At 63.1% G+C, this 46,310-nt stretch carries 35 protein-coding genes and 1 pseudogene; 23 read left to right on the forward strand and 13 right to left on the reverse strand.

The features are described 5' to 3' along the window. From BV95_RS16685 to BV95_RS16695, 3 genes and pseudogenes are all read left to right on the forward strand, one after another. Positions 1 to 163 (forward strand): annotated as a pseudogene (locus BV95_RS16685) (IS5/IS1182 family transposase); the annotation flags it as partial. 49 nt (positions 164 to 212) lie between these two features. Further along, on the forward strand, positions 213 to 998 hold the full coding sequence (locus tag BV95_RS16690; protein WP_234703218.1) for a VOC family protein: 786 nt from the start codon (positions 213 to 215) through the stop codon (positions 996 to 998). Between the two features lie 85 nt (positions 999 to 1,083). After that, positions 1,084 to 2,016 (forward strand): NAD(P)H-dependent flavin oxidoreductase, encoded by a 933-nt coding sequence (locus BV95_RS16695; RefSeq protein WP_234703219.1) that lies wholly within the window; start codon positions 1,084 to 1,086, stop codon positions 2,014 to 2,016. Between the two features lie 42 nt (positions 2,017 to 2,058). Here BV95_RS16695 and BV95_RS16700 read toward each other — a convergent pair whose 3' ends face one another. After that, positions 2,059 to 3,708, reverse strand: coding sequence for a carboxylesterase family protein (locus BV95_RS16700; protein WP_081873408.1), 1,650 nt, complete (start codon positions 3,706 to 3,708; stop codon positions 2,059 to 2,061). Here BV95_RS16700 and BV95_RS16705 point away from each other — a divergent pair. Then, the gene (locus BV95_RS16705; RefSeq protein ID WP_037454514.1) at positions 3,673 to 4,566 is read left to right on the forward strand and encodes a LysR substrate-binding domain-containing protein; all 894 of its coding nucleotides are present in this window, start codon (positions 3,673 to 3,675) and stop codon (positions 4,564 to 4,566) included. The two genes, BV95_RS16700 and BV95_RS16705, sit on opposite strands and share 36 nt — an antisense overlap. A gap of 220 nt (positions 4,567 to 4,786) precedes the next feature. On the opposite strand, the gene BV95_RS16710 is transcribed toward BV95_RS16705, so the two are convergent. Next, a complete protein-coding gene (locus BV95_RS16710; RefSeq protein ID WP_037454518.1) occupies positions 4,787 to 5,986 on the reverse strand; it encodes a 2-oxo acid dehydrogenase subunit E2 in 1,200 nt (399 codons plus the stop codon). Position 5,987: 1 nt separating this feature from the next. After that, entirely contained in the window at positions 5,988 to 8,348 is a 2,361-nt protein-coding gene (locus tag BV95_RS16715) for a transketolase (protein ID WP_234703220.1), read from the reverse strand. Positions 8,349 to 8,470: 122 nt separating this feature from the next. Between BV95_RS16715 and BV95_RS16720 the strand changes: the two genes are divergently transcribed. From BV95_RS16720 to BV95_RS16730, 3 genes are all read left to right on the forward strand, one after another. Continuing rightward, positions 8,471 to 8,935, forward strand: coding sequence for an Lrp/AsnC family transcriptional regulator (locus tag BV95_RS16720; protein WP_476712782.1), 465 nt, complete (start codon positions 8,471 to 8,473; stop codon positions 8,933 to 8,935). A 78-nt stretch (positions 8,936 to 9,013) separates the two neighbouring features. Beyond that, the gene (locus BV95_RS16725) at positions 9,014 to 9,589 is read left to right on the forward strand and encodes a TetR/AcrR family transcriptional regulator (RefSeq protein WP_037454521.1); all 576 of its coding nucleotides are present in this window, start codon (positions 9,014 to 9,016) and stop codon (positions 9,587 to 9,589) included. After that, the gene (locus tag BV95_RS16730) at positions 9,583 to 10,632 is read left to right on the forward strand and encodes an alpha/beta fold hydrolase (RefSeq protein ID WP_037454526.1); all 1,050 of its coding nucleotides are present in this window, start codon (positions 9,583 to 9,585) and stop codon (positions 10,630 to 10,632) included. The genes BV95_RS16725 and BV95_RS16730 overlap by 7 nt, the downstream gene beginning before the upstream one ends. 198 nt (positions 10,633 to 10,830) lie before the next feature. On the opposite strand, the gene BV95_RS16735 is transcribed toward BV95_RS16730, so the two are convergent. From BV95_RS16735 to BV95_RS16745, 3 genes are read right to left on the reverse strand one after another with little or no spacing between them, the layout of a single operon-like run. Then, entirely contained in the window at positions 10,831 to 11,436 is a 606-nt protein-coding gene (locus BV95_RS16735; protein ID WP_037454529.1) for a glutathione S-transferase family protein, read from the reverse strand. A 59-nt stretch (positions 11,437 to 11,495) separates the two neighbouring features. Continuing rightward, on the reverse strand, positions 11,496 to 13,535 hold the full coding sequence (locus BV95_RS16740; RefSeq protein ID WP_234703221.1) for an alpha-ketoacid dehydrogenase subunit alpha/beta: 2,040 nt from the start codon (positions 13,533 to 13,535) through the stop codon (positions 11,496 to 11,498). Positions 13,536 to 13,546: 11 nt separating this feature from the next. Continuing rightward, positions 13,547 to 14,044, reverse strand: a complete 498-nt coding sequence (locus BV95_RS16745; protein ID WP_234703222.1) for a VOC family protein — start codon at positions 14,042 to 14,044, stop codon at positions 13,547 to 13,549. Positions 14,045 to 14,620: 576 nt separating this feature from the next. On the opposite strand from BV95_RS16745, the gene BV95_RS16750 reads away from it, so the two are divergent. Then, positions 14,621 to 16,804 carry a TonB-dependent receptor gene (locus tag BV95_RS16750; RefSeq protein WP_051749830.1) on the forward strand — a complete coding sequence of 728 codons (2,184 nt, stop codon included), beginning with the start codon at positions 14,621 to 14,623 and terminating at the stop codon, positions 16,802 to 16,804. A 158-nt stretch (positions 16,805 to 16,962) separates the two neighbouring features. On the opposite strand, the gene BV95_RS16755 is transcribed toward BV95_RS16750, so the two are convergent. Next, the gene (locus tag BV95_RS16755) at positions 16,963 to 18,309 is read right to left on the reverse strand and encodes a PQQ-dependent sugar dehydrogenase (RefSeq protein WP_037454535.1); all 1,347 of its coding nucleotides are present in this window, start codon (positions 18,307 to 18,309) and stop codon (positions 16,963 to 16,965) included. Positions 18,310 to 18,500: 191 nt separating this feature from the next. Here BV95_RS16755 and BV95_RS16760 point away from each other — a divergent pair, with 191 nt between their 5' ends. Further along, entirely contained in the window at positions 18,501 to 21,377 is a 2,877-nt protein-coding gene (locus BV95_RS16760) for a TonB-dependent receptor (protein WP_037454538.1), read from the forward strand. Positions 21,378 to 21,672: 295 nt separating this feature from the next. Next, positions 21,673 to 23,970, forward strand: a complete 2,298-nt coding sequence (locus BV95_RS16765; protein ID WP_013849278.1) for a TonB-dependent receptor — start codon at positions 21,673 to 21,675, stop codon at positions 23,968 to 23,970. Between the two features lie 61 nt (positions 23,971 to 24,031). Here BV95_RS16765 and BV95_RS16770 read toward each other — a convergent pair whose 3' ends face one another. The 4 genes from BV95_RS16770 to BV95_RS16785 form a co-directional block, all read right to left on the reverse strand. After that, on the reverse strand, positions 24,032 to 24,841 hold the full coding sequence (locus tag BV95_RS16770) for a glycosyltransferase family 2 protein (RefSeq protein ID WP_156028696.1): 810 nt from the start codon (positions 24,839 to 24,841) through the stop codon (positions 24,032 to 24,034). A gap of 60 nt (positions 24,842 to 24,901) precedes the next feature. Next, a complete protein-coding gene (locus BV95_RS16775; protein ID WP_037454544.1) occupies positions 24,902 to 25,825 on the reverse strand; it encodes a LysR family transcriptional regulator in 924 nt (307 codons plus the stop codon). Positions 25,826 to 26,180: 355 nt separating this feature from the next. Beyond that, on the reverse strand, positions 26,181 to 27,152 hold the full coding sequence (locus BV95_RS16780) for a PDR/VanB family oxidoreductase (RefSeq protein WP_037454547.1): 972 nt from the start codon (positions 27,150 to 27,152) through the stop codon (positions 26,181 to 26,183). 13 nt (positions 27,153 to 27,165) lie between these two features. Continuing rightward, complete coding sequence (locus BV95_RS16785; protein ID WP_051749831.1) at positions 27,166 to 28,782, reverse strand: FAD-dependent oxidoreductase; 1,617 nt, start codon at positions 28,780 to 28,782, stop codon at positions 27,166 to 27,168. 345 nt (positions 28,783 to 29,127) lie between these two features. Between BV95_RS16785 and BV95_RS16790 the strand changes: the two genes are divergently transcribed. The 10 genes from BV95_RS16790 (at position 29,128) to BV95_RS16835 (ending at position 41,832) form a co-directional block, all read left to right on the forward strand. Next, positions 29,128 to 29,847, forward strand: coding sequence for a hypothetical protein (locus BV95_RS16790; protein ID WP_037454550.1), 720 nt, complete (start codon positions 29,128 to 29,130; stop codon positions 29,845 to 29,847). A gap of 291 nt (positions 29,848 to 30,138) precedes the next feature. Beyond that, positions 30,139 to 31,149 (forward strand): NADP-dependent oxidoreductase, encoded by a 1,011-nt coding sequence (locus tag BV95_RS16795; protein WP_037454552.1) that lies wholly within the window; start codon positions 30,139 to 30,141, stop codon positions 31,147 to 31,149. Positions 31,150 to 31,284: 135 nt separating this feature from the next. Next, positions 31,285 to 31,755 (forward strand): winged helix-turn-helix transcriptional regulator, encoded by a 471-nt coding sequence (locus tag BV95_RS16800; protein WP_013849285.1) that lies wholly within the window; start codon positions 31,285 to 31,287, stop codon positions 31,753 to 31,755. A 431-nt stretch (positions 31,756 to 32,186) separates the two neighbouring features. After that, positions 32,187 to 34,514 carry a TonB-dependent receptor gene (locus tag BV95_RS16805; RefSeq protein ID WP_051749833.1) on the forward strand — a complete coding sequence of 776 codons (2,328 nt, stop codon included), beginning with the start codon at positions 32,187 to 32,189 and terminating at the stop codon, positions 34,512 to 34,514. A gap of 142 nt (positions 34,515 to 34,656) precedes the next feature. Then, positions 34,657 to 35,409: an SDR family NAD(P)-dependent oxidoreductase gene (locus tag BV95_RS16810; protein WP_037454600.1), complete on the forward strand. Its 753-nt coding sequence runs from the start codon at positions 34,657 to 34,659 to the stop codon at positions 35,407 to 35,409. A 48-nt stretch (positions 35,410 to 35,457) separates the two neighbouring features. Then, complete coding sequence (locus BV95_RS16815; protein ID WP_081873412.1) at positions 35,458 to 36,591, forward strand: alcohol dehydrogenase catalytic domain-containing protein; 1,134 nt, start codon at positions 35,458 to 35,460, stop codon at positions 36,589 to 36,591. 51 nt (positions 36,592 to 36,642) lie between these two features. After that, a complete protein-coding gene (locus BV95_RS16820) occupies positions 36,643 to 38,622 on the forward strand; it encodes a flavin-containing monooxygenase (RefSeq protein ID WP_037454562.1) in 1,980 nt (659 codons plus the stop codon). Next, positions 38,619 to 39,353 carry an SDR family NAD(P)-dependent oxidoreductase gene (locus BV95_RS16825; protein ID WP_037454565.1) on the forward strand — a complete coding sequence of 245 codons (735 nt, stop codon included), beginning with the start codon at positions 38,619 to 38,621 and terminating at the stop codon, positions 39,351 to 39,353. Before BV95_RS16820 ends, BV95_RS16825 begins: the two co-directional genes overlap by 4 nt. Further along, complete coding sequence (locus BV95_RS16830) at positions 39,350 to 40,339, forward strand: alpha/beta hydrolase (protein ID WP_037454568.1); 990 nt, start codon at positions 39,350 to 39,352, stop codon at positions 40,337 to 40,339. The genes BV95_RS16825 and BV95_RS16830 overlap by 4 nt, the downstream gene beginning before the upstream one ends. After that, positions 40,336 to 41,832 (forward strand): NAD-dependent succinate-semialdehyde dehydrogenase, encoded by a 1,497-nt coding sequence (locus tag BV95_RS16835; protein ID WP_081873413.1) that lies wholly within the window; start codon positions 40,336 to 40,338, stop codon positions 41,830 to 41,832. Before BV95_RS16830 ends, BV95_RS16835 begins: the two co-directional genes overlap by 4 nt. Before the next feature lie 138 nt (positions 41,833 to 41,970). On the opposite strand, the gene BV95_RS16840 is transcribed toward BV95_RS16835, so the two are convergent. Then, positions 41,971 to 42,750, reverse strand: a complete 780-nt coding sequence (locus tag BV95_RS16840) for an SDR family oxidoreductase (RefSeq protein WP_037454571.1) — start codon at positions 42,748 to 42,750, stop codon at positions 41,971 to 41,973. A 372-nt stretch (positions 42,751 to 43,122) separates the two neighbouring features. On the opposite strand from BV95_RS16840, the gene BV95_RS16845 reads away from it, so the two are divergent. The 3 genes from BV95_RS16845 to BV95_RS16855 all read left to right on the forward strand — a co-directional run bounded on the left by BV95_RS16845 (position 43,123) and on the right by BV95_RS16855 (position 45,245). Then, positions 43,123 to 44,238 carry an alkene reductase gene (locus BV95_RS16845; protein WP_013849294.1) on the forward strand — a complete coding sequence of 372 codons (1,116 nt, stop codon included), beginning with the start codon at positions 43,123 to 43,125 and terminating at the stop codon, positions 44,236 to 44,238. A gap of 90 nt (positions 44,239 to 44,328) precedes the next feature. Beyond that, positions 44,329 to 44,616 (forward strand): DUF1330 domain-containing protein, encoded by a 288-nt coding sequence (locus tag BV95_RS16850; RefSeq protein ID WP_013849295.1) that lies wholly within the window; start codon positions 44,329 to 44,331, stop codon positions 44,614 to 44,616. A gap of 140 nt (positions 44,617 to 44,756) precedes the next feature. After that, a complete protein-coding gene (locus BV95_RS16855) occupies positions 44,757 to 45,245 on the forward strand; it encodes a MarR family winged helix-turn-helix transcriptional regulator (protein ID WP_013849296.1) in 489 nt (162 codons plus the stop codon). Between the two features lie 440 nt (positions 45,246 to 45,685). On the opposite strand, the gene BV95_RS16860 is transcribed toward BV95_RS16855, so the two are convergent. Continuing rightward, on the reverse strand, positions 45,686 to 46,310 hold a 625-nt coding region (locus BV95_RS16860; RefSeq protein ID WP_037454576.1), incomplete at its 5' end, for a 2-hydroxychromene-2-carboxylate isomerase.

Raw genomic sequence — 46,310 nt, forward strand, 5'->3', positions numbered from 1 at the left:
AAAAATCGACTGCGACTTCCATGCCTATCGCTGGAGGCACCTCGTCGAGAACTTCTTCTGTAGCCTCAAAACATTCCGGCGCATCGCTACCCGATACGAGAAAACTGATCAGAGCTACCGCGCCATGATCAACCTTGCGGCCCTGAAGATCGCTATGCGCTAAATGTCCACACGCCTTAGGACTCCAATGGTCGCCGCGTGACGACGGCACGGTGGATATCCGGCTGGACAGCCACGCCACCCGTATCCGCATCCACGAAGGGCCTCGCGACGATCTGGCCTATGCCGGATGGGAAGTGCGCGACGCGGGCGCGCTGGAGGAACTGCACGACCGGCTTGCCGCCAAAGGCGTCGCCGTGGAACGCGCCAGCGCCGACGCGGCCGACCGCCGCGTACTGGACCTGATCCGTTTCCCCGATCCGGAGGGCAATGTGCATGAGGCCTATTACGGCCCGCTCCAGCGCACTGACCGGCCCTTCGTCAGCCCGACCGGCGCGCGGTTCAAGACCGGCGCGCAGGGGCTGGGCCATATCGTCCTCGCCTGCCGCGACAAGGCGGTGATGCTGGGCTTTTTCCAGGATGTTCTGGGCTTCCGCATCTCCGACCATATCCGGACCGAAGTGATTCCCGGCCGCCCGCTGGAGATCAGCTTTCTGCGCTGCAACGGGCGGCATCATTCGCTGGCGCTGGCCCCGGTGCCGATCCCGAAGAAGATCGTCCACCTGATGGTCGAAACCACCTCCATCGATGAGGTCGGCCGCGCCATGCACCGCTGCATGGCCGCAGGCACCCATCTCAGCTTCACGCTGGGCCGCCATTCCAACGACAATATGTTGAGCTTCTATCCCCTTTCTCCGTCCGGATTCGACATTGAATATGGCTGGGGCGGGCTGGAGGTGGAGGATGAGAGCTGGCACGTCCTCACCCACGAAAGCAATTCCGCCTGGGGGCATATATTCCAGCGTCCCCCGCGCCCGTCGAAGCCCGCATCTGAGTGATCGGCTTCCGTTCTTCGCCGCCCGCAACGGTGGCACAACCGGTGATTTCCTGAAAATGTCCCTAGTCGCTGAACTTCATTCCAGCATGCGCCTGCCGATCATCGCGGCGCCCATGTTCCTGATCTCCGGCCCCGATCTGGTCATCGCCGCCGGGAAGGCCGGGATAATGGGCGCCTTTCCCGCGCCCAACGCCCGCACCATCGCCGACCTGGAACAATGGCTGCCGCGCATCTCCGGCGAACTTGCCGCCGCCGGACGGCCCGGAATGTGGGCAATCAACATGATCGTGCATTCGACCTATGAACGGTTCGACGCCGAACTCGACCTCATCTGCGAATATAAGCCGCGCCTGGTCATCACAGCGCTGGGCAACCCCGCGCGGCCGCTGGAGCGCGTGCATGCCTATGGCGGCGCGGTGTTTTCCGACGTCATCACGCCGCTTCAGGCCCGAAAGGCGGTCGATGCGGGCGCAGACGGCCTGATCCTGGTCGCGAACGGGGCGGGCGGCCATACCGGCCAGTACAACCCCTTCGCGCTGGTGGAGGAGGTGCGCTCCTTCTGGGACGGGCCGCTGATCCTGGGCGGCGCCATCGGCGGAGCGCGGGGGGTGCGGGCGGCCTTGGCCCTTGGCGCGGACTTCGCTTATATGGGCACGCGCTTCATCGCCACGCGGGAAAGCATGGTGTCCGATCCCAATCGCGAAATGCTGGTCCGGGCGCAAATGGAGGATATCGTCATGACAACGGCGGTGACCGGCGTGCCGTCCAACTGGATGCGCGAAAGCCTGGACGCAGCGGGCTTCACGCCGGAGATGCTGGAGATAAAGAAGAAGATCGACTTCTCCAACCTGCATGGCGACAGCAAGGCGTGGAAAAATATCTGGGGTGCGGGGCATGCGGTGGGCCAGACCCGGTCGATCCAGACCGCCGCCGAAGTGGTCGATCAGCTATGCGACGATTATGCGGCGCTGGGCAAAGATTTGAACGATTTGGGAGCGTGGCCGCGTATCCTGACATGACGACTTCCGGGCCGGGATCGGCGACCTAATCCCCAAAAAGGCTCAAAACAGATCGGCGTCTTCGACCGCGACGGTACGACAGCCGGAATGGCCGATGACCATCGCGGCGCGAGCGCCCGGCCGCCACGCCGATCTCGTGGAACCGCCGCCCCGCGCAAAGCCCGTCCAGCGCGTCATGATGTCGATGCTGAGGCTGTCCAGATGGGACCGCTCCGCGCCGCCCAATAGCCTGGCCCCGTTCCATGCGTCGATATTGCCGAACATGAAGGGCAAATCGATGCAATGACAGGCGCGCAATTCCGGCGCGGGCGATTCCATGTCGAACCGATAGACCTGGACATTGCCGCCGCGAGACGCCAGCGCATCGGCAAAGGCCAGCGAGCCGGAACGGAACAGGGCGTCGGTCAGCAATTCCTCGCACAGCGCGGCATCGTCGGGCGGCGCGCGCCGGGCGCGGGCAGCGGCGACGGCCCCGGCGGCCGCCTCTCCAAAAAGCCCTTCCGCGACGGACGATGCGAATTTGCCGTCGATCCCGGCCCGGTCCGGCAGCAGCGACAGGAACAGCGCCCCTTCGTCCCGCGTCCAGCCGACCATGACGTCCACCTTGCGCCTTGCCGCGCCTATCGCGGCCGCTTTCCACAATGGCGTGCCGCCTGCCTGCCAGGGCGCATCGGCCACGGGCGCGAAGGGGGGCGTGAAATCGCCCCTGCGCGGATTTCGCAGCCGCGCCCCGGCCCTGTCCTGCGCGGCCAGAATACGCTCGACGGAGGCGGCGCGCAGATCGGCGGCGTGCCCGCGCTCCAGACCCATTTCCTCGAAGAAGATGTGCGATCTTTCGAAGGCGGCCTCCCGCTCCTGCGGTTCCAGCCCGAACGGAGCGCTCTGCAGGATGGCCCGCCTGAAAAGTCCGTCGGCATCCTCCGACGCCAGCATCATCGCGATGGCATGCGCCCCGGCGGACTGGCCGAAGACGGTGACATTGTCCGCATCGCCCCCGAAGGCCGCGATATTGTTCCGCACCCAATGCAGGGCGGCCAACTGATCCCGCAAGCCGAGATTGCCGTCGCTGACTCCTGGTGCCGCAAGATAGCCCAGCGCTCCCAGGCGATAATTGGGACAGACCACGATCACGCCCTGCTCCCGCGCCATGCGGGCGCCGTCATACCAGGGCTGGTCGCCCGAACCGGTCAGGAAAGCGCCGCCATGGAACCAGACCATGACCGGGGCCTGCCGGGCGCCGGAGGGCGCCCAGATCGAAAGGGTGAGGCAATCCTCATCCTGATCGCCCGACATGGGGCCAAGCGCGGTGAACATGCGGGAGGGGGTCTGCGGCGCCATCGGCGCGGCGGCCGTTGCATCGCGCGTCCCATTCCATGGCGGGCAGGGCAGGGGCGGCGCGAACCGCAACGCGCCTAGAGGCGGCTGCGCGAACGGCAGCCCGCGAAAGACCTCGCATCCATCGAGGGAAAGGCCGCGCACAGAGCCGGAAGGGGTGTCGCGGTCGACTGTGGAAGATGTCGGAAGCATGGGGCGATCTAACGGGCCTTGGCGCGACGGTGCAGTCGCGGCGACGGGAACGGGGGGTTGCCAAGTTGGAAACCCGATGCGAAGATTTTGCGCAGGCGGCCGGAGGATCAGGCTGTACGGGATCAAGCCATGCGCTTTGCAGACGACCTCATCCTTTTCGCGCATCTGGTGGACAACGGCTCCTACTCGGCGACCGCCAGGGCCCTGGGGGTTCAAAAATCCTTCCTCAGCCGCCGGATCGCCGCGCTGGAAACGGCGCTTGGCCTCAATATCCTGCAAAGGGGGGCGAACGGGATCAGGGTGACGGACCTTGGCAACCAGGTCTATGCCAACGCCTGCAAGGTGCGGGAAAATCGCGACGAGGCATTCCGCATCGTCGAGGAGCAGCAGCGGACGCCCAGCGGCGTGCTCAACGTCGTTTGCCCGCCCTTGCTGTCGGAAATGCTGTTCGGCGATGTCGCGGTGGCCTTCGCCGCCAGCCATCCGAAGGTGAGGCTGAACTTCGAAGTCCGGACGATATTGCCCACAGCCGGACTGGACGCCTATGACGTCGTGATCCTTCCGGCGACAGGCGGCCTGCCCGACGCCGATTTCGTGGCCCGGCGGATATTGCTCGCCGAATATCGCCTCGTCGCGTCACCCCGTTGGCAGCCGGTCTCCGGCAAAGCCAGCCTTGAAAAGCTGCAGGGCTGCGTCGCCATAGGCTGGGCGCATGACGGCGCGCCGGAGATCTGGAAACTCACGGACGAGGGTGGAAACATCCACGAGTTGGCGGTCTCTCCAACCCTGCGCACGAACGATCTGGCCCTTGCGGCCAGGGCGGCGATCGCCGGGCTGGGCCTTGCGCGATTGCCTGCGGCGCAGGCCATTCCCCACATCGCCGCAGGTCGTCTGGTCCATATCCTGCCGGATTATCAGCCCCATCCGGTCTCCATCTATGCCGCCTATTCCTCCCGCCGGGCCGTGACCGCCGCCGGGCGCGCCTTTCTTGCCGCTCTACAGGAGGCGGCGGCTAAGGCCTGACCGGGCCAAATCCCTAGGTAGCGTCGGCCTGAGTGATTTGGGTGGATTGCGGACCTATCCTATTCCTCCCCATCGAAAGATGGGGAGGTGGCAGCGCGAAGCGCTGACGGAGGGGAAAATGCGCAGGTCACGCCATTTCCCCTCCACCACCGCTTTCAGCGGCCGTCCCCCTCCCCACGCTTCGCGTAGGGAGGATTTAACGTTTACGAATCCCACATACCTAGCAAATGATCCGCATCGGATCCTCCACCAGATCGCGGAACGCGGCCATGAACTGCGCTGCCGTCGCGCCGTCGATGGCGCGATGATCGAAGCTGGCGGTGGCCGCCATGATCGTCGCCAGAGCGATTGCGCCATCCACCTTCCACGGCTGCTCCACGCCCGCCGCCACGCCCAGGATCAGCGCCTGCGGCGGATTGATCACCGGGAACATCTCGTCGATCCCGAACATGCCCAGGTTGGAAATGGAGGCGGTGCCGCCCTGATAATCCTCCGGCGCCAGCTTGCCGTCGCGGGCCTTGGCCGCCAGCGCCTTGCTCGCCTGGGCGATGGCCGAAAGCGACAGCGCGCCCGCGTCCTTGATGACGGGGGTGATCAGCCCGCCCTCGATCGCGACGGCCATGGAAATGTCCACGCGGGAGAAGCGATGCAGGACATCGCCGCCGAACTGCACGTTCACGTCCGGGACCGCCGCCATGGCCAGCGCCATCGCCTTGATCAGCATGTCGTTGACCGACAGCTTGACGCCGCGCGCGGAAAGGCTGGCGTTCAGTTCCGTCCGCAGCCGGTTCAGCGCGTCGATGTTGCAGCGCGCCGTCAGGTAGAAATGCGGCACGGTCTGCTTGGACTCGGTCAGGCGGCGGGCGATGGTCTTGCGCATGCCCGTCAGCTTGACCGTGTCCACAGGCACGCCCGCCGGAGGATCGTAGACCGGCGCCGCTGCGGCGACCGGCGCGTTGGCAGCGATGACGGCGGCGGGCGTAAGAAGCGATGGCAGGCCAAGGTCCGCCTTGACGATGCGTCCGCGTGGACCGCTGCCGGTGATGCCCGACAGCGAAAGCCCACGCACGGCCGCGATCCGCCTGGCAAGCGGCGTGGCGTTGATGTCCCTCTCGTCAAGGGCAGGCGCTTTGGGGGCCGCCGAAACCGTTTCCAGCACGGGCGCGGCGACGGCTTCCGCTCCCTGGGCGACGGTCGCGATTACCGTGCCCACGGGCACGTCCTCGCTCCCCTCCGGAACGAGGATCGACGCGATTACGCCGCCTTCCGTGGCTTCATAGTCCATCGTCGCCTTGTCGGTCTCGATCTCGGCTATGATGTCGCCCGGCTTGATCCTGTCCCTGGCCTTGACGAGCCACCGGGCCAATGTGCCCTTTTCCATCGTCGGCGACAGCGCCGGCATGGTCAGTTCAACAGCCATGTCATTCCCCCAGGAAAAGTTCGGCGGCGGCCTCGACAATGGCGTCGGCGTCCAGCCTGTAGGTGCGATAAAGGTCGGGCAGGTCGCCGGTCTGGCCGAAGCGGTCGATGCCCAGCGGGCTGACGCGCATCCCCTTGACGCCGCCCAGCCAGGACAGCGCGCCCGGCGATCCGTCGATCACCGTCACCAGCCCCGCGCCGGGAGCCAGCGCGGACAGCAGCGTCTCGACATGGCTGGGCGCCGCGTTTTTGTCGGTCCAGCGGGCAGCGCGCCGGGCCGACCAGCCGCGATGCAGCAGGTCGGGCGAGGTGACGTTCAGCAGGCCCAGACCCGGCATATCCTCCGCCAGCAATTCCCACGCCGCCAGCGCTTCGGGCGCGATCGCGCCGGTGAAGACCAACGCCGCCTCGGAACCGGCGGCGGGCTTGCGCAGCCAATAGCCGCCCTTGATCGCGTCGGCTTCCCAATCGGCATCGGTGCGCGTGATCTGCGGGATGGACCGTGTGCTGAGGCGCAGATAGACCGAACTGCCCTCCGCCTTCTGCATATGGTCGAAGGCATGGCGCATAAGCAGCGCCACCTCATCGGCATAGGCCGGTTCGAAATAGTCCAGATTGGGCTGACCCATGCCGATCAGGGGCGTGTTGATCGACTGGTGCGCCCCGCCTTCCGCGCCCAACGTCAGGCCCGAAGGCGTGCCGACCAGCAGGAAGCGCGCATCCTGGTAGCAACCATAGTTGAGCGCATCCAGCCCGCGTGAAATGAACGGGTCGTACACGGTCCCGACCGGCAGCAGGCGCGTGCCGAAATGCGGGGCCGACAGACCCAGCGCCGCCAGCATCAGGAAGAAATTATTCTCCGCAATGCCCAGTTCGATATGCTGGCCTGCGGCATGGCCCGACCATTTCTGTGCGGAGGGAATCTTCGCGGCATGGAAAACGTCGGCCAGTTCGCGGCGGCGGAACAGCCCGCGCCGGTTGACGAAGCCGCCCAGATTGGTCGTCTGCGTGACGTCGGGCGCGGTCGTGACGATGCGGTCGCCCAGCGGATCGCCCGCCTTCGCCAGATCCATCAGGATGCGGCCGAACGCCGACTGGGTGGACTGTTCCTCCCCATCCGGCACCGGCAGGCGGTCCGGCACCGGCATCGCTTCGGCCTGATGCTCTGGCGGCGTCGCGGCGAAGGCGCTCTTGCGGATGAAGGCGTCCAGTTCGGCGGCCACATTGTCGCCCAGCCCGGCATAGGGTTCCCATTCCTGGCCCTCCGCGATGTTCAGGCTGGCGCGCAGTTCGGCGATCTGGGGCGGGTTCATCATGCCCGAATGATTGTCCTTGTGCCCCGCGAGCGGCAGGCCGAACCCCTTGATCGTATAGGCGATGAACATGGTCGGCATGTCGTCGTCGGCTGCGGCGAACGCCTCCAGCAACGTCTCGACGCAATGGCCGCCCAAATTGGTCATCAGCGCCGACAGCGCGGCATCGTCATAATCGTCCAGCAGCTTCCTGACGTTAGGCTTGCCGCCGATGTCGGCGATCAGCCGCGCCCGCCACGCTGCGCCGCCCTGATAGGTCAGCACCGCATAGTCGGCGTTCGGGCAGTTATCGATCCATTCCTCCAGGCTCTTGCCGCCCGGCTTGCGGAAGGCCGCCTGTTGCAGCTTGCCATATTTCAGCGTCAGCACGCGCCAGCCGCACGTCTCGAAAATATCGTCGAAGCGGCGGAACATGCGGTCGGCGGTCGTGCTGTCCAGTGACTGCCGGTTATAATCGACGATCCACCAGCAATTGCGGATGTCGTGCTTATAGGCCTCGATCAGGCATTCGTAGATATTGCCCTCATCCAGTTCAGCGTCGCCCATCAGCGCGATCATGCGGCCAGCGTCCACCTCCGCCATCTGGCCATGGGCGATCAGATAATCCTGCACCAGGCTGGCGAAGGCCGTGATCGCGACGCCCAGCCCGACCGACCCGGTGGAGAAATCGACGGGAATCTGGTCCTTGGTCCGCGAAGGATAGCTTTGCATGCCGCCCAGCCCGCGAAAGCGCTGCAACTGGTCCAGGCTCTGATTGCCCAGCAGATAGTGGATGGCGTGCAGCACCGGCCCGGCATGGGGCTTGACCGCGACCTTGTCCTGCGGCCGCAGGGCGCTGAAATAGAGCGCGGACATGATCGTCGTCATCGACGCGCAACTGGCCTGATGGCCGCCGACCTTCATGCCGTCCCGCTTGGTGCGGACATGGTTGGCATTGTGCACCGTCCAGGAGGAAAGCCAGCGCAAGCGCGTGTCGAGCGCCTCCAGCGCATGGATATCGGCCTGTCGCGTTTCTGAAATGGCGGTAGCCACGGCATCTCTCCCTATCATCGGCGTGCCTTGATAACCGGAATGACGGCGAGAATCCTTGCGATCATTGCTCAATATCCGCATGATATTGGAATATTAATCGGATATCGTCTTATTAAGGGTGAATTATGCCAAAACAGATATTGGATGACATAGACGTCAAGATTCTCGACCGATTGCAGGGCGACGGGCGAGTCACCAACCAGCAGCTTTCGGAGGATGTCGGCCTTTCGCCCAGCCCCTGCCTGCGCCGGGTCCGGCTGCTGGAGGAAAGCGGGGTCATTGCCGGCTATGTCGCCCTGGTGAATCCGGAGGCGGTCGGCCTCAGCGTTACCGCTTTCGTGCGGATACGCCTCGACCAGCAGGATGACAGTCACCTCGCCGCCTTCGAAAGCGCCATCGCAAACCTGCCAGAGGTCATGGAATGCTATCTGATGACGGGGGAGGCCGATTATCAATTGCGCGTGCTGGTGGAATCGCTGGGCGAATTTGAAGATTTCCTGCGCCGCAAGCTGACGAGGATTACCGGCGTGTCCCAGGTGACGACCAGTTTCGGATTGCGGCCGGTGGTGTATCGGACCGCGCTTCCCGTGCGCAGCGCCGATTAATGTCGGGGCGCGACAATCCGGCTTGACTCTCATTCTAACATGTTCATTTTAGATTGAACGATTTAAAATGAGGAAGCGGTGGTTCGTTCCAGATCATTCGATGAAGCGCAGGTGCTGACCGACGCGATGAACGCCTTTCGCAAGCACGGCTTCGCGGGCGTTTCCATCAAGACGCTGGAGGCTGCGACAGGCCTGACGTCCGGCAGCATCTACAATGCCTATGGCGACAAGGACGGCGTCTATCGGGCCGCGCTGAACCATTATATCGATGCGGTCATTCGCTGGCGGCTCGACACCTATATCGGCGCCGAAGGGGGCGTGGACGGGGTCGAGCGGCTCTTCCTCTCCCTGCTGTCCGATGGCGAAGCCAATCCCAATGGCTGCCTGCTGACCAACGCCGCCGTGGAGTTCGGCGCGGGGCCGTCCGTCGCCACGCAGGGCGTGCAGGACGGCCTCGCCCTGCTGGAGGCGGGCATGCGCGACGCGCTCCTGCGGGACATTGACGCGGAGCATGTCGACCGCGCCGTCACCCGCCTTCTCCTGATCTATCAGGGCATATTGGTGCTGCGGCGCGCGGGCCGGGACATATCGGCTTCCGACGCCGTCGTCCGGGACGAATTCGATCACCTTCGGAAGATGAGAAAATCATGCTGAACTTACAGGAAGTCACCATGCCGCCGGTCGGCTATGTGGAAACCAACGGCATCAGGATGGCCGTTTACGAGGCGGGTCCGGAGACCGGTCCGGCAGTGGTCCTGCTGCATGGCTTTCCCGAACTCGCCTATTCCTGGCGCAGGCAGATCCCGGCGCTGGCGGCGGCGGGATACCGGGTCATCGCGCCCGACCTTCGCGGCTATGGCCTGACCGACCGCCCCGACCGGGTCGAGGATTACGACCTTGCTCATCTGCTGGGCGACCTGATCGGCCTGCTGGATGCGCGGGGGATCGAAAAGGCGGTCTGGGTGGGGCATGACTGGGGCGGCCTGCTCGCCTGGCAATTGCCGCTCTTCTATCCGGAGCGGACGGCCGGTGTCGTTGGCGTCAACACGCCCTTCGTGCCGCACTGGATGGTCTGGCTGCACCCCGACCATATCGGCGATCTGGCGCCTGAGGGGTTCGCACCCGATCCGCAGCGCGACCCGATCGAGCAGATGCGGGAAGTCTACAGCCCGGACATGTATGTCCTCATGTTCCACAATGACGATGTCGGGGACAGGCTGATGGCGCTCGATCCGCGCCGCACCTTCCGGTCGGCCATGCGCGGGAACATGATTTCCGCGTCGGACTACAAGAAACTGCCGCCGGAATATCGCCAGATGGCGCTGTTCGTGCCGCTTGGTCGGCCTGAGCCGGCCGAACTGCCGGGCCGCAGCCTGCTGGCGCCGGAGGAACTCGATTTCTACGCCGAAACATTTGCGCGCACCGGCTTCACATCGGCCATCAACTGGTATCGCAATGTCTCGCGCAACTGGCGGGCGGGCCTGGATGTCGAGCAGGTCGTGCGCGTGCCCTCGCTCATGATCAGCGCGGCTGACGACGTGATCCTGACGCCCGGCATGACGGACGGGATGAAAGCCCATATCCCCGACCTGGAGATGCAGACCATAGCCGATTGCGGCCACTGGACCCCGCAACACAAGCCCGCCGAGTTGAACGAAGCGATCACCGGCTGGTTGCAGAGGCGCTTTCCGGCATAGGATGGAATCTGGGCCGATTGCCATGCGAACTGACATGAGGCGATTGGCCCGGAAAAGCAGTCCGTCATGCTGAACTTGTTTCAGCATCCATTCCTCCCCTCAGACCATCGCTTGTGGGGCGCGATGGATGCTGAAACAAGTTCAGCATGACGAAGGGATGCGGCAAGGGACCGGCATTCAGTCCAGCCTCACGCGCAATCAGACCGGCGCAGTAAGGATCATCTCCGGCCGCTGCTCGAAGACGCCGAACCACCGCGCCAATTCCGGGAAATCCTCCCGCCACGGCCGGTCCGCAAAGCGAAAGTCGAGATAGCCCAGCAGGCAGGCGAGGGCGATTTCGGCAATTGTCGGTTCGCCGTGCAGGGCGGGGCTGTCCGCCTCCATCGCCTCCAGGCCGCGCCACACTTTCTCCATCTGCGCCTCGACCCAGGGCGCCCAGCGCAGTTCGGCGGGGCGAAGCTGCTCGTAACGGCTCATGACTGCGGCTTCGGTCATGCCGTCGATCAGCGCCTGCCGGTGCAGCACCTCCCACCGGGCGTCGCCGGAAGCGGGGATCAGGACCGGCGTGTCAGCCAGCGTCTGCAAATAGTCGGCAATGACCGCCGAACCGTAAATGCGTGAGCCCGAATCCGTCACCAGCACCGGAATCTTGGCAATCGGGTTGATCGCCGCAAGCTCCTCCGCCGGGGCGACGGGCGTGGTCGATACGGGGACGAGCGTCACCCTGTCGCCCAGCCCCAGAATCTCCAGGGCGATGCGGACTTTCCGGACGAAGGGGGAGGCGGAACCGAATATTAGCTGCATAGGCCCAATATTCCCGTCGGCGGTCGCGGGGCAAGTCGTATCTTGCCCCGCCGTATCGATCATGCGGCGATCATGCGCTTTCCGGCCAGCACCCTTGCCGCGTCCGCAATAGACCGGGCATTCGGAATGACGGCCGCCTGAAGCACCGGGCTGGCCGGTATCCGCGTATCCATCGTGGCTAGGCGGCGCACGCTCAGGTCTATCCGCTCGCCGAGCAGTTCCTGGATGCGAAAGCCGATCTCGCCCGCAAAGCCGCCGGTGCGCACGGCCTCATGCACGATCAGGACGCGCCCGCCCGCCTCGCGGACGGCCTGCGTCAACGCCTCCTCATCGATGGGATTGAGCCAGCGCAGATCCAGCACCGCCGCATCGATCCCTTCCTCCGCCAATGCCTCCGCCGCTGCCTCCGCAGGGTCGACCATCGTGCCCCAGGAGATGATCGCCACATCCTTGCCGGGGCGGCGCAGCCGGGCCTTGCCGACCGGCTCCGCGCCTTCGGTCAGTTCGACCGTCGATCTGACCTGATACAGGCCCCGCGCCTCTATGACGATGACCGGATCGGGATCGGCGGACGCGGCGCGCAGCAGCGCATAGGCGTCCGTCGCCGAGGATGCGAGGGCGACCTTCAGGCCCGGCACATGGGCCAGCATCGCCTCTATGGACTGGGAATGCTGCGCGCAGGAACCCGGCGTCGCGCCCTGTTGCGTGCGCACGACCATGGGCGCTCCGCTCTTGCCGCCGGTGATGTAGCGGATGTTCGAAGCCTGATTCACAAGCTGGTCAAGCGCGACGAACAGGAAATCCGCCCACATGATCTCCACGATGGGTTTCAGGCCGCTCATCGCCGCACCGACCGCCGAACCCAGGATGGCGTTTTCCGCAATCGGCGTGTCGAACACCCGATGAGCGCCATATTCCCGTTGGAGGTTGCGGCTCGCCGCGAAGATGCCGCCCCCCTTGCCGACATCCTCGCCATAGACGATCACCGTTTCGTCCCTGTCCAGTTCGGCGCGAAGGGCGGCGTTCACGGCCTCGATGAAGCTCATCTCCTTCGTCCCGATCACGCGGGGATTCATATCGACGGGCGCTGCGATGACATGATCGAGTAGTCCCGTGGGAACCGGATCTGGCGAAGCCATCACGGCGTCCGCGATCCGTTCGACCTTCCGCTCTTCCTCCTCACGCAGCGCCTCGACCTCGCGCTCCGTCATCAGCCCGGCGTCGATCATCCGCTGCGACAGGGTGATGAAGGGGTCGATCTGCTCCGCCTTCCGGCGATCATCCTTGGACCGATAATGCTCCATGTCACGGTTATAATGACCCCATAGCCTCGGCACGCGGCATTCCAGCAGGGCAGGGCCATCGCCTTTCCTGGCCCGCTCCGCCGCGATGGCGAAGCTGTCGCGCACGACGATGGGGTCGGTCCCGTCGATGGTCGCGGAGGGAATGCCATAGCCCGCCGTCCGCTGCGCAAGGCGCTTGGCCAGGAACATGTCGTCAGTGCTGGTCATTTCCGACCAGCCATTATTCTCCACGACGAAGATGACCGGCAATTTGCGTGCAGCCGCCAAAGCGAAGGCTTCGGACACCGCGCCCTGGTTGAGCGCCCCGTCGCCGATGGTGACCACGACGACGCGGCCATTGCCCTTGTGCAGGTTCGCCATGGCCACGCCGCAGGCGATGGTCGTTCCCGCGCCGACGATGGAATTTTCCCCGATGAAGCGCGTGTCGGGCGCCATCATCAGCGCCGACCCGGCGCGACCGCCGTTGATGCCCTCGGCCTTCTGGCAGATTTCAGCGAACACGGCGCGGGGGTCGAGTCCCGACGCGATGGCCCAGCCATGGCCGCGATAGGTGCAGACGATCTGGTCGTCGTCGCGCAGCCCGGCGACCGCGCCCAGCGGCACCGCCTCCTGTCCGGCGCAGAAATGCATCGATCCCAACACGGAAGGCGGCTTGGTCTGCGTCAGCGCGAGCGCCTTGGCTTCGAAGGCACGAATGAAGGCGATCTGCGCAAGGGAATGCCGCGCATAGTTCGCGTCGGACAGGATCGCGGAGGCGTTGGTGGCTGTCACAATGTCTTCCTGTTTGAATCGCATCGTCGCGCCGGTCAGCGCTTCTGATAGGCCTTGCCATGGGGGTAGCTGACCAGTTCGAGCTGCATGCCCCACGGCGTGAGGAAATAAACCCACCGCTGGCCCTCGCTCGGCCCCTTGCTGTCGGTGGGATCGCCCAGGATGACGACATCCTTGCCGCGTAAATATTCGACCGCCTTGTCAAGGTCATGGACGTAAAAGGCGACATGATGTCCGCCAATGTCGCTGTTGCGGGGCTGGGACCGCCGCTGATCCGGCGCGCTATATTGGAATATCTCCAGATTCGGTCCGTTGCCGCACGTCAGGAAAGCGATTTTCTCCACTGCCGCGTCCGGATGAACATTGAGATGGGTTTCCATCCAATTGCCGTTCGCTGGCGTCAGTTGAAGTTCATAGGCGACCTCGCAACCGATGACATCGACGAAGAAGCGGACAGCCTCCTCTATATCGGGAACGGTGAACCCGATATGCTCGGCTTCCCTGAGGCCAGGAAGGCCTGCTTCTGGCGTCAAGATCTGGTTTTCCACGGCATCCTCATCCCTCTTCGCGGAGGTAAAGCCATCAAGCTGCGCAGGGATTAATGTATCCCATTATGCCGGTCAATGGCAAATATCGCTCCATCACGTCAATTTTATAGACAAATTGGATACGATAATGGTCATCCCGCCCATCAAGAGTACGTCTCCCGGTTCGCTTGACAAGGGGGGAGATCAGTTCGCGCAGGAAAACGACATTTTCATACAGGACGTTATCTTCCTTCCGGCCTTAGCCCAAGCTGCAAATATAAAAGCCGTTACGCGATGGGTCGTCGGTCATGTCGGTCATAGTCATGTCTGGAGGAAGGATGTTGATCGGCCAGGGCGAATAACGCAGACGCGGGCGACAACAATCAGGCCCCTTGCTGAATTGGCCGCATGATTACCCGTTATTCCTCAATTCTTCGAAGAGATGACGCATTTCCACATCAGAATTACATCGCAAGATCATAATATATAATCGGGAGGATGAACGTGATTGTGAAAGAATATCTGAAGAATCATACTGTAGGTTGCATTGCCATATTGTCTACGACCGCACTGACATCGGTCATGGCGTTGCCGGCTCTGGCGCAAAATGCGCCCGCGTCTCCGCCGGCCGCCGCATCGTCGGGACAAAATGCGACCGCTATCGAGGACATCGTCGTCACGGCCCAGCGGCGCAGCGAGCGTCTGCAGGACGTGCCGGTCGCCGTCACGGCGGCGTCGGCGGCAAAGCTGGCCGCCGTGGGCATCGCCAGCACGCAGGAGCTGACCGTTGTGACGCCCGGCCTCAGCATGCCGCAGACGGCGGGCTATTCGCAGCCGCGCATCCGCGGCATCGGATCGAGCACCAACGGGCCGGGGCAGGAGCCGCCCATCGCCACCTATATCGACGGCGTCTATCTCGCCGCCGCGCCCGCTTCGCTCTTGACGCTCAACAATATCGACCGCGTGGAGGTGCTGAAGGGGCCGCAGGGCACTCTTTTCGGCCGGAATGCAACCGGCGGCCTCATCCAGGTCGTGACCAAGGATCCTTCGGAAAAGCCCACGGCCGCGTTCAACCTCAGCTACGCGAAATATAACGACATCACGGCCGACGCCTATGTGTCCGGCCCGATCGCCGATGCGTTCCGCGCCGACCTGGCGCTGCATTATGAAACGCAGCAAAGCGGCTGGGGAACCAATCTGGGCACGGGCAACCCGGCAGGCACGCTGCCGCACGACTTTGCGGGCCGGGCCAAATTCCTGTTCGAACCGGGCGCGGATACCAGCATCGTGCTGGCGGTCGACTATGCCGATCGTGTCAGTCGCCGCGACGTGCAGAAACTGGACGAGCGCCTGTTCCAGGGCACTTTCAACAACCCCCTCTTCGGCGGGCCCTTCCCGCAGGGCGGGAAATACGACATCAACAATAATATCGACCCGGAAAACCGGCTGAAGGCGAAGGGCGTGTCCCTTCATATCAAGCAGGAACTGGGCGGCGCCACGCTGCAGAGCATCACCGCCTATCGGGACACCAAATTCGACATCAACCTGGATATAGATCAGACGCCCATCAAATATATCCAGCTTTTCGCTTCATCCCGGATGAAGCAATTCAGCCAGGAATTGCAGCTATCGTCCGACAGTAGCGGTCCGCTGACATGGACAGGCGGGCTATATTTCTACCATGCTGACGACAGCAACAATCCGCTTCAGGTGGATTTTCCGCCCACGGCGGTGTCGCCCGTACCCTTCGCGCCGGTTTCCATCAGGACCGATTCGAAGATGCGCACCAATTCCTTCGCGGGCTATGCGCAGGGCACATATGAATTCCTGCCGGAAACCCGGCTCACCCTTGGCGGTCGCTTCACCTATGAACGCAAGCATTCGGAAGGCGGAGAGGACTTCATCGTCGGCGGCGCCGTTGCCCAGCATACCACCTTTCCCGCTCCCGGCATCGTGGATACGATAAAGGCGAACCGGTTCACCTATCGCATCGCGCTGGACCATAAGTTCACGCCCGACATATTGGGCTATGTGTCCTATAATACCGGCTTCAAGAGCGGCGGATATAATCTGTCCGCTCCCACCAATCCTCCCTACAAGCTGGAGACGATCAAGGCCGCCGAAGTCGGTTTGAAAAGCGATCTCTTCAACCGACGTCTTCGCCTGAACATGGCCGCCTATCATTATGACTATGGCAACCTGCAGGTCGGGCGCTATTTCAACAATGTGCAGACGGTCTATAACGGCGCCAAGGCCGAGATTTACGGCGTGGACCTGGACGGAGAGGTCATCGTCGCGCAGGGCCTGTCCCTGAATGGCGGATTTTCCTACATTCATGCGGAATTCAAATCCTTCCCACTGGCCGACTATATCGTGCCGTGCGAAGGCCAGACGCCCACGCCGGGCCATGTCGTCACCTGCTCGGCGGCTGGGAACCGCCTGCCTTTCACCCCGAAGACGACCTTCAATATCGGCGCGGACTACAAGGTCGACGTTTCGTTCGGCACGCTGGAGGCGCACGCCACCTATTATCGCGCAAGCAGCGTCTTCGCCGCGCCGGACAATGTCGCGACGGAACCCGCCTATGACCTGGTGAATGCATCGATGGGCTGGACGGACCTGTCGGGGCAATTGTCGGTCAAGGTCTGGGGCAAGAATCTGGGCAACAGCTATTATGCCACATCAATGCTGGAGGCCAATCAGGGCGTGATCCGCGCCAATGGCGCCCCCAGGACTTACGGCGTGACGCTGGGGTATAAATTCTAGCCAGCGTGAACAAGTTCAGGATGCACTGACTGAATGATTTGTGTTTCTTAATCCTCCCCATCGATAGATGGGGAGGGGGACCAGCCGAAGGCTGGTGGAGGGGAAATACGCAGGTCGCGCCATTTCCCCCCCCACTCCAAACCATCTACGCCCCTCGATCACCGCACCGCAACCCGCCAGATGATGCCGCCCGTATCGTCGCTGACCAGCAGCGCGCCGTCCCCGGCAAAATTCACCCAGGTAGGACGGCCGCGCGTCTCGCCGTCCCCGGTCAGGAACCCGGTCAGCAGGGGAACGGGCAGGCCTTGCGGATTGCCGTCGGCATCGAACCGCACGAACACGACATCGTAACCGGACAGAGGCTTGCGATTCCACGAACCATGGCGAGCGATGACCGCGCCGTTCGCGAAACCGGTCCCCAGTCCCCCAAAGGCCAGGCCAAGCGGCGCGACATGGGCGCCAAGCGCATAGGCCGGCCTGCGAACGCGACCACTCAGGTCTTTCGGCGGCGCTTCGGTGACGCGGTCGTCGCGATGGTCCTTCCAATAATACCATGGCCAGCCGAAATGGCCTCCCTCCGGCACATTGGTCAGATAGTCGGGCGGCGAATCCGGGCCAAGCTGATCCCGTTCATTGACCACCGCCCATAATTTGCCGCTGGTGGGATTCCAGGCCAGCCCATTGGCATTGCGCAAACCCTGCGCATAGGGGCGCGACCGCAGGGAATGAAGGTCCAGTTCCCATATCGCGGCGCGCCCCTTCTCTACGGCAATGCCCTTTTCCGCGGCGTTGCTGGCTGATCCGACCGCGACGAAAAGGCGCGATCCATCGGGACTCAGCAACAGGTTGCGCATCCAGTGATGATCGCCCCTGGGCAGGGCCATCAGCTTCCGGGGGGCTGCGGCAAGGGTGGTTTCGCCCAACCGGTAGGGGAAGGCCAGGACCGCATCATGATTGGCCAGGTAAAGCGTGCCGTCGCGCCAGGCTAGGCCGGACGGAGAGGCAAGCCCATTTCCCCGCCGCAGGACGAATTTCTGCTCTGCCTTGCCGTCGCCATCGCCGTCGCGTAGCAGCATCAGCGTATCGGGCGATTTGCCATGCGATCCGCCGCGCTTCATCAGCCATTCGCCGATCGCCGCATTCATGCCGCTACCCATGCTGCCTGCGGGTGCATCCGCCTCGCAGGCCAGCACGTCGCCATTGGGCAGCGTCAGCATCACGCGGGGATGGTCGAGTCCCTCCGCAAAGCGCGAAACGCGAAGCCCGCGAGCCGCGACCGGCGTTTCGCCGGGGCCCCAGCCGACCGGCGTCGCGATCCGCACGCTCGGTATCTGCTCCAGCTTCGGGGCGACCATCACCGGATCGCGGCCCGATAATTGGTCCAGGCTGTGCCCCGCCGGAACCCCCAGCCACAGCCAGAAGGCAAATCCGCCAGACAGGGCAAGGATGACCGCGAAAGCCAGGATGAGATTTCGTCCCGTCAATATGCGCGAAAATAGACTCATGGCGATGCTTAGCTCCCCGACCGGTTTCGATAGCGGCGACCCGTGCCCCTTTCGAGGGCGCGCTTGACAACGCCTATAATATCGATATTTCTCTAGGACAACGAGAATATGTAAAAATGTCGTAAAACAAACGGCCATAAAAAGCGCGCCCGCAGGCCGACATGATCATGGAGCATTAGGGGAGTATCGCTATGAATATCGCTGCACATCACGCGGCACTTTTGATCGGCGTTTCCAGCATCGGCCTCCTGGCGGCGTCCGCCCACGCGCAGGAGGCATCGGCTCCCTCCGGCGCGATTGCCGACATCGTCGTCACCGCGCAGCGCCAGTCGGAAACATTGCAGAGCGTGCCGATCTCCATCTCCGCCTTCAGCGGCGAGGCGCTGGAAAAGCAGCAGATCAAGAATGCGCTGGATTTGCAGTTGAGCCTGCCCAACGTCACCTTCACCAAGACCAACTTCACCAATTCCAGCTTCACGATCCGGGGCGTGGGCGACCTTTGCGTGGGGGCCAGTTGCGAATCCGCCACGGGCATCCACGTCAACGACATGCCTACCATCACGCGGTTGTTCGAAACCGAATATTTCGACCTCCAGCGCATAGAGGTGCTGCGCGGACCGCAGGGCACGCTTTACGGGCGCAACGCGACATCGGGCGTCGTGAACTTCATCACCAACCGGCCCGACCTCACGAAATTCGGGGCATCCAGCGAAATCGAATATGGCAATTACAAGTCGGTCAAGGTCAAGGGCATGATCAACATTCCCCTCAGCGACAGGCTGGGCGTCCGGCTGGCGGGCTATTATCTCAATCGCGACGGCTATACGAAGGACATCGCCAATAATTCGCGGATCGACGGCCGCGATCTTTACGCCCTGCGCGGCTCCGTCCGCTTCCAGCCGAGCGATGCCACCACCCTCGACATCATCGGCTATTATTTCCGGGAAAAGGACGACCGGAACCGCGTCGGAAAGCAGCTTTGCCATCGCGACACCAGCGGCGTGCTGGGCTGCGCGCCCGACCGCCTCGGCTATGATGTCGTGAACGGGCATGCCACCATCACCGGCATATTGACGAACAGCGAAGTCATCGGACCACTGGGCTGGACCAGCCGCTCAGGCCCCGACATCTATGCGGGCATCGTCAATCCGGCCGACATGCGCACCGTGAACAGCGGCTATACCCCCCGATATTTCGCCGAGGACAAGCAAATACAGATCCGGTGGGAACAGAAGATCGGCGACACGCTCGATCTGGGCGTGATCGGCGGCTACACGAAGACCGAGGTCGATTCCCAGACCGACTATTTCGGATCGCGGGGACGTTCGATATCGACCTTTCCCGGCATCCCGATCTTCCAGGCCGTCTTTCCCACTGCGGCCGCTTCATTGTTCGACAGTGCCGGCAACATCTGCGCATCGGCCCCGGATCGCAGCTATGCAGGCGTTTATGGCGGCCACCGCCAATCCTGCATGGCCTCCCCCACCACGGCCGACCGGTCCACCGGCCGCAGCCGCGCCTATTCGCTTGAAGCGCATCTGACTTCGCATTTCGACGGGAAGTTCAACTTCCTTGCGGGCGGCATCTATTATAATGTGAAGTCTGACTATAATTTCTTCATCGCCGGCACGGGCTTCGACTATGCCGCGGCCATTATCGGTCCGCCCGAATTGAGCGCCACCCATTATCTCGGCCCGTCATTCTACAATAGCGAGACGTCGGATATATCGCTCAAAAGCTACGGCATATTCGGCGAAATCTATTATGATCTGAACGACAGGCTCAAATTCACCGCTGGCATGCGATATTCCAGCGACAAGAAGCCGGAGGTGGACCGGGCGTTCCTCTACAATTTCCCCGTACCCTATGGTTCGACCAACGCGCTGACGTCGCCCTTCTTCCCCTTGCTGTACGATCAGGATCCGGCGATTCCGGGCAATCAGGCCAATCGCGTCCTCAGCGTGAAGTTCGGCGAGATTACGGGCCGCGCGCTCCTCGACTGGCAAGTCACCGACGACAATCTCCTCTATCTGTCCGCATCGCGCGGCTATAAATCGGGCGGCATCAATCCGCCGTTCGATCCGTCCCTGTTCACGGCGCCCGCAACCTTCAAGCCGGAGATCATCCAGGCGCTCGAAATCGGATCGAAGAATAAATTCGCCGGGGGGAAACTGGTCCTGAACGCCAGCGCCTTCTATTATGACTACAGCAATCTGCAATTGAGCCGCCTCATCAACCGGACCGCCTTCAACGACAATACGAACGCGTCCATCTACGGCGTCGAAATCGAATCGGTCATCCGTCCCGACCCGGCCTGGCAGTTCAACCTGAGCGCCAGCTATCTGCATTCGAAGATCAAGAATTTCTCGCTCGACGACAGCCGCGACCCGTCCGGCGGCCGGTCGGACACCGTCATCGTCAAGGACGCGGCCAGCGCGGCGAATTGCGTCGTCCAGCCGACCGGGGCGATCACCGCCCAGGCCCTGTTCGCCGCCGCGCCCGCGCTGGGCGCGCTGCAACCGGTGACCGGCACCAACACGTCCGGCGTCTTTTCCAGTTGCGCGGCGATCCTGCAAATGATCGCGGAGCCGCCGCCGGCGATCTCGACCTTGCTCGGCGTCGCGCCCGGCGGACCCTTGCCCTTCGCCTTCAATCGCGATTTGACCGGAGCGCCACTGTCATTGCCGTCCGGCGTGGCCGTGCCCCTGTCGGGCAACCAGCTTCCGCAGGCGCCCACCTGGAAATTCTCCGCAGGCGCGCAGCATGTCAGCGAATTCGACAATGGCATGAGCCTCGTCCTGCGCGTCGACCTTACCTATACCGGCGAATATTTCAGCCGCAGCTTCAATCGCCCCGTCGACAGGATCAAGGGCTATGAAGTCGTCAACGCCCAAGCCCAGCTCAATGGCCGGGACGACAAATGGTTCGTCAGGGCGTTCGTCCAGAACCTGACCGCGAACAACGCGATCACCGGCCAATATGTGTCCGATCCGGCGTCGGGCCTCTACACCAACAGCTTCACGCTGGAACCGCGACGCTACGGCGTCGCCGCCGGATTCGAATTCTGAACCTGTGCCGACATGGCGATATCGTCCGCGAAGGGAGGTATCGCCATGTCGGCTCATATGAAAAATGAATGAATTCTTCTCGAAAACCGAATGTCGTAAGATGTAATTACTCGGCCATGTCGCGCCAGTTATTTCTTGGCGACTGTCGATCCAATTATGGTGAATGTGAATGAACCTCATTCGCATATGGAAATTGCTTCTCTCGTCCAGACTACAATTAGCTGCATGCCAAGCCTGCACCAGGAACGGATAGCGGGCATCGCAGCGACAGGCTGCATGGAGAGGGAGAGCAGTGATGAAGCGTGCAGAAATATATTTGGCGGGGGGCGCGGCCCGCAAACGACGGATTTTCCCTGCAACTACATCGCTGTTGCTCGCCTCGGCGGCACTGTTGCCCAATACTGCCTTCTCCCAGCAGGCCGCCGATCAACCGGCGACGTCGGCGAACCAGATCGAAGACATTGTGGTGACGGCCCAGAAGCGCAGCGAAAATGTCCAGAAGGTGCCGATCGCCATCTCGGCCCTGGGCGGGGAAGCGCTGGCGAACAGGGGCTTCGACAGCCTTGCGACGCTGACCAAGCTGGCGCCGTCGATCCAGCTCAGCAATTTCGGCCCCATCGCCTTCGTCACCCAGCGCGGCATCGGCAATGAAAACAGCATGGCGGGCGGCGATCCCGGCGTCGCCTTCCATTTCGACGGCGTCTATGTGGGCCGTCGGGTCGGCACCCTCTTCTCCGCCTTCGACAGCGCGCGGGTCGAGATTTTGCGCGGGCCCCAGGGCACGCTGTACGGACGGAACGCGACTGGCGGGTCGATCAACTACATCACCAAGAAGCCGGTGGACGAATTTGAGGCGAATGCCGACGTCACCATCGGGAACTACGACATGTGGCGTCTGCGCGGCGCGATCAACATTCCCGTCACCAACGGCATCAGCACCAGGATCGTGGGCTATAAGGAGAAGCGCGACGGCTTCGCCCATAACAGCGTTCCCGGCGGGACGGAGGCGAATGACGCCGACAATTACGGCATTCGCGGCCATATCCTGGCCGAAGTGACCAGCAATTTCACGGCGCTCATCTCCGGAGCCTATATCCATGCAGGGGGCATCGGCAGCCAGCCCGAACTTCGCACCCCCTTCCCAGGGTCCACGACCGGCCAGAATCTGGGTGGACCGCCGGTGCCGGGCACCAACAATTATCTGGTCAACGGCACGCCGCTGGTGAACGACCTCAGGCCGTTCCATGAGGCCAAGAACACGTCGGAGTTCCAGGACAAAACCTTTCGGTTGATCAGCGCCACGCTGGACCTGGATCTGGGACCGGCGGCGATCAAATCCATCACCGCCTATGCGAAATCGACCTTCCGCACCCAGCAGGACGCCGATTTCTCCTCGAAGGATCTCGGCTCGCTCAACCTGGATGAGAAGGCGCGGCAATTCTCGCAGGAACTTCAGCTTTCGTCGACCGCAGGCCCCGGCAGCGTCTTCAACTGGATTGTCGGCGCCTATTATTTCCGGGAAAAGGGCTATCGCGAAATCACCTATCGCGGCAGCCGCTACGATATTCTGGCGGCCGCTGCCCAGGTTCCCTACGGTTTCCGCATCGCGGGCAACGTCACCTCCGAATCCTACGCCTTCTTCGGCCAGGCCACGGTCCGGCCGACCGACCGCTGGAGCGTCACGGGCGGCCTGCGCTACACGCATGACGAAAAGAGCGGGAACAACATGGGCTTCCAGTTCCAGCCCCCGTCCTATAGCGGACCCGTCGGCGGAAACTGGCAGAAGGTCACCTATCGCGTCGCCACGGACTATGAGATCGCCGACGCCATATTGGGTTATGCAAGCTATTCCACCGGCTACAAGTCGGGCGGCATCAACCAGGCGATCAATCCCAATGTCGCCAACGCGATCTTCGAGCCGGAATTCGTCAAGGCCGCCGAACTGGGTTTGAAATCGCAATTCTTCGACAAGCGGCTTCAACTCAATCTGTCGGCCTACCGCAACAAATATGACAATCTTCAATTCCAGATATTCGGCCCGGTCGGTCCTCAGGCCTTCAACGCGGAAGGCGCGACCGTCAAGGGCATAGAACTGGAATTCCAGGCGGCCCCCACCTCATGGCTGCGCATCGACGGTTCGGGCGCCTATACCGACGCGACCTTCGACAGGCAGATCTTGCAGGGCATCCAGCTTGATGGAAACCGCGTGCAAAGGACGCCCAAATGGACGTTCAACCTCGGCGGCTCCATCGACTTCCCGCTTGGCGAGATTGCCGACGCCCGTCTGCGCGCCGACTATTCCTACACGGGGAACATCTATTACACGGCCTTCAACCGCAACACGCCGTTCCCTGGGCTGGCCGGATCGGACTTTGCGCCAAGCTATCAGAGCGTCGACCTCAGGGCCTTCCTCTATTCGAAGGATCGCAAATGGACGGGTGAATTGTTCATGACGAACGTCTTCAATACCGTCCAGATCGGCAACGTCTTCAGGGGCATCGGCTTCACGGACGTCGCCGGGGGAGGCGGACCTGAACTGGTCACCTACAAGCCTCCTCGCCAATTCGGCCTGCGGATCGGCTATTCCTTCTGATGAAATGCGTGCCGGTTGCCCGTCATGAAGCAGGCAACCGGCAAGCGGCGGGGAAGGGCGGCTAAGCGCTGCTGCCCTTCCAGCTCAACCACAGATAGCGCGCGACGATTTCCACATGCGCCCTGGCCCGGCTTATCCTGCCCCTGGACAGCGCCAGCATGGATCGGGCGATGCGGCCCGCAATTTGCGGCGCTATGGCCGACCTGCGCGCAGTGAACAGCAGATGCGCCACTTCGGCCTGCACATATTTCGCAATTCCAGCGGCGCTGTCGCCATAGCCGGGATTGAGATAAAGAATGTCAGGCGAGATGACGCCGACAATTTTGGCGTCCGGATGCCTTTCCAGATATCGCTTGGCCCATTCCTGATCCTCGGAAGCGAACACATCTTCGCGAAAAGGAAAAGCGACGGCTTCCGCCGTCTCGAACATGCCGAAACTGTTCGACAGCCCGTTGCGCCCATTATAGCTGTATCGATCGACGATATCGATCCGCCTGGGATTGGGCGCATCGGGACTGGGCGGGGACCAGTAGATTATCCTGGCCCCAACCTTCTGCGCTTCGTCCCAGCCATCCTCGATAAGCCGGGGGGTCGATGGCACGGTATGACTGCTGATCATCAGGGTCAGTCCGGTCCCGACCTTGGAAACCCCCAGATTGACAGCCCTGGAGAAATTGAACGGCCCCTGATATTTCACCGCCCTGCCGATTTTGGAGAGGGACGCGTGCACATCCTCGCTGCCTGAGGAATCCACGAACAATATCTCTTCGGGAGGCACGCTCTGCTCACGGAGGGCAGCAACCACCCTCAGCAAGATATCGTCCACCTTGTTGGTCCGGATGACGGCGGTATATTGGAATTTGGTCGCCATATATTCCACGCTCATCTCCCCATGGAGAAAGCGATGCCGTAGTCGATGATGCCGCGCTTGTCACTCCGCCGGCGGATTCTGGAAACCGATCTTCGCGATCACGCGGCGCAGCCAGATATTGCCCGGATCCTTGTCATAGCGCTCATGCCAATATTGCTTGACCTCGATGGAGGGCAACTCGATCGGAACCGGAAATATGGTCAGCCCGCCCCGGTTGGCGAACCATCGCGCCAGCCTGGACGGTATGGTCAGGATGACGTCGGTCTCCTCGGCGATGACCGCGCTGACCAGGAAGTTTTCCGTCGTGAAGCGGATGGATTCCGGCGGCAGCAGCTCCAGCAGGCGCGCCTCCACCTGCTCATGCACATGATTGAACTGATGGGCGGTCACGATGATGTGGCGGCACTGCCGGAACGCCTCCAGGTCCAGGCCGTGCGTCAGGGCGGGATGGGATTGCTGCATGACGCAGACATATTCTTCCCGGAACAGCGTCTGCGTCTTGATGCCCGCCGACAGGGTTGGGAATCCGCCGAACGCGATGTCGATGCTCCCGGACTCCAGTTCCTCCACCAGCGGGCCGTGGCGCAGATTGACGCCCGTCACGCGCACCTGAGGCGCGGTCTCCTCCAGCGTCGCATAGAGTCTGGGCAGCATCAGCGCCTGTCCGAAATCGCTGGCCGCTATGCGGAAATTCCGGTTCGACGTGCCGGGATCGAAGCGCAGTTCGCTGCGCACATGCTGGCGGTAGATGGCGATCATCTCCGCGATATGCGGCGCGGCGCGCGCGGCGAGCGGCGTCGGCTCCATGCCGGATCGCGTCCGCACGAACAGGGGATCGTCGAAATGCGTCCTCAACTGCGCCAGCCAGCGGCTCAGCGTGGGCTGGGGCATGGAAAGCGCATGGGCCGCCTTCCCGGCGCTGCCATGCCGGTACAGGGCGTCGAAGACCATCAGATGGCCGAGCGGTAATACGGAATCATTCATGCGCGGTTCCCATCTGCACGGCGGGAAGCCAAAGTGAGCGGTCGAAGCGGAGAGGCGTTGGAGGCCATGCGGAGCAGGTCGGCAAACCGCCGTTGGGATCGCAATCGTCCTGATCCGTACGCCATTTTCTCTCCCACTGGCGGGCAGAATAGCCGCTTTCCGTCCCGCCGCAAGTCGCGCCGCGCGAAATGCCGGAACGGGGACGAACCCGCCCGGCTGGAGGATGATGCCCGTCCCGGCCGTCGCGGCGACGGGTTCCGCGCCCGATCGATCCGGCGGCTTGCAAATGATGGAAGCGAGGCGCGAGCCTCGCTTCCATCTTTCGCGTGCCATTGTCGTCCTTCGAGCGGTCGATTCAGATGTCCAGCACCAGCCGCGGGGATTTGCTCAGCGAACAGCAGATCAACATGGTCGAATTTGACGCCTTCTTCTCGTCGGACAAGACCCAGTCGCGATGATCGGGTTCGCCCTCCAGCACCTTGGTCTCGCAGGTGCCGCAGACGCCCTGGGTGCAGGAGTAATTCCGGCTTATGCCGTTCTGGAGCAGCGTCTCCAGGATCGTCATCCCCGGTTCGACCGTGAATTCCTGGCCGGACCGCGCCAGCACGACCGTGAACACGTCGTCCGCCGGTTCGCCGGTCAAGGCCGCGCCGAAATGTTCGAACCGCACCCGTTCGGACGGCAGGTCCGCCGTCGCCGCCTTATAGGCCTGGAGCATCGCCTCAGGGCCGCAGCAATAGAAGATGCTGTCCTGGCCCGCCTGCGCCACGGGGCCCGCCAGGTCCAGGAATTTGCCGTCGGCCTCTTCATCGAGGTGGAGGTGGAATCTCGCTCCAGCCTCCGCCGCCGCCTGCTCCAGTTCCTGGCGGTAGGCGACGAAATCCTTGCCGCGACAGGCGTAATGAAGCTCCCAGGTGGAACCGAGTTCCCGCAACCGCTGGATCATCGACCAGATCGGCGTGATGCCGATGCCGCCCGCGAACAGGACGGAGTGGGGTGCGGTCTCCACCAGGACGAAATTATTGGCGGGCGGCGCGATCGACAGGCGCTGGCCGACCCGCAACTGTTCGTGGAGATAGCGCGAACCGCCACGGCTGTTGCGGTCCAGATTGACCGTGATCACATAACGGTCCCTCTCGCCCTGCGGGTTAACGAGCGAATAGCTGCGCAGGATCCCGTTGGGCAGCGAAACGCCGATATGCGCGCCCGCGGTGAACTCCGGCAATATCACGCCGGGTTCAGGGCGAAGTTCGTAAGAGTTGATGTCCTTGGCCACGCGCGTGATCTGCGTGACCGTCATGTCGATTGTCGAAGCGGGGCTTGTCATCGCTTGGGTCTCCTCAGGCGCAGCGCACAAGCATCGCGTCGATCGCCTGGATGACCAGATCGCTGCGATCCAGGCCTGCCCGCGCATGGATGTAATTGTCCGGCCTCAGCAGCGCGGCCCAACCCGATGCGTTGTCGCCCCATTCGCTCTTGAGCTGGCCATAGCTGTCGACATGGACGTCGCCTTCGATGGAGATTTCGCTCCCCTGGGGACGCACCAGCACGGACTTCACCAGCGGCCACTGCGCGCGGACCAGGTCGCGCAGCTTCTCCGCTTCCACCACTTCTTCCTCGGTCGCCGGCGCCAGCAGCAGGGTGGGGCGGGTGTTGCGGACCAGGTCGAACAGCCGGACGCGGGGCGCCAGTTCCGCGTCGGGAATGCGGTCGCCCGCGCTGGGTCCGGCCAGCCGGTCGTCGTTGAAGCCGGAGAGCTGGTCGCGGTAGTTATAGGACATGCCGGACACGCGATAGGTGGCGGCGTCGTGCCATCCCGGCGCCTGCGTCAATTCGATGCGATCGGTCAGGCCCTTGCCATGCCCCATGATGATCTCATGCATGGCGTGCGTGCCTTCCAGCAACTGCTGCGCGACGGGCGTGCGTTCGGTATGATAGCTGTCGAGCAGTTCGGGCTTGGCTTCGCCGCGTTCCACCATGGCGATCTTCCAGCCCAGGTTGAAGGCGTCCTGCATGCCGACGTTCATGCCGCTGCCGCCCGACGGCGAATGGCAATGCGCCGCGTCGCCCGCCAGGAAGACGTTGCCCTTGCTATAGGCTGTCGTCATCCGCTTCCACACGCGCCACTTGGTCGCCCAGCGCGGCTCGTCCAGCGTCGCCTGGTCGTCGAAGGAGCTGAGATAACCCTGGAACGCTTCCCGCGTCTCTTCCAGATTCTCCTTGTTGGCGCCGCCCAGGTCGCTGATTATCACGCGATAGTTGGTGCCCGGCAGCTTCGTCACGAACACGAACTTGTCCTGGCCGATGAAATAGTGGATCCAGTCGTCGCCCGCATCGAAATCCTGAATGCCCACGTCCATCATCTGAAGGATGTTTTCTTCGTAATCCTCGCCTTCATAGGCGATGCCCAGGCATTCGCGGACGCGGCTGCGCACGCCGTCAGCGCCGATCACCCAGCGCGGGTTGATCGTCTGCTTGGTGCCGTCCTTCAGCCTCAGGTCGACGCGGATGCCGTTTTCGTCCTGGTGCAGGGCCAGCAACTGCGTGCCCCATTCCGGTTGGAAGCTGTAGGTCGCCTCCAGATGCTGGCGCAGGACGCGCTCGGTCTCATTCTGGTTGTAGATGGTGATGAAGGGGTATTTGCCGGGCAGGACCGAGAAGTCGAGCATCGGCTTCGCGTCCGTATTTTCGAAGTTGAAGGTGAAGCCGTTGCACCTGACGCCGGTCTCGATGTAGCGGGCGGCGATGCCGATATGCTCCATCATCTCCATCGACCTTGCGTGGATCGTGCAGGCTTTGGATGTCTGGTGGGGAACAGGCAGGCGGTCGATCATTCGGCACGACACGCCGCGGCGCAGCAATTCATTGGCTGCGATAAGTCCCGTCGGCCCGCCGCCGACGATCAATACCGCGGCATCGGCGGAATGGCTCGGCGCATTGATTGGATAGGTCGACATAATAACGATCTCTCTCCCGATGAATACTTTAGGATTCTGCGAAATAACGTGCCTGTTCACAATGAACCGGGCCGTCATTTTCTTTAGCCGAGGTATCAAAGCCCGGTGCCGATGTTAACGTCCAACAGACAGGTCGGTCGAATAGGGGGCATTCGGAACCTGAATAACCTGCGCCGGGAAATCGGGGGGTCTGCGGCGCGAAACCGGCCTTGCGGCGCGCTGTCGCCCAAAGATCGCGGCCCGCGACATTATGGTTGCAAAGTTAAACCATAGGGGCCTATAAGCCGCCCGGTTCACGCACAGACCACAGGCCGGCGCGTGCCGGCCGCATTAGGAGTAAGCAGGATGAGCGATTTATTGGATCTCGCGATCGCCGCGCATGGCGGCTGGGAGCGTTGGGAACAGATCAGCGGGCTGAAGGCGCATATCAATGCCGGCGGCACCGTCTGGCACGTGAAGCAATGGCCGGGCGCATATGCCGACATCCACTGCTCGATCAACACGCGGGAACCGCATACGGAATTCACCCCCTTCCTGAAGGCGGGCCAGCATTGCGTCTGGGAACCGGGCAGCACGTCGGTCGTCGCCGACGACGGACAGCTCATCGAACGGCGCGAAAATCCCCGCGCCGCTTTCGAAGGCCACACCATCCCCACGCCGTGGGATCAGCAGCATCTGATCTATTTCACCGGCTATGCGATGTGGACCTATCTGACCACGCCCTTCCTCTTCAAGATGCCCGGCTTCAAGTCGGAAGAGGTCGATCCCTGGGATGAGAATGGCGAAACCTGGCGTCGCCTGAAGGTGACTTTCCCGGAAAGCGTGCCCAGCCACTCGACCGTGCAGACCTTCTACTTCGATGAATCGGGCCTGCTGCGCCGTCACGACTACAGCGTCGAGATCATGGGCGGCACGACCAGCGCCAACTATGCCAGCGACCACAAGACGTTCGACGGACTGGTCTTCCCGACCAAGCGCAAGGTCTATTCTGCCGACGCCGACAATCGTCCGATCCTGGATCGCGTCGCGATCGACATCGACATTCTCGATATCAAGGCGGTTTAAGATATCGAATTGACGCTACGGCATGGCGGCGGCCTCGATTGGGGGCCGTCCGCCGCCTGAAAAGAGGGCTTTCCAATCCGATGCGATGGGAATAGCCACTGCGCGAATCCCCGATGCCGGCGCGTCGCCGCGATGCGCCGCATCGGGAGATCCGAACAGCGAATATGTCGAACGGAACCGGCGATTCCATGTCTCCGGCGCCCGCGCGGCATCGCCGCGACAACCCGGTCATGGCAGGACGCTCGATCCGGGCAGGCATGATGACCGAATTATAGAGAAGGGGTGTATATAATGGTTACGAGCCGTCGGATTGTTCTTGCCGCGCGTCCGGAAGGCGCGGTGCAATTGAGCAATTTTCGCACCGAAGAGGTGGAGCTGCCGCCCATCCAGGACGGGCAGTTTCTGGTCGGCGGCAATTATCTGTCCCTCGACCCCTATATGCGCGGCCGCATGGACGACCGCAAATCCTATGCCGCTCCCGTGCCGGTCGGCGGCGTCATGGAGGGCGAGATCATCGGCACCGTGCTCGAATCCCGTCACCCCGGCTATAGCGTGGGCGAAAAGGTGGCGGGCCGCCTGGGCTGGCAGAGCCACGCCGTCACGGACGGCACCGGGATGGTGAAGCTGGATGATCGCTTCAAGCCGCTTTCGACCGCCGTCGGCGTGCTGGGCATGCCCGGCCTGACCGCCTATTCGGGTCTGCTCACCCTGGGCAAGCCCAAGCCTGGCGAAACCGTCGTCGTCGCGGCCGCCACCGGTCCGGTCGGTTCGCTCGTCGGCCAGATCGCCAAGATTTACGGCGCGCGCGCCGTCGGCATCGCGGGCGGACCGGAAAAATGCGCCTATGCGCTGGAGGAACTGGGTTTCGATGCGATGATCGACCATCGCTCGCCCACTTTCGCGCAGGAACTGGCCGCCGCCTGCCCGAACGGCATCGACGTCTATTTCGAACTGGTCGGCGGGGCCATATTGCAGGCGGTCCTCCCGCTGCTGAACAATTTCGCCCGCGTGCCGGTGTGCGGCCTGATCGCGCAATATGACGGCGCCCCTTCCGAAGGCGTGGACAATCTGCCCGCCGCCATGCGGATCGTCCTGTCGCGCAGCGTCATGATGCGCGGCTTCATCGTCGGCGAATATTGGGACCAGCGGCCCAAATTCCTGGATGAAGTCAGCCAGTGGATCGCCGAAGGAAAGGTCAAGTTCCGCGAGGACATCGTGCAGGGGCTGGACAATGCTCCGGAAGCGTTCATGGGCATGCTGAAGGGCAAGAATTTCGGCAAGATGGTCGTCGCCATCGATTGAACCGCATCGTCTAGCTGTCGCAAATCGCATCGAGCCGGGCGCCCGCCGCCCGGCTCGATGCATGAATGCGGAACACTCGACAGACGGAAGAAAATGGTTTAAGTTCGCAACCTTCATGGCGGGCCGGAGAATTTGATGAAGGGAAAGCGGACCAATCTGGAAAATGCCGAATGCGGCATAGCCCGATCGCTTCAGGTCATTGGCGACTGGTGGTCGCTGCTGATCATCCGCGAGGCGTTTCAGGGCAAGGAGCGCTTCGGCGAATTCCAGAAGACCATCGGCCTCGCCAAGAATATCCTTTCCTCCCGGCTGAAAAAGCTGGTGGAGCAGGGCATATTCCGCATCGAAGCCGATGAGGGGAATGCCGTCAGCCACCGTTATGTCCTCACGGAAAAGGGACATGAACTCTACATCGTCCTGATCGCCCTCTGGCAATGGGGTGAGAGCACCTGCTTCCAGCCGGGCGAGTCCCGCTATCATGTCGTCGACCGGCGAAGCGGAGAGCAGATCGCCAGGCTGGAATTGAAGACCGAACATGGCCGTGATGTGGGGCCCAGGGATTTCCGTATCGCAAAGCTGGCGACCGCCGAAGAGGCATCGGTCTGAACCGCGCGTTGCGCCGATGCATCTTCGCGGCTCCCTACATCTTCCTATCGCCTAAGTTATTGTAAATAGACGCTTCCACTGAAGCGCAAAGCGTCGGCCGAACGGCCCTTTCGCCTTCGACGGCGCGCCGTTCCGTTCATCCCGACCGACCTGCGGAGGACCGCCCCGTCCCCGCAATGGCCTTCCTCCGACAACAGTTGAGATGGCGATTGACAGGCTGTAATGTGTAGGTACACATATAGGGGCGAATCAAAATACTGGAATTGACGAACCTGGCCGAATCCGTCGCCGTGGCGGTTGGCCAGCGAACCTATGTTGCGACCATCCGAGTATGACCAAGGAAAGTGCGGCTTGCAGGGATGGTCTCTTCACATCGGCAATCTCGAAAACAGCTCATCAGTCGAATGAGTGATCCCAGGAGGGGGATGAATATGAAGAAGTACAAAGCGATTCTCTGCTTGGCCGGCGCGACCGTGATCGTTCCCGCCGCCTATGCCCAGGCCGTTCCCGCCAATAGCGACGATGCGGCTTCGTCGGCCGCCGGCGTATCCGACATCGTCGTGACCGCGCAGAAGCGGGCGCAGAGCCTCAGCACCGTTCCCATGTCCGTGACGGCGCTTACCGGCGACCAGCTTGCGGCCCGCGGCATTTCCGACGTCCAGGATCTGGCGAAGGTCACGCCCGGCTTCAACTTCGTGCAGAGCGGCAGCGGCGTACCCGTCTACTCGCTGCGCGGCGTCGGTTTCTACGACACCGCCGTGGGCGCGCGGCCGACGGTCAGCGTCTATGTCGACGAAGCGCCCTTGCCCTTTTCCGTCATGACCTCCGGCGCGGCCTTCGACCTTGAGCGGGTCGAGGTGCTGAAGGGGCCGCAGGGCACGCTGTTCGGCCAGAACGCCACGGGCGGCGCCATCAACTATATCGCCGCGAAGCCGAAGGATCAGCTTCATGCGGGCATCACCGCCAGCTTCGCGCGCTTCAACACGCTCGACACCCAGGCTTATATCACCGGCCCGCTCGCGCCCGGCCTGAACGCCCGCCTTGCCGTGCGCGGCGTGCGGGGCGACGAATGGCAGCAAAGCTATACCCGCGACGACGAACTGGGTCGGCAGCGTTTCCTCCAGGGCCGTTTCCTGCTGGACTGGGAAGCGTCCGATCGCTTCAAATTGTCGCTCAATCTCAACGGCTTCATCGACAAGAGCGATACGCAGGCGGGCCAGTTGATCGCGATCACGCCGCTTTTCACCCCCTTTTCGGGTACTATTCCGCTCGTGACCAACTATCCTCATTCGCCTGAGACGCCGCGCGCGGCGGACTGGGATCCCAACACGCTTTATCGCAAGAATAATAAATTCTTCCAGGCGGTGGTGCGTGCGGACTATGAACTGACCGACAACATCACGCTGGTGTCGCTCAATTCCTACGCGCACATGAAGATGCGCCAGCATGTCGACCTGGACGGCACGGCCCTGCCGAACGGCGAGCTGACGGTGGGCGGACGGCTGACATCCTTCTCGACCGAAGAGCGGCTGACCGGCAATTTCGGCCCCGCCACGATCATATTCGGCCTCAACTACGCCTATGACAAGACCCGTGAAGACTCCATCTGGGGAACCTATTATTCCACCCAGAACTCGCTCTTCACGCCCACCACTAACGACTCCGCCGCCGCGCCCTACGGCTATCAGAATTTCAACACCTATGCGGCGTTCGGCAATATCGACTATGATATCGGCCGCCTGATCACGCTGCACGCGGGCGCCCGCTATACCAAGGCGGACCTCAGCTATGAGGGCTGCGGCCGTCCGGCCAACCTGAATTCGGCGGTCTCGGCAACGCGGCTCTTCAGCATGTTCCGCGGCTCCTTCGGGCTGGGCCCGATCCCGTTCATCGGGGTGGATCGCTGCATGGCGCTCGACGCCCAGCTCGCCTTCACGCCGCATATCGCCGGCACGTTCAATGAAGACAGCCTTTCCTGGCGCGCAGGCATCGACATCAAGCCCGCCGAACGCGTCCTGCTCTATTTCAATGCGAGCCGCGGATATAAGGCGGGCAGCGTCCCGGTCATTTCCGGCACCAGCGCGGACCAATACCGGCCCGTGAAGCAGGAAACCGTCCTCGCCCTGGAGGCTGGTTTCAAGGCGTCGCTTCTCGACCGTCATATGGATGTGACCGGCGCTGTCTTCAATTACGACTATTCGGACAAACAGCTTCAGGGCCGCATCAACACGCTGCTGGGCACTTTCCTGGCGCTGGTGAACGTGCCGAAGTCGCGGGTGCGCGGCTTCGAAACGCAGGTCAGCGTCTATCCGGTGAACGGGCTGACGCTGACGGCGGCCGCCACCTATCTGGAATCGAAGGTGACGTCCGATTTCGTCAACTACACGATGATCGGCAATCGTCAGAACTTCAAGGGCAACGAATTCCCCTATACGCCCAAGTGGCAGCTCAATCTGGACGGCACCTATAAATTCCCGATCTCCTCGGATCTGGATGCCAATCTGGGCGCCAACTACACCTACCGCACGAAGACCAATGCAGGCTTCGGCAACGAACCCATTCTCTACATGAAGAATTACGGCACCCTCGACCTGCGGGCCGGCTTCGGCAGCAATGACGGCAATTGGCAGGTCAGCGTCTTCGGGCGCAACGTGATGAACACCTATTACTGGACGAACGTCGCCAAGATGTACGACGTGGTCCGCCGGATTGCGGGCCAGCCCGCTACCTACGGCGTCCAGTTCAACTGGAAGTTCTAGTCCATGACGCTCATGAGACGCGTGCAGGCTCTCAGGGCATCTTCCAGCGATGGGGGTGGCGTCCGCCCACCTCCATCGCATTTCCTTCACGCGTCCCGCTTCGGCGGGGCGCGCGCTTTCCTTTCCTGGCGCGGAGATTCCGATGCGCAATAAATCCATACTCGTAACAGGCGCCGCCAGCGGCGTGGGCAAGGCGATCGCCGAACGCTTCGCCGCAGAGGGCGCGTCCGTCCTGATCACCGACCTCAACGTGGAAAAGGCGGCCGAGGTCGCGGACGCCATCCGCATGCGCGGCGGTCGCGCCCAGGCAGCGCAGCTCGACGTCAGCGATGCGGAGACGATCGACCGCGCCATCCACGTGATGATCGACTGGACGGGGCAGCTCGACACCGTCGTCAACGCCGCGGGCATGTGGTTCGGCGGCACCGTGCTGGACGTGGACCCCGACCAGTGGCGGCGCGTCCTGGACGTCAACACGACGGGCGCTTACCTCCTCGCCCGCGCCGCGCTTCCGCACCTGAAGGAAACGAACGGCTCCATCATCAACATCGCCTCGGTCGCGGGCCTGAAGGGCACAGCGGGGACGGTCGTCTACAATACGTCGAAGACCGCCGTGGTCGGCCTCACCAAATGCATGGCGCTCGATTTCGCGCCTGCGGGCGTGCGCGTGAACTGCATCTGTCCGGGCATCATCGACACGCCAATGGTGGACACCGTCCTGGGCCATTTCGGAGAGGCCTTCACGCGGGAGGCTCTGGCGCGCCGCCATCCGCTCGGCCGCCTCGGCAAGCCGGAGGATATTGCCGGAGCCGCCTTCTTCCTGGCGTCCGACGACGCGTCGTGGATCACGGGCACGTCGCTCGTCGTCGACGGCGGCACGATGGCGGGGGCCTGACCCCGCCATGCCCATTTCCGCTTTCCCGACGATCAAGAAAGGCATTGCATGAGTGCGCAGACCGTCGCGCCGATGACCATAAAAGGCGCGATCCTGGAGACTTCGGACGCGCCGCGCCCCTATGCGGAATCGCGTCCCATCCGCATCGGCACGCTGGAACTCACCCCGCCGGGAGCGGACGAGATATTGGTGAAGGTCGAGGCGGCAAGCCTGTGCCATTCCGACCTTTCGGTCATCAACGGCAATCGCCGCCGTCCGCTGCCGATGCTGCTCGGCCATGAATCCAGCGGACGCATCGTCGCCGTCGGGCCGGGCGTGACCGAACTCGCGGTCGGGCAGCGCGTCGTCCTGACCTTCATGCCGCGCTGCGGGGAATGCGACGCCTGCCGCACGCAGGGGCGGATTCCCTGCACACGGGGCAGCGCTTCCAACGGCGCGGGGACGCTGCTGGACGGCGACGTCCATCTCAGCGAATGCGGTCATACGGTCATGCACCATCTGGGCGTGTCGGCCTTCGCCGATCATCTGGTCGCGCATCAAAGCTCCGCCGTGCCGGTGGGCGACGACGTGCCGCCGGACGTGGCCGCCCTTCTGGGCTGCGCGGTGCTGACGGGGGGAGGGGCTCTCCTCAACGAAGCGCGCCCCACCGAAGGCGACACCGTCGCCATCGTCGGCCTGGGCGGCGTCGGCATGGCCGCGCTCATCACAGCGAAGGCGCTGCGCCCCAAGAGGATCATCGCCATCGACGCCCTTCCGGAAAAGCTCGCGCAGGGGCTGGAAATGGGCGCCGATCAGGCCTTCACGCCAGAGGATGCAGTCGCCCAGGGTCTCAAGGCCGACATCGTCATAGAATGCGCCGGACATCCCAAGGCGTTCGAAACGGCCTTCGCCATCACCGCGCCGGGCGGCACCACCGTCACCGTGGGCCTGCCCGCGCCCGACGCCCGCTCGCAGATTTCGCCGCTGCTGGTGACCGCCGAAGCGCGCCGCATCGTCGGCAGCTATCTCGGCTCTTCGGTGCCGCGCCGGGACATTCCCTTCCTTGAAAAGCTGTGGCGGGAAGGGCGCCTTCCCGTCGAGCGGCTGATTTCCCGCCATATCGAACTCGACCAGATCAACGCCGCGTTCGACGCGCTCGCATCGGGCGACCAGCTCCGCCAGGTCATCATGTTCCAGGACTGATCCGACCGCCGCCATCCATATCGCCCATATCGCGCCAACAGAGGAAATATCATGTCCGCCAACCCCATCGAACAACTGGAAGCGTTCGACACCTATCTTCCCATCGACGTCGACGACGCCGAGCTGGAACGCCTGCTGGAAAAGGCAGAGCTTCCCGCCCTGCTGGCGGCGCTGGCGCGCCTGACCGGCGATGTCGGCCTGGTGCCCGCATCGCTGAAGCCGCCCCACACCCGCAAATCCTTCATCCCGATGCCGCAGGGCGGCCTGGACGAGGATCAGCAGCGGGAGGCCCGCCGCTTGGCCTTCGAAGCCATCAAGCGCTATCGCGACAGCGACGACAAGCGGATCGCGGAAATCAGCGAGGACGATCTGAAGACGATCGTCAGCTTCATGATCACCCGCGATTTCAGCGAATATCGCGACCTGCTCCACCATGAGGTGGCCGATTACGATGTCGGCGCGCCGCAGTGGAAGCTGGCCGATCTCGACCCCGACCGCCCGTTCAAGGTGCTGATCATCGGTGGCGGCATCGGCGGCATCGCGAACGCCTACCGGCTGAAGCAGGCGGGCGTGGACCATGTCATCCTGGAAAAGAATCCGGAAGTCGGCGGGACATGGTGGGAAAACACCTATCCCGGCTGCCGCCTGGACACGTCCAACTATGCCTACAGCTTCAGCTTCGCGCAGAAGACCGACTGGCCGCAGAAATTCTCGCGCCAGCCGGAAATCCAGGATTATGTCATGAAGGTCGCGGATGAAACCGGCGTCCGCGACCGGATCGTCTTCAACACCGTCGTCAAGTCTGTCATCTATGACGAGGAAGCCGGCGAGTGGGAGGTGGTGGCGATCACCAACGGCGAGACCGTCGTCCACCGCGCCAATGTGGTGATCAGCGCGACCGGCCAGCTCAACGCCCCCAAATATCCCAATATCAAGGGCAGGGAGAGCTTCGCCGGGGCCAGCATGCATTCGGGCAAGTGGAACCACGACGTCAGCCTGAAGGGCAAGCGCGTCGCCATCGTCGGCACCGGCGCCAGCGCCTACCAGATCGCGCCCGCCATCGCTGACGAAGTCGGCACGCTGGAGGTGTTCCAGCGCAGCGCGCCCTGGCTGTTCCCCACGGCCGACTATCTGGATGACATCAGCCCGGAACTGATGTGGCTGTTCCGCCACATTCCCGGCTATGCGCGCTGGTATCGCTTCTGGCAGTTCTGGCTGGCGACCGAAGGCCGCATGCCCACCGTCACGGCGGACGAGGGTTGGAGCACCGAGGGATCGATCGGCGCGATCAACGAAGCCTTCCGCCAGGAACTGGAGGGCGAATTCCGCCGCCAGCTCGCCGACCGGCCCGATCTGGTGGAGAAGGTCATTCCGACCTATCCGGCGGGCGCGAAGCGGCTGCTGCGCGACAATGGCCAATGGTCGCGCACCTTGCGCAAGCCGAACGTCAGCCTGGTGACGGACGGCATCGACCGGATCGTTCCGGAAGGCATCGTCACCGAAGACGGCGTGCTGCATGAAGTCGACGTCATCGCCTATGCCACCGGCTTCCGCGCCGACGAATTCCTCGCCGATATCGAGGTGCGCGGCCGCGATGGCGTGGAACTGCATGAATATTGGGATGCCGATCCCCGCGCCTATGTGACGATGACCGTGCCCAAATTCCCGAACTTCTTCATTTGCGGCGGCCCCAATTCCGCCGTGGCGGCGAACGGCAGCGCGATCTTCATCATCGAATGCAGCATCGAATATATCATGGAATGCATCCGCACCCTGGTGGTCAATGACCTCAAGGACATGGAGCCGACCGAGGCCGCGCTCGACAGCTTCATCTCCAGGATCGACACCGCCAATCGCGCCCGCGCCTGGGGCGCCGAAGGCGTGATGAGCTGGTACAAGAACAGCACCGGCCGCGTGTCGGCGGTCTGGCCGTTCGAACTGCTCGAATTTTGGAACATGACGCGGGGTCCGGTGGAAAGCGACTATCGCTTCACCCCGGTCGACGCGCTGACTTCGCAGGCGGCGGAATGAGCCGCCTCGCTGGAAAGACGGCGCTGGTCACGGGCGGCGCCCGTGGCCTTGGCGCCGCCTATGTCCGCCGCTTCGTGTCGGAAGGCGCGAAGGTTCTCATCGCCGACATCATCGATGAAGAGGGTGCCGGTCTGGCCGCCGAACTGGGTCCAGACACCGAATATGCCCATCTGGACGTGGCCGACAGCGACGCCTGGCGCGCCGTGGTCGACGGCTGCATCGACCGCTTCGGCAGGATCGACATATTGGTGAACAATGCGGGCATCGGCGGCGGCGCTGAACTGGCGGACACCAGCGACCAGCAATGGGAAAGGCAGATCGCCGTCAACCTCGGCGGCGTCTTCTACGGCATGCGGGCCTGCATACCCCATATGGCGAAGAACGGCGGCGGGTCGGTCATCAACATCTCGTCCATCAACGGCATTCGCGGCAACCGCAACCGCTACGGCTATGTCGCGTCGAAATTCGGCGTGATCGGCCTGACGAAGACCGCCGCACTCGATTTCGCTCCGTCGGGCGTGCGCGTCAACGCCGTGCTGCCCGGCATGATCAGCACGCCGATGACCGCCGGTCTGAAGGTCGACACCTCGCTCATCCCGCTGGGACGGCCGGGCAATATGGAAGAAATCGCCCAGGTCGTGGCTTTCCTCGCTTCGGATGAAGCATCCTATATCACCGGCGCCGAATTCCTGGTGGACGGCGGCGTCGTGCAGAGAGTGATCGGGCAATGACAGAGACAATCCCACTCCGCACCGAACTGGAGGCGGGCGCGCAATTCGTCGTGGACCAGTATCGGATCGCCAATCCCCCCCCTTATGAACATGGCACGGCGCAACAGGCACGCGACGGCTATCGCGCTACGTCGCTGCGTCTGGGCTTCGATGCGGAGCAGGATGTCAGGGTCACGGACCTGACCGTGGAGGGGCCGAAGACGCCGCTGCGCGTCCGGCTCTACGAACCCGAAACCCCCGTCGATTCCCGCCCGCTCATCCTCTATCTGCACGGCGGCGGCTGGGTGATGGGCGATCTGGAGACGCATGACACGACCTGCCGCCTTCTCGCGAAGCTGAGCGACGCGGTGGTGGCCGCCGTCGACTATCGCCTCGCGCCGGAACATCCCTTCCCCGCCGCGCCGGAGGACGCCATCGCGGCCCTGCAATATATACCGGGCGCGCTGGCCGGGCGCGGCATCGACACGGCGCGGGTGGCCATCGCCGGGGACAGCGCGGGCGGCACGCTGGCGCTGGTCGCGGCCATCGCCCTCAAGGATGAGGCGAAGCTGGCGGCGCTGGCGATCTTCTATCCGGCGGGCGACGTCGGCCGCCGGATCACGTCGATGGACGAATTCAGCAGCGGCTATCCGCTGACATCCTCGACCCTGCGCTGGTTCCGCGATCTTTATCTGGAGGATATCGCCATGGCGGGCGACTGGCGCGCCTCGCCGATGCGCTATCCGCGCTTCCAGGGCCTGCCGCCCACGCTGGTCGTTTCGGTCGGCCACGATCCGCTCAGGGACGACACGGTGGCCCTTGCCCAGCGGTTGCTCAGCGAGGTTCCGGGCACCGAACATCGCCACCTGCCGGACCAGATGCACGGCTTCCTCACCTTGGGCAAGGCGATCGCCCCGGCCCGCAGCGAACTGGAGCATGCGGCCAAATTCCTTCGCGGCGCGTTGAATGCGCCGATCGCGGCCGAACGCCTGGGAGAAGAAGCATGACAGTGACGCTGGAGCAGAAATCGCCCGCCATCGGACAGGATATCGCTTCCTCCGTCCCGCATGGCCTCTTCATCGACGGGCAATGGCGCCCCGCCGCGGACGGAAGCGAGTTTGACGTGCGCGACCCCTGCACGGGCGACGTCATCGCCCGGCTGGCCAATGCGCGGCCGTCGGACGCGATGGATGCGCTCGACGCGGCGGACGCCGCCTTCGCCTCCTGGTCGCGCACCCCGGCGCGGGAGCGGGGCGAACTGCTCCGCCGCGTCTTTGACCTCGTCATGCGGGACCGGGACCGGATCGCGGAGATCATCACGCTGGAAATGGGCAAGCCGCTGCGCGAAGCGCAGGCGGAGGTCACCTATGGCGGCGAATTCCTGCGCTGGTTCAGTGAGGAGGCGGTGCGCATATCCGGCCGCTTCGGCTCCTCGCCGGAGGGGAATGGCGACATGATCGTGTCGCGCCACGCGCTCGGCCCGGCCTTGCTGATCACGCCCTGGAACTTCCCGCTGGCCATGGCCACGCGCAAGATCGCGCCCGCGCTGGCGGCTGGATGCACCGTGGTGGTGAAGCCCGCCGCGCTGACACCGCTCACCACATTGTACCTGACCGCGCTGTTCGAGGAAGCGGGCCTGCCGCCCGGCGTCGTCAACGTAATTCCGACGACCGATTCCGGCGGGACGACCGGCCCCATCATCGCCGACAGCCGCCTGCGCAAGATCAGCTTCACCGGTTCCACCCCGGTCGGCCGGATGCTGCTGGAAAAGGCGTCCGTCAACATCCTGCGGACGTCGATGGAACTGGGCGGAAACGCGCCCTTCCTCGTCTTCGAGGACGCCGATCTCGACCGCGCCGTCGAAGGCGCGATCATCGCCAAGTTTCGCAACATCGGCCAGGCCTGCACGGCGGCGAACCGGTTCATCGTGCATGCCAGCGTGGCGGAGGAATTCAGCCGCCGCGTGGCCGAGCGGGTCGCGCAGTTCAAGCTGGGCTCCGGCTTCGATCCCGAAGTCACCATCGGTCCGTTGATCGATGAGGCGGCGGCCTCCAGCGTGGACGAACTGGTGAAGGACGCGACGGCGCGCGGCGCCAAAATCCTCGTCGGCGGCCAGCGCAAGAGCGGGCCGGGCACATTCTACGAACCGACGGTCCTGACCAATGTCTCGCCCGACAGCAGGATTTGCCGCGAAGAGATTTTCGGCCCCGTCCTGCCCATCATGACCTTCGAAACCGACGACGAAGCCATTCGGATCGCCAACGACACTGAATATGGTCTGGTTGGCTATATATTCACCCAGAGCATAACGCGGGGACAGCGCCTGATAAACGACCTCCAGACCGGCATGATGGGCTGGAATGTCGGCATGCTGTCCAACGCGGCGGCACCCTTTGGCGGTGTGAAGATGTCGGGCCTCGGCCGCGAAGGCGGCGCGGAAGGCATCGACGAATATCTCACCACCAAATACAGCCTGCTGCCGACCCTGCCACGGCCGTGATCATCCCGGCGCGATGGGGCCTGCAACCCCATCGCGTCCAGGGAAAGTGAGCGCCATCACATCGGCGAGAAAAATGACCGTGTTCCTGCGAAGGCAGGAACCCAGTTCAGACCTGTGAATGAATTCCAGTTTCCGGCGCTATCCCCGCACCATATTGCGCAGCGACTTCGGCTTCCACTTCGCGGCGAAAGCCAGCTTCTTCGCGCCTTTCCCGATCAGCACATGAAGGCGATCGTCATGCACGGCTTTCCACGCATGGTCCGCGACCTCCTCCACCGAAGTCAGCGTGGCGCCGGATTTCAGCACGCGGTCGCGCTTGCTGTCCTCGCTCGATCCCGGTGCGGCCGCCAGCATCGGCGTATCGACGAAGGTCGGGAAAAGGCACCGCACCTTCACCCCCGAATTCCTCCATTCGACATCCAGCGCCTCGCTCAGCCCGCGAATCGCATATTTGGTCGCGGAATAGACGGCCAGGCCCGGCGAGCCGTACAGGGCGGAGGCGCTCGCCATGTTGAGCAGGCAGCCTCCTTCCGTCGCGGCCAGATAGGGATGGGCCGCATTCGCGCCATACAACATGCCCCGCACATTCACGTCCACCACGGAGTCGATTTCATCCTTGCGGGCATGTTCGAACGGCCCGCCGCAGGCGACGCCCGCATTGTTGAACAGGACGTCCAGCCGCCCGCCGCTCGCCGCGACGAACTCGGCCAGCTTCATGTCCCACATCTCCCTGTCCCGCACGTCAAGTTGGTGAAGCGATGCGGAGCCGGGCGGCAGCGCCGCGGCGGTTTCCGCCATCCCGGCGGGATGGATATCGGCGATGCCCACCAGCCAGCCTTCCGCCGCGAAGCGGCGCGCCACGGCCCGGCCGATGCCCGATCCTCCCCCTGTGATGAAGATCGCCTTACGTTCAACCATCCTAAACTCCCATCGATGACGGCCTGTCCTTATCCGGCGATAATTGGAGAATATGGTTTAACTATGCAACCATATAATGAGGCTATCGCCGCCGGAAAATCCGCCCTGCGGACCATGTTGCGGCATCCCTTCCTCCCCGCATCGCCCACGCCGCCCGCAAATATAATGGTTGCATTTTTAAACCATAAGATGCACTGTGAATCGAGGTTGCAAATTTAAACTTTCATGCCGGCATGCTCCGCCGCCGCTCGCTCGCGGGGCGGGTCCGACAGGCAAGCCATTCCGACCTGCCGATGAAGAAGCGGACGGCTTCCCATCGATAATTTCCAAGAGCCCCTCCCAGTAGAGCGGCCGTATTTTTAGGAGTAGTCAATGAGCCAATCGCCGCTGTTTCAGCCCCTGAAGATAGGAGCGCTTGAATTGTCGCACCGCGTCGTGATGGCGCCGATCACGCGGATGCGGGCCGGACCGGGCATGGTGTGCCGCGACATTGCCGTGGAATATTACCGCCAGCGCGCTACGCCGGGCGGCCTCATCATCGCCGAAGCCTCGCAGGTCACGCCGACCGGCCAAGGCTATCCGCAGACCCCCGGCATCCATTCGGAAGAGCAGATCGCCGCCTGGAAGAAGGTGACGGACGCCGTCCATGCGGCCGGCGGCCATATCTTCCTTCAGCTCTGGCATGTGGGCCGCATTTCCCATTCCTCCTATCATGGCGCCACGCCGGTCGCGCCGTCCGCCGTCGCCGCGGCGGGCGAGCATTTCACGGCAAGCTGGACGCTGGAACCTTTCCAGACGCCCCGCGCCCTTGAACTGAACGAGATTGCCGAGATCGTGGAGGCCTATCGCACCGGCGCCAGCAATGCGATGGCGGCGGGTTTCGACGGCGTCGAGATCCACGGCGCGAATGGCTATCTGATCGAACAATTCCTCCAGTCGCGCTCCAACAAGCGGGATGATATTTACGGCGGCTCCATCGCCAACCGGACCCGCTTCCTGCTGGAGGTGACCCGCGCCGTGGCGGCGGAGGTCGGCGCGGACCGCGTCGGCGTACGTCTTTCCCCCTTCGGCACTGCCAACGATGCGGGCGATGAGGATGCGCTCCCGCTCTATCGCCACGCCATCGCGGCGCTTTCCGGCCTCCAGATCGCCTATCTGCACCTGATCGAACCGCGCGCGACAGGCACGGGCAAGGCCGACGTGTTCAATGAGAAGGCGCCTTCGGCAGCGACGCTCTTCCGCGACTATTGGCCGGGCGTGCTGATCGCGGCGGGCGGTTATGACGGCCCGTCCGCGCAGGAAGAGGTCGGCAAGAATCTTGCCGACGCGGTGGCCTTCGGCCGGTCGTTCATCTCCAATCCCGACCTGGTGGAGCGCGTGCGCATCGGCGCATCTCTCAACCCCTGGGACCGCCCGACCTTCTACGGCGGCGACGAGAAGGGCTATACCGACTATCCGACGCTCCAGATGCTGGACGCGACGGCCTGAACATAAGCGCCAGGCGCGTGCCCATGCCGCATGCGACGCGGCGCGGGCGCGCGCCCTATGCCGTCAATTCAATATAGGAAAGGATGCCGAATGGCCGTCTATACGATCGCCCAGGTGAAGATCCACGATCAGGAAACCTATGATAAATATAAGGTGCAGTTCGGCCCGATTCTGCACGAATATGGCGGCCGCCTCGTCGCCGCCGACGAACAGCCCCTCGTGGAGGAGGGGGAATGGGCTTATGAGAAGATCGTCATCCTGGAATTCGACGACATGGCTGCCTTCCGCGCATTCGCCGACAGCGAAAGCTACAAGAAGATCGCCGCCCATCGCCACGCGGGCGCGGACAGCCTGATACTGGTCGCCAAGGGTCGCTGACCGGCAAATCTTTTTTGGATATGGGCCTTCGCCGGAAAGCGGCGGGGCCGCCCGACCCGCACCCGCAGGTCGACCCCCTTGAGCGGACAGCTTCGCTTAGGGGGTCGACTTGCGGGCCTGTTCGGTGTATCTCCACCTAAATGAGCGCATTGAAACCCATAGCCTTTCTGGAAGAAGTCCGGAATACACCCCATATCTGCCTTGCGGAGGGGCTTCGCTCGGCGAATCGGGCGATCATGAAGCGCTATGTCGACAATATGGCGGGTTCCCCCGTGAATCCCGTGCAGATGTCGCTTCTGATGCGCGTTTATTATCTGCGCAACGCGACGATGCAGACGCTCGCCCAGCATCTGGAAACGGACCGGACGACCACGACGCGCAATGTCGACATATTGGTGCGCGACGGTTTTCTGGAGATTACGGAAGGCGCGGACAAGCGCCAGCGGCTGGTGCGCCTGACGAAGCGCGGCCATGAGGCGCTGGAGGAATCCATCCCCAAATGGCGAAAGGCGCAGGATGAACTGCGCAGCGCCCTGGGCGATGAGCCATGGACGAATATCCTTCGGGACACGCGCCTGCTGATCGAACTGGGCGGAATCGCCTGCGACCGCGGCGCCCCGACCGCCTAAAGCATCGTGCGAAAAAACTAAGGACATGCCGCCTGCGCCATCTTTAGCGCAGCGGCTTCCCAAAACCCGTCATGCAGAAACAATTTTAGCATGAAGAGCGAGTCATGAAGCGCGCCTAGGCAGCATCGCCAAACTCAACAGACCCGCCGAACGAGGCAATTGGGGTAGAAGGCGGACCCATCCTATTCCTCCCTACGCGAAGCGTGGGGAGGGGGACAGCCGCTGAAAGCGGTGGTGGAGGGGAAAATTCGAAGGTCGTGCCCCTTTCCCCTCCACCAGCCTTCGGCCGCGCCCGCTATTGTACACTTCTCGACATTCCAAATTTGTCTGCGCAGCCTAGCCCGCTGCTTCTTTCACGCAACAGAACCTCGTCCACTGCCCCACAGCCGCACCGCCACGCCGAACCCGGTTCAGCATGACGGTTGCCAAAAATGCCGCGCCTAAGCAGCCCCCCGATTTTCTGTTTGTTGATCGAGATTGATGGCCTCTTCGACTTCCCAGAGCCTGTCCTTGCCGAAGTAGATATGATCATTGACGAAGAAGGTAGGCGACCCGAAGGCGCCGCGCTCGACGGCGGCATTGGTGTTGTCGATCAGCTCCTGCTTGACCCCGGGATCATTGACCAGCCCGGCCAGTTCATCCGCGGGCAGCCCGGATTCGCGCAGCGCATCCATCAGCACGCCCAGATCGTCCATCTTCCTGTGGTCGCGCCACATATAGCGGTACATCTCGTCGACATAATCAGCGAACACGCCCAGCCTCTGCGCCGCGACCGCGCCGCGCATCAGCACCAGCGTGTTGATGGGGAAGAAGGGGTTCATCCCATAGCCCTCGATCCCGTGGCGACGGGTGAAGCGCTCGATCTCCAGCGTGTCATATTCCGGCTTGTTGCGGATATGGGCGAACGCCTCCACCGGGGACTGGTTGCCGGTGGCCTTGAAGATGCCGCCCAGCAGGATGGGGACATAGTCGAAGACGACGCCGGTGCGATCCTCGATGGCGGGGATCACGCGATGGCACAGATAGGCGTTGGGGCTTCCGAAATCGAAGAGGAACTCAACCTTG

The sequence above is a fragment of the Sphingobium chlorophenolicum genome (assembly GCF_000722875.1).
GTDB classification, from domain to species: domain Bacteria; phylum Pseudomonadota; class Alphaproteobacteria; order Sphingomonadales; family Sphingomonadaceae; genus Sphingobium; species Sphingobium chlorophenolicum.

Bases quoted from the DNA above. Each gene is read 5' to 3' on its own strand.
- BV95_RS16695 (WP_234703219.1), top strand. From the start codon at position 1,084: ATGCGCCTGCCGATCATCGCGGCGCCCATGTTCCTGATCTCCGGCCCC.
- BV95_RS16705 (WP_037454514.1), top strand. From the start codon at position 3,673: ATGCGCTTTGCAGACGACCTCATCCTTTTCGCGCATCTGGTGGACAAC.
- BV95_RS16700 (WP_081873408.1), bottom strand. From the start codon at position 3,708: ATGCGCGAAAAGGATGAGGTCGTCTGCAAAGCGCATGGCTTGATCCCG.
- BV95_RS16710 (WP_037454518.1), bottom strand. From the start codon at position 5,986: ATGGCTGTTGAACTGACCATGCCGGCGCTGTCGCCGACGATGGAAAAG.
- BV95_RS16715 (WP_234703220.1), bottom strand. From the start codon at position 8,348: ATGATAGGGAGAGATGCCGTGGCTACCGCCATTTCAGAAACGCGACAG.
- BV95_RS16730 (WP_037454526.1), top strand. From the start codon at position 9,583: ATGCTGAACTTACAGGAAGTCACCATGCCGCCGGTCGGCTATGTGGAA.
- BV95_RS16735 (WP_037454529.1), bottom strand. From the start codon at position 11,436: ATGCAGCTAATATTCGGTTCCGCCTCCCCCTTCGTCCGGAAAGTCCGC.
- BV95_RS16740 (WP_234703221.1), bottom strand. From the start codon at position 13,535: ATGCGATTCAAACAGGAAGACATTGTGACAGCCACCAACGCCTCCGCG.
- BV95_RS16750 (WP_051749830.1), top strand. From the start codon at position 14,621: ATGGCGTTGCCGGCTCTGGCGCAAAATGCGCCCGCGTCTCCGCCGGCC.
- BV95_RS16755 (WP_037454535.1), bottom strand. From the start codon at position 18,309: ATGAGTCTATTTTCGCGCATATTGACGGGACGAAATCTCATCCTGGCT.
- BV95_RS16760 (WP_037454538.1), top strand. From the start codon at position 18,501: ATGAATATCGCTGCACATCACGCGGCACTTTTGATCGGCGTTTCCAGC.
- BV95_RS16765 (WP_013849278.1), top strand. From the start codon at position 21,673: ATGAAGCGTGCAGAAATATATTTGGCGGGGGGCGCGGCCCGCAAACGA.
- BV95_RS16770 (WP_156028696.1), bottom strand. From the start codon at position 24,841: ATGGCGACCAAATTCCAATATACCGCCGTCATCCGGACCAACAAGGTG.
- BV95_RS16775 (WP_037454544.1), bottom strand. From the start codon at position 25,825: ATGAATGATTCCGTATTACCGCTCGGCCATCTGATGGTCTTCGACGCC.
- BV95_RS16780 (WP_037454547.1), bottom strand. From the start codon at position 27,152: ATGACAAGCCCCGCTTCGACAATCGACATGACGGTCACGCAGATCACG.
- BV95_RS16785 (WP_051749831.1), bottom strand. From the start codon at position 28,782: ATGTCGACCTATCCAATCAATGCGCCGAGCCATTCCGCCGATGCCGCG.
- BV95_RS16790 (WP_037454550.1), top strand. From the start codon at position 29,128: ATGAGCGATTTATTGGATCTCGCGATCGCCGCGCATGGCGGCTGGGAG.
- BV95_RS16795 (WP_037454552.1), top strand. From the start codon at position 30,139: ATGGTTACGAGCCGTCGGATTGTTCTTGCCGCGCGTCCGGAAGGCGCG.
- BV95_RS16800 (WP_013849285.1), top strand. From the start codon at position 31,285: ATGAAGGGAAAGCGGACCAATCTGGAAAATGCCGAATGCGGCATAGCC.
- BV95_RS16805 (WP_051749833.1), top strand. From the start codon at position 32,187: ATGAAGAAGTACAAAGCGATTCTCTGCTTGGCCGGCGCGACCGTGATC.
- BV95_RS16810 (WP_037454600.1), top strand. From the start codon at position 34,657: ATGCGCAATAAATCCATACTCGTAACAGGCGCCGCCAGCGGCGTGGGC.
- BV95_RS16815 (WP_081873412.1), top strand. From the start codon at position 35,458: ATGAGTGCGCAGACCGTCGCGCCGATGACCATAAAAGGCGCGATCCTG.
- BV95_RS16820 (WP_037454562.1), top strand. From the start codon at position 36,643: ATGTCCGCCAACCCCATCGAACAACTGGAAGCGTTCGACACCTATCTT.
- BV95_RS16825 (WP_037454565.1), top strand. From the start codon at position 38,619: ATGAGCCGCCTCGCTGGAAAGACGGCGCTGGTCACGGGCGGCGCCCGT.
- BV95_RS16830 (WP_037454568.1), top strand. From the start codon at position 39,350: ATGACAGAGACAATCCCACTCCGCACCGAACTGGAGGCGGGCGCGCAA.
- BV95_RS16835 (WP_081873413.1), top strand. From the start codon at position 40,336: ATGACAGTGACGCTGGAGCAGAAATCGCCCGCCATCGGACAGGATATC.
- BV95_RS16840 (WP_037454571.1), bottom strand. From the start codon at position 42,750: ATGGTTGAACGTAAGGCGATCTTCATCACAGGGGGAGGATCGGGCATC.
- BV95_RS16845 (WP_013849294.1), top strand. From the start codon at position 43,123: ATGAGCCAATCGCCGCTGTTTCAGCCCCTGAAGATAGGAGCGCTTGAA.
- BV95_RS16850 (WP_013849295.1), top strand. From the start codon at position 44,329: ATGGCCGTCTATACGATCGCCCAGGTGAAGATCCACGATCAGGAAACC.
- BV95_RS16855 (WP_013849296.1), top strand. From the start codon at position 44,757: ATGAGCGCATTGAAACCCATAGCCTTTCTGGAAGAAGTCCGGAATACA.